This window comes from Tistrella arctica (assembly GCF_039630945.1).
Lineage (GTDB): Bacteria > Pseudomonadota > Alphaproteobacteria > Tistrellales > Tistrellaceae > Tistrella > Tistrella bauzanensis.
The window spans coordinates 1-57,671 of the sequence record NZ_JBBKTV010000009.1 but is presented as its reverse complement, the minus strand read 5'-3'; the positions used below and the strand labels follow the sequence as shown (position 1 = coordinate 57,671).

The 57,671-nt window shown below is 69.3% G+C and carries 49 protein-coding genes (1 of these 49 running past the window's edge); 23 read left to right on the top strand and 26 right to left on the bottom strand.

What is annotated here, in order from left to right; translation table 11 throughout:
- Together glmU and WG924_RS20330 are read left to right on the top strand one after the other, a co-directional pair.
- On the top strand, window positions 1-1,134 hold the 3' portion of the coding sequence (glmU, locus tag WG924_RS20335; protein ID WP_345934929.1) for a bifunctional UDP-N-acetylglucosamine diphosphorylase/glucosamine-1-phosphate N-acetyltransferase GlmU. 264 nt of this gene lie to the left of the window's left edge; 1,134 of the gene's 1,398 nt are visible here — the last part of the coding sequence; its start codon lies off the left edge, out of view; the stop codon is at window positions 1,132-1,134.
- A complete protein-coding gene (locus WG924_RS20330; RefSeq protein WP_345934928.1) occupies window positions 1,134-2,045 on the top strand; it encodes an NAD-dependent epimerase/dehydratase family protein in 912 nt (303 codons plus the stop codon). The genes glmU and WG924_RS20330 overlap by 1 nt, the downstream gene beginning before the upstream one ends.
- 30 nt (window positions 2,046-2,075) lie before the next feature.
- Here the strand turns inward: WG924_RS20330 and WG924_RS20325 are convergent, their stop codons facing one another.
- A complete protein-coding gene (locus tag WG924_RS20325; protein ID WP_345935074.1) occupies window positions 2,076-3,416 on the bottom strand; it encodes an alanine/glycine:cation symporter family protein in 1,341 nt (446 codons plus the stop codon).
- A gap of 290 nt (window positions 3,417-3,706) precedes the next feature.
- Here WG924_RS20325 and WG924_RS20320 point away from each other — a divergent pair, with 290 nt between their 5' ends.
- From WG924_RS20320 to plsY, 6 genes are all read left to right on the top strand, one after another.
- The gene (locus tag WG924_RS20320) at window positions 3,707-4,651 is read left to right on the top strand and encodes an AEC family transporter (protein ID WP_345934927.1); all 945 of its coding nucleotides are present in this window, start codon (window positions 3,707-3,709) and stop codon (window positions 4,649-4,651) included.
- Between the two features lie 251 nt (window positions 4,652-4,902).
- Window positions 4,903-5,751, top strand: a complete 849-nt coding sequence (locus WG924_RS20315; protein WP_345935073.1) for an ABC transporter ATP-binding protein — start codon at window positions 4,903-4,905, stop codon at window positions 5,749-5,751.
- Complete coding sequence (locus tag WG924_RS20310; protein WP_345934926.1) at window positions 5,751-6,566, top strand: ABC transporter permease; 816 nt, start codon at window positions 5,751-5,753, stop codon at window positions 6,564-6,566. Before WG924_RS20315 ends, WG924_RS20310 begins: the two co-directional genes overlap by 1 nt.
- Before the next feature lie 146 nt (window positions 6,567-6,712).
- Window positions 6,713-7,648 carry an aspartate carbamoyltransferase catalytic subunit gene (locus tag WG924_RS20305; protein WP_345934925.1) on the top strand — a complete coding sequence of 312 codons (936 nt, stop codon included), beginning with the start codon at window positions 6,713-6,715 and terminating at the stop codon, window positions 7,646-7,648.
- A 65-nt stretch (window positions 7,649-7,713) separates the two neighbouring features.
- A complete protein-coding gene (locus WG924_RS20300; RefSeq protein ID WP_345934924.1) occupies window positions 7,714-9,057 on the top strand; it encodes a dihydroorotase in 1,344 nt (447 codons plus the stop codon).
- Between the two features lie 49 nt (window positions 9,058-9,106).
- The gene (gene plsY, locus WG924_RS20295) at window positions 9,107-9,748 is read left to right on the top strand and encodes a glycerol-3-phosphate 1-O-acyltransferase PlsY (RefSeq protein ID WP_345934923.1); all 642 of its coding nucleotides are present in this window, start codon (window positions 9,107-9,109) and stop codon (window positions 9,746-9,748) included.
- Between the two features lie 21 nt (window positions 9,749-9,769).
- Here plsY and WG924_RS20290 read toward each other — a convergent pair whose 3' ends face one another.
- Window positions 9,770-12,517 (bottom strand): AMP-binding protein, encoded by a 2,748-nt coding sequence (locus WG924_RS20290; protein ID WP_345934922.1) that lies wholly within the window; start codon window positions 12,515-12,517, stop codon window positions 9,770-9,772.
- Window positions 12,518-12,804: 287 nt separating this feature from the next.
- Between WG924_RS20290 and dprA the strand changes: the two genes are divergently transcribed.
- From dprA to WG924_RS20260, 6 genes are all read left to right on the top strand, one after another.
- Window positions 12,805-13,980: a DNA-processing protein DprA gene (gene dprA / locus WG924_RS20285; protein ID WP_345934921.1), complete on the top strand. Its 1,176-nt coding sequence runs from the start codon at window positions 12,805-12,807 to the stop codon at window positions 13,978-13,980.
- A gap of 100 nt (window positions 13,981-14,080) precedes the next feature.
- A complete protein-coding gene (gene topA, locus WG924_RS20280) occupies window positions 14,081-16,969 on the top strand; it encodes a type I DNA topoisomerase (RefSeq protein ID WP_345934920.1) in 2,889 nt (962 codons plus the stop codon).
- 205 nt (window positions 16,970-17,174) lie between these two features.
- Window positions 17,175-19,559, top strand: coding sequence for a ribonuclease R (rnr, locus tag WG924_RS20275; RefSeq protein WP_345934919.1), 2,385 nt, complete (start codon window positions 17,175-17,177; stop codon window positions 19,557-19,559).
- Window positions 19,559-20,329 carry an HpcH/HpaI aldolase family protein gene (locus WG924_RS20270; RefSeq protein ID WP_345934918.1) on the top strand — a complete coding sequence of 257 codons (771 nt, stop codon included), beginning with the start codon at window positions 19,559-19,561 and terminating at the stop codon, window positions 20,327-20,329. The genes rnr and WG924_RS20270 overlap by 1 nt, the downstream gene beginning before the upstream one ends.
- An 86-nt stretch (window positions 20,330-20,415) precedes the next feature.
- Window positions 20,416-21,618: a multidrug effflux MFS transporter gene (locus WG924_RS20265; protein ID WP_345935072.1), complete on the top strand. Its 1,203-nt coding sequence runs from the start codon at window positions 20,416-20,418 to the stop codon at window positions 21,616-21,618.
- Between the two features lie 169 nt (window positions 21,619-21,787).
- On the top strand, window positions 21,788-22,561 hold the full coding sequence (locus tag WG924_RS20260) for a ferredoxin--NADP reductase (RefSeq protein ID WP_188581766.1): 774 nt from the start codon (window positions 21,788-21,790) through the stop codon (window positions 22,559-22,561).
- 45 nt (window positions 22,562-22,606) lie between these two features.
- Here the strand turns inward: WG924_RS20260 and WG924_RS20255 are convergent, their stop codons facing one another.
- Window positions 22,607-23,230 carry a PAS domain-containing protein gene (locus WG924_RS20255; RefSeq protein ID WP_345934917.1) on the bottom strand — a complete coding sequence of 208 codons (624 nt, stop codon included), beginning with the start codon at window positions 23,228-23,230 and terminating at the stop codon, window positions 22,607-22,609.
- Window positions 23,231-23,579: 349 nt separating this feature from the next.
- Here WG924_RS20255 and rpmG point away from each other — a divergent pair, with 349 nt between their 5' ends.
- Window positions 23,580-23,747 (top strand): 50S ribosomal protein L33, encoded by a 168-nt coding sequence (rpmG, locus tag WG924_RS20250; protein WP_188579178.1) that lies wholly within the window; start codon window positions 23,580-23,582, stop codon window positions 23,745-23,747.
- A gap of 200 nt (window positions 23,748-23,947) precedes the next feature.
- Here the strand turns inward: rpmG and WG924_RS20245 are convergent, their stop codons facing one another.
- A complete protein-coding gene (locus WG924_RS20245; protein WP_345934916.1) occupies window positions 23,948-25,324 on the bottom strand; it encodes a PleD family two-component system response regulator in 1,377 nt (458 codons plus the stop codon).
- Window positions 25,325-25,330: 6 nt separating this feature from the next.
- Entirely contained in the window at window positions 25,331-25,696 is a 366-nt protein-coding gene (locus WG924_RS20240) for a response regulator (protein ID WP_188579173.1), read from the bottom strand.
- Between the two features lie 222 nt (window positions 25,697-25,918).
- Here WG924_RS20240 and WG924_RS20235 point away from each other — a divergent pair, with 222 nt between their 5' ends.
- Window positions 25,919-27,019: an ROK family protein gene (locus WG924_RS20235; RefSeq protein WP_372044842.1), complete on the top strand. Its 1,101-nt coding sequence runs from the start codon at window positions 25,919-25,921 to the stop codon at window positions 27,017-27,019.
- Between the two features lie 113 nt (window positions 27,020-27,132).
- On the top strand, window positions 27,133-28,416 hold the full coding sequence (locus tag WG924_RS20230) for a DNA polymerase IV (protein WP_345934915.1): 1,284 nt from the start codon (window positions 27,133-27,135) through the stop codon (window positions 28,414-28,416).
- Between the two features lie 50 nt (window positions 28,417-28,466).
- Here WG924_RS20230 and WG924_RS20225 read toward each other — a convergent pair whose 3' ends face one another.
- From WG924_RS20225 to WG924_RS20180, 10 genes are all read right to left on the bottom strand, one after another.
- On the bottom strand, window positions 28,467-29,366 hold the full coding sequence (locus WG924_RS20225; protein ID WP_345934914.1) for an isocitrate lyase/PEP mutase family protein: 900 nt from the start codon (window positions 29,364-29,366) through the stop codon (window positions 28,467-28,469).
- Window positions 29,367-29,486: 120 nt separating this feature from the next.
- A complete protein-coding gene (arsB, locus tag WG924_RS20220; RefSeq protein ID WP_345935070.1) occupies window positions 29,487-30,521 on the bottom strand; it encodes an ACR3 family arsenite efflux transporter in 1,035 nt (344 codons plus the stop codon).
- A gap of 32 nt (window positions 30,522-30,553) precedes the next feature.
- Window positions 30,554-31,870 (bottom strand): organoarsenical effux MFS transporter ArsJ, encoded by a 1,317-nt coding sequence (gene arsJ, locus WG924_RS20215; protein WP_345934913.1) that lies wholly within the window; start codon window positions 31,868-31,870, stop codon window positions 30,554-30,556.
- Window positions 31,867-32,919, bottom strand: a complete 1,053-nt coding sequence (locus WG924_RS20210; protein WP_345934912.1) for an ArsJ-associated glyceraldehyde-3-phosphate dehydrogenase — start codon at window positions 32,917-32,919, stop codon at window positions 31,867-31,869. The genes arsJ and WG924_RS20210 overlap by 4 nt, the downstream gene beginning before the upstream one ends.
- Before the next feature lie 48 nt (window positions 32,920-32,967).
- Window positions 32,968-33,888 (bottom strand): metalloregulator ArsR/SmtB family transcription factor, encoded by a 921-nt coding sequence (locus WG924_RS20205; RefSeq protein ID WP_345934911.1) that lies wholly within the window; start codon window positions 33,886-33,888, stop codon window positions 32,968-32,970.
- Between the two features lie 74 nt (window positions 33,889-33,962).
- Window positions 33,963-34,832 carry a DUF2272 domain-containing protein gene (locus WG924_RS20200; protein ID WP_345934910.1) on the bottom strand — a complete coding sequence of 290 codons (870 nt, stop codon included), beginning with the start codon at window positions 34,830-34,832 and terminating at the stop codon, window positions 33,963-33,965.
- A gap of 8 nt (window positions 34,833-34,840) precedes the next feature.
- Entirely contained in the window at window positions 34,841-35,506 is a 666-nt protein-coding gene (locus WG924_RS20195) for a L,D-transpeptidase family protein (RefSeq protein ID WP_345934909.1), read from the bottom strand.
- 148 nt (window positions 35,507-35,654) lie between these two features.
- Window positions 35,655-37,400 carry a M48 family metalloprotease gene (locus WG924_RS20190; RefSeq protein WP_345934908.1) on the bottom strand — a complete coding sequence of 582 codons (1,746 nt, stop codon included), beginning with the start codon at window positions 37,398-37,400 and terminating at the stop codon, window positions 35,655-35,657.
- A 53-nt stretch (window positions 37,401-37,453) separates the two neighbouring features.
- Complete coding sequence (locus WG924_RS20185) at window positions 37,454-37,834, bottom strand: hypothetical protein (protein WP_345934907.1); 381 nt, start codon at window positions 37,832-37,834, stop codon at window positions 37,454-37,456.
- A 79-nt stretch (window positions 37,835-37,913) separates the two neighbouring features.
- Window positions 37,914-40,058 (bottom strand): hypothetical protein, encoded by a 2,145-nt coding sequence (locus tag WG924_RS20180; RefSeq protein WP_345934906.1) that lies wholly within the window; start codon window positions 40,056-40,058, stop codon window positions 37,914-37,916.
- Window positions 40,059-40,147: 89 nt separating this feature from the next.
- Between WG924_RS20180 and WG924_RS20175 the strand changes: the two genes are divergently transcribed.
- The 6 genes from WG924_RS20175 to WG924_RS28265 all read left to right on the top strand — a co-directional run bounded on the left by WG924_RS20175 (window position 40,148) and on the right by WG924_RS28265 (window position 44,250).
- The gene (locus WG924_RS20175) at window positions 40,148-40,627 is read left to right on the top strand and encodes a group III truncated hemoglobin (protein WP_345934905.1); all 480 of its coding nucleotides are present in this window, start codon (window positions 40,148-40,150) and stop codon (window positions 40,625-40,627) included.
- A gap of 169 nt (window positions 40,628-40,796) precedes the next feature.
- The gene (locus tag WG924_RS20170; RefSeq protein WP_345934904.1) at window positions 40,797-41,177 is read left to right on the top strand and encodes a hypothetical protein; all 381 of its coding nucleotides are present in this window, start codon (window positions 40,797-40,799) and stop codon (window positions 41,175-41,177) included.
- Window positions 41,178-41,452: 275 nt separating this feature from the next.
- Window positions 41,453-42,421 carry a LysR family transcriptional regulator gene (locus WG924_RS20165; RefSeq protein ID WP_345934903.1) on the top strand — a complete coding sequence of 323 codons (969 nt, stop codon included), beginning with the start codon at window positions 41,453-41,455 and terminating at the stop codon, window positions 42,419-42,421.
- 35 nt (window positions 42,422-42,456) lie between these two features.
- Complete coding sequence (gene nthA / locus WG924_RS20160) at window positions 42,457-43,146, top strand: nitrile hydratase subunit alpha (protein WP_345934902.1); 690 nt, start codon at window positions 42,457-42,459, stop codon at window positions 43,144-43,146.
- Window positions 43,147-43,150: 4 nt separating this feature from the next.
- Complete coding sequence (gene nthB, locus WG924_RS20155) at window positions 43,151-43,825, top strand: nitrile hydratase subunit beta (protein ID WP_345934901.1); 675 nt, start codon at window positions 43,151-43,153, stop codon at window positions 43,823-43,825.
- Complete coding sequence (locus WG924_RS28265; protein ID WP_372044843.1) at window positions 43,822-44,250, top strand: nitrile hydratase accessory protein; 429 nt, start codon at window positions 43,822-43,824, stop codon at window positions 44,248-44,250. The genes nthB and WG924_RS28265 overlap by 4 nt, the downstream gene beginning before the upstream one ends.
- A 44-nt stretch (window positions 44,251-44,294) precedes the next feature.
- On the opposite strand, the gene WG924_RS20145 is transcribed toward WG924_RS28265, so the two are convergent.
- From WG924_RS20145 to thrC, 11 genes are all read right to left on the bottom strand, one after another.
- A complete protein-coding gene (locus WG924_RS20145) occupies window positions 44,295-45,011 on the bottom strand; it encodes a response regulator (RefSeq protein ID WP_345934900.1) in 717 nt (238 codons plus the stop codon).
- Window positions 45,008-47,866: a DUF4118 domain-containing protein gene (locus WG924_RS20140; protein WP_345934899.1), complete on the bottom strand. Its 2,859-nt coding sequence runs from the start codon at window positions 47,864-47,866 to the stop codon at window positions 45,008-45,010. Before WG924_RS20140 ends, WG924_RS20145 begins: the two co-directional genes overlap by 4 nt.
- On the bottom strand, window positions 47,863-48,474 hold the full coding sequence (kdpC, locus tag WG924_RS20135; RefSeq protein ID WP_345934898.1) for a potassium-transporting ATPase subunit KdpC: 612 nt from the start codon (window positions 48,472-48,474) through the stop codon (window positions 47,863-47,865). Before kdpC ends, WG924_RS20140 begins: the two co-directional genes overlap by 4 nt.
- Before the next feature lie 20 nt (window positions 48,475-48,494).
- Window positions 48,495-50,564, bottom strand: coding sequence for a potassium-transporting ATPase subunit KdpB (kdpB, locus tag WG924_RS20130; RefSeq protein ID WP_345934897.1), 2,070 nt, complete (start codon window positions 50,562-50,564; stop codon window positions 48,495-48,497).
- A gap of 15 nt (window positions 50,565-50,579) precedes the next feature.
- The gene (gene kdpA / locus WG924_RS20125) at window positions 50,580-52,292 is read right to left on the bottom strand and encodes a potassium-transporting ATPase subunit KdpA (RefSeq protein WP_345934896.1); all 1,713 of its coding nucleotides are present in this window, start codon (window positions 52,290-52,292) and stop codon (window positions 50,580-50,582) included.
- Between the two features lie 52 nt (window positions 52,293-52,344).
- Window positions 52,345-52,485 carry a potassium-transporting ATPase subunit F gene (locus WG924_RS20120; RefSeq protein WP_345934895.1) on the bottom strand — a complete coding sequence of 47 codons (141 nt, stop codon included), beginning with the start codon at window positions 52,483-52,485 and terminating at the stop codon, window positions 52,345-52,347.
- A gap of 239 nt (window positions 52,486-52,724) precedes the next feature.
- Entirely contained in the window at window positions 52,725-53,573 is an 849-nt protein-coding gene (locus WG924_RS20115; protein WP_345934894.1) for an urea carboxylase-associated family protein, read from the bottom strand.
- Window positions 53,574-53,663: 90 nt separating this feature from the next.
- Window positions 53,664-54,302: a GNAT family N-acetyltransferase gene (locus WG924_RS20110; protein WP_345934893.1), complete on the bottom strand. Its 639-nt coding sequence runs from the start codon at window positions 54,300-54,302 to the stop codon at window positions 53,664-53,666.
- A 50-nt stretch (window positions 54,303-54,352) separates the two neighbouring features.
- Window positions 54,353-54,613: a sulfurtransferase TusA family protein gene (locus WG924_RS20105; protein ID WP_345934892.1), complete on the bottom strand. Its 261-nt coding sequence runs from the start codon at window positions 54,611-54,613 to the stop codon at window positions 54,353-54,355.
- A 67-nt stretch (window positions 54,614-54,680) separates the two neighbouring features.
- Window positions 54,681-55,958 carry a M16 family metallopeptidase gene (locus tag WG924_RS20100; protein WP_345934891.1) on the bottom strand — a complete coding sequence of 426 codons (1,278 nt, stop codon included), beginning with the start codon at window positions 55,956-55,958 and terminating at the stop codon, window positions 54,681-54,683.
- Window positions 55,959-56,012: 54 nt separating this feature from the next.
- Window positions 56,013-57,407: a threonine synthase gene (gene thrC, locus WG924_RS20095; RefSeq protein ID WP_345934890.1), complete on the bottom strand. Its 1,395-nt coding sequence runs from the start codon at window positions 57,405-57,407 to the stop codon at window positions 56,013-56,015.
- Between the last annotated feature and the right edge of the window lie 264 nt (window positions 57,408-57,671).

The following is a 57,671-nucleotide window of genomic DNA, read 5'->3' as shown; positions in this document are numbered from 1 at the left end:
GCACGGGCGCTGCTGGCCGATGACGAGGCCGTCACCGGCGGCGACGTGGTGATCCTGTATGGCGACACGCCGCTGATCCGCCCCGAAACCCTGGCCGGGCTGGTCGCGGCACGGCGCGACAGTGGCGCCGCCGTGGCAGTGTTGGGCTTTCGGCCCGCCGATCCGGGCGCCTATGGCCGGCTGAAGCTGGATGAACAGGGCCGGCTGGTGGCGATCGTGGAGTTCAAGGAAGCGAGCGCCGAGGAACGGGCGATCGGGTTGTGCAATTCCGGCGTGATGTGCCTTGATGCCGCCCGCGCGCTGTCGATCCTGGACCGGATCGGCAATGCCAACGCCAAGGGTGAATACTATCTGACCGACGCGGTGGCGATCGCGCGCGCCCATGGGCTGGATGCGGTGGTGATGGAAGCAGCCTCGGCCGACGAGGTGCTGGGCGTGAATGCGCGCGCCGAACTTGCCATGGCCGAGGCGGCGTTTCAGGCCCGGCTGCGGCTGGCGGCCATGGAGAACGGTGCCACTCTGGTCGCCCCGGACACCGTGTTCCTGTCGGCCGATACCGTGATCGGCCGCGACGTGCTGATCGAACCCCATGTGATCATCGGGCCGGGCGTGCGCATCGGCGACGGCGTGATCATCCGCGGCTTCAGCCATATCGAGGGTGCCCGCATCGCCGATGGCGCCACCATCGGCCCGTTCGCGCGGCTGCGGCCGGGCGCGGTTCTGGCCGAAGGCGCCCATATCGGCAATTTCGTTGAAATCAAACAGGCCGAGATCGGTCCCGGTGCGAAGGTCAACCACCTGTCCTATGTGGGGGATGCCATGATCGGCGCCCGCAGCAATATCGGCGCCGGCACCATCACCTGCAATTACGACGGATTCGGCAAGTGGCGGACGGTGATCGGCAGCGATGCCTTCATCGGCTCCGACAGTTGTCTGGTGGCACCGGTGACGATCGGCGACGGCGCCTATATCGCGACCGGATCGGTGATCACCGACGACGTCGCCGCCGATGCGCTGGCCATTGCCCGCGGCCGGCAGGTGGCGAAGCCGGGCCGGGCGGCCGAGTTGCGGGCACGGTTCAAGACCCGCGCCGGCAAGGACGGGACGGATAAGAATGGCGTGGGGCGGGACTGATGGCGGTGTGGCTGATCACCGGCGGTGCCGGCTTCATCGGATCGCATCTGGCGGAAGCGCTGCTCGCCGGCGGCCAGCAGGTTCGGGTGCTGGATGACCTGTCGAGCGGCGATGCCGCCAACCTGCCGGCCGGGGTGGAGCTCATCCGTGGCAGCGTGACCGATGCGGCGGCGGTGGCCACCGCCATGGCCGGGGTCACCGGCTGCTATCATCTGGCGGCGATCGCCTCGGTCGAGCGGGCGAATGCCGATTGGGCCGGCGTGCATCGGGTCAATCTGGGCGGCACGGTCACGGTGTTCGAGGCCGCGGCCCAGGCCCATGCGCGGGTGGTGTATGCGTCATCGGCCGCGGTCTATGGCCGGGCCACCACCCTGCCGGTGGATGAAGACCAGCCCACCCGGCCGCTCTCGCCCTATGGCGCCGACAAGCTGGGTTGCGAACTGCATGCGGCGGCAGGTGCCGAGGTTCACGGCCTGGATGCCGTGGGCCTGCGTTTCTTCAATGTCTATGGCCCCCGCCAGGATCCGCGATCGCCCTATGCCGGCGTGATCGCCCGGTTCATCGGCCGCGCGCAAGCGGGGCTGGCCCTGACCGTGAACGGCGATGGCGGCCAGATCCGCGATTTCGTGCATGTCGACGACGCGGTGGCGGCTCTGCTGCGGGCGATGGCCACCGGCCGCGCCGGTGCGGCCGTCGCCAATATCGCGACCGGCCGGCCGACCAGCATCCTGGATCTTGCCCGCGCCATCAACCGGCTGGCCGGCAGCACACAGGCGGTTGAACATGGGCCCGCCCGGCCCGGCGACATCCGCGAGAGCCTGGGCACCACGGCGCGCGCGGAAGCCGCCTTCGGCTTTACCGCCAGAGTACCGGTGGAAGACGGGCTGAAACGGCTGATGGCGGCCGGCTGAGCCGCCATCAGCCATGCTCCGATCGGCAGCCTATCTGCCCTTCCAGGCCTTCACCGTGGAGAAGACGGTGCCGGAAAGCGCCAGCAGCGCGATCAGATTGGGCACCGCCATCAGCGCGTTCAGAATATCGGCCACGATCCACACCAGCCCCAGATCGGCGACGGCGCCGGCGAAGATCGCCACCACCCACAACAACCGGTAGGGCAGGATCACCCGGGGGCCGAACAGGAACTGGGCGCAGCGCTCACCGTAATAGCTCCAGCCCAGAATGGTGGTGAAGGCGAACAGCACCAGCCCGATCGTCACCACCCAGCCGCCGAAGCCCGGCAGGCCCACCTCGAAGGCGGCCGAGCTGAGCGGCGCGCCGCTGGTGCCCTCGGTCCACAAGCCCGACATCACGATCACCAGCGCCGTCATGGTGCAGACGATGATGGTGTCGATGAAGGTGCCCAGCATCGCGATCAGCCCCTGGCGGACCGGATCGTTGGTGCGGGCGGCGGCATGGGCGATCGGCGCGCTGCCAAGCCCGGCCTCGTTCGAGAAGATGCCGCGCGCCACACCGAAGCGGATCGCCGCCGCGACCGTGGCGCCGGCGAAGCCGCCGGTCGCCGCCGTGCCGCTGAAGGCCGCGTCGAAGATGGTGGCGAAGGCGTCCGGCACCTTGTCGATCTGGACCAGGATCACCGCCAGCGCGCCGAGGATATAGATCGCCGCCATCGCCGGCACCAGACCGCCGGCAACCCGGCCGATCCGGCGCACGCCGCCGATGATCACCAGGAACACCAGCACCATCATCACCAGCCCGCTGATCCAGACCGGCAGGCCGAAACTGTGATCGAGGGCGGTCGCGATGGAATTGGCCTGAACGGTGTTGCCGATGCCGAAGCCGGCGATCATGCCGAACAGCGCGAACAACAGGCCCAGCCACGCCCATTTCGGGCCCAGGCCGTTGCGGATGTAATACATCGGCCCGCCGACATGGGCGCCGCTCGCATCGGTCTCGCGGTATTTCACCGCCAGCACGGCTTCCGAAAACTTGGTGGCCATGCCGAACAGGGCCGTGATCCACATCCAGAACACCGCTCCCGGACCGCCCAGCGCGATCGCGGTGGCGACGCCGGCGATATTGCCGGTGCCGATGGTGGCGGACAAAGCGGTCGCCAGGGCCTGGAACGGGCTGATCTCGCCCGTATCGGCGGTTTTGGCGGGGCCGCGCCCGAAGGCGAGCGCGAAGCCGGTGCCGATGCGCCGGAGCGGCAGAAACCGCAGGCCCAGCATCAGATAGACGCCGGTGCCAAGCAGCAGCACCAGCATCACAGGTCCCCAGACGATGCCCGAGACATCGCCCAGAAAGGTGGTCAGATCGTCCATCATCGCCTCGTCGATCCGGCGCGGGGGCAGCGCGGGTGACCATGGCATCGGCCGCAAACAGGCAGCCATGACCGGGCCTGGAAGAGAGACGCCCGCCGCCGCGCAGTTCCGTGATGGCCCAGTCTGCATCGAAGGTCGATCACAGCGCAACTTTCCGGCAATCATCCGGCGCGCCGTCCCGCTGTTCAGGGCCCGACTGTTCAGGGATGGGCGATTGCGCGGTTGCATGACCGCCGGCGGCGGACCATGCTTGGTTCGGCTGCCGCCCCCACCGCATCGCCGGGCCACAGATGACCGACATATTCCTCGCCCTGCTGCCGACATTCGCCGTCATCTTGGTGGGTGCGGGGCTGAAGCGTGCGGGCCTGCCGGGCGACGCCTTCTGGGCGCTGCTCGACCGGTTGACCTATATGGTGCTGTTTCCGGCCCTGCTGGTCACCAGCACCGCCCGTGGCAGCTTCCCGGCCGCCAGCGCCCTGCCGATGGCGGCGGCACTGACCGGCGGCATCCTGCTGATGGCCGGGCTGCTGGTGCTGGCCCGGCGGCTGATGCCGGGCGACGGGCCGGCCTTCAGCTCGATCTTTCAGGGCTCGCTGCGCTATAATACCTATGTCGCCTTCGCCGCCACCGGCGCGCTGGCTGGCCGCGAGGGCATGGCGCTGGCCGGACTGGCGGTGGCGGCGATGGTGCCGTTGCTGAACCTGTTGAGCGTGATCTGCGTCGCCGCCTGCGCGCTGCCGCCGGATGGCGAGGATGCGGCGCCGAAGCCGCCGCTGTTACGGCTGGTGCTGACCAATCCGCTGATCATCGCCTGCGCCATCGGCATTCCGCTGGGCGTGTCGGGGCTTGGGGTACCGCCGGTACTGGGCGAGACGCTCGACATTCTGGCGGCAGGCTCGCTGCCACTCGCCCTGCTGGCGGTGGGCGCCGGGCTGAACCTCAAAGTCGGCCGTGGCGCCGGCCTGGGCAGGGCCGCCGGCGGCATGATGATCGCCTGCACCATCAAGCTGTTCGTGATGCCGCTGCTGGCCCTGCTGATCCTGTGGCCCTTCGGGGTCGACGACACCACCCGGCTGGTGACGGTACTCTTTGCCGCATGTCCGACCGCGACATCGGCCTATATTCTGGCGCGCCAGTTGGGGGGTGACGCGCCGCTCGCCGCCGCCATCATCACCGCCAGCACGCTCGCGGCCCTGATCACCATGCCGCTGCTGCTGACCCTGGTTCTGCCTTGATCGCCGGTTTCGGCTTGACGCTGGACCGCCAAGGCGTTACCGCCAATCACAACAGACCGGTGACCCACGGACCGGCGTCTTGCTGCCGTGTGTGAACGCCGGTCGACAGCCCGCCTGAGGACACAAGCCCCGTGAGCCAGCCGAGGCCGAGCCAGCCTTCCGTCCGCGCCGACACCAGTTCCGCCGGCCCGCGGATCGCGGATACCGATCTTGCCGCCAGCCTGACCGGCGTCACCAAGCGCTATGGCGCGATGACCGCGCTGGACAATATCGACCTGACCCTGGCGCGCGGCGAGGTTCTGGCACTGCTGGGCCCCAATGGCGCCGGCAAGAGCACCGCGGTGTCGCTGCTGCTGGGCCTGCGCAAGGCCGATTCCGGTCAGGTGCGCCTGTTCGGCCGCAGCCCCGACGATCCGGCCGCACGGCGCATGGTCGGCGCCACGCCCCAGGATACCGGCTTTCCCGAGACGCTGAGGGTGGGCGAGGTCATCGACCTGGTCTCGGCCCATTATCCGAACCCGCTGCCCAAAGCGGAACTGCTCGACCGCTTCGGGCTGGGCACGCTGGCCGGCCGCCAGACCGGCGGACTGTCGGGCGGCCAGAAGCGCCGGCTGGCGGTGGCGCTGGCCTTCGCCGGCAGGCCCGAGGCCGTGTTTCTGGACGAGCCCACCACCGGGCTGGATGTCGAGGCGCGGCGCATGCTGTGGGCGGCCGTCGACGGCTATGTGGCCGGCGGCGGCACGGTGCTGCTGACCACCCATTATCTGGAAGAGGCCGAGGCGCTGGCCCGCCGGATCGCGGTGATCGATCAGGGCCGGGTGGTCGCGGAAGGCTCGCTCGCCGATATCCGCGGCCGGGTGAGCCTCAGGCGCGTGCGGTTCACGGCCGCTCATCTGCCGCCGCTCGACGCCAAGGCGCTGGGCATCGAGCGGGTGGAACGCTCCGGCACCGAGATCGTGCTGGTCACGGCGCGCGCCGACGACACCGTCCGCGCCCTGGTGATGAGCGGCGCGCCCTTCGCCGATCTGGATGTCAGGGCGGCGACACTGGAAGAGGCGCTGATGTCGATCGTGCGCAGCGGCCGTGGGGAGAGCGTGTGATGAGCGGCAGCGAGACCACCACCATCCAGACCGCCGCCACAGCCGGCCTTTCGGCCGGCGACAGCGCGGCGCCGGGCTTCGGGCGGCTGTTCGCGGCCCATCTGCGCGCGACACTGCGGGAACTCGGCCGGTCGACATCCTTCGCCATGTCGACCATCGCCATGCCGTCGCTGCTCTATCTGTTCTTTGGCGCCACCAACGCCTCGAACCCCGCCGAGGCCGGGCGGCTCGCCGCCGCCTGGGGGCTGTTCGGGGTGCTGGGTGTCGCCTTCTTCCAGTTCGGCGTGGGCGTCGCCCAGTCGCGCGAGAAGCCCTGGTTCGCCTATCTGCGCACCCTGCCCGCCGGCGGGGGCCCGCGGATCGCCGCACAGGTGGTGACGGCGCTCGCCTTCTCGATGGCGGCGGTGGCGCCGGTGATCGTGCTGGCCATCGCCATCAACGGCGCCACACTCACCCTCACCGCCGCGATCAAGCTGCTGGTGGTGCTGATTCTGGGCGGCATCCCCTTCGCCCTGCTGGGGCTGGCCATCGGGCTCAGCGTCTCGGCCCGGGCCAGCGTGCCGATCGCGCATCTGGTCTATTTCCCGCTCGCCTTCCTGGGCGGGCTGTGGCTGCCGCCATCGATGCTGCCCGATATCGTCAACCAGATCTCACTGCTGACCCCCACCCGCCATTATGCCGAACTGGCCTGGAACGCCATCGCCGACGGGCCGCTGCCACTGATCCACTGGGCATGGCTGCTGGGCTGGGGCGTGGTGTTCGGCTGGGTGGCGCTGATCGCCTGGCGACGCGACCGCGGACGCCGTTTCGTCTGACAGACTCCGACGCGACCGCGGGCGCCGCTTCGTCTGACCTGACGCCCCGGGCTTGAACCCCTGGCGCCCGGTCCCGTATAGTCCGCCGCCGAGGTGCGGAAGAGGTTTCCGCGCCCGCGTTCGCGCGCGCGTTCGAGGAATTCCAGATGGACACCGGTTACGCACACCGCCACCTGCTTGGCATCGAGGGGCTGGATGCCCGCGAGATCGGCTATCTGCTCGATGTCGCCGATGGCTATGTCGACCTGAACCGTCAGGCCCAGAAGAAGCGGTCGACCCTTCAGGGCCGGACGGTCATCAATCTGTTCTTCGAGAATTCGACCCGCACCCGGACCTCGTTCGAACTGGCCGCCAAGCGCCTTGGCGCCGATGCGATCAACATGTCGGTCGCGACATCGAGCGTGAAGAAGGGCGAGACCCTGATCGACACCGCCCAGACGCTGAACGCCATGCATCCCGACATCCTGGTGGTGCGCCATGGCGACAGCGGCGCCGTGAAACTGCTGGCCGAGAAGGTCCACGCCGGGGTGATCAATGCCGGCGACGGCAATCACGAACACCCCACCCAGGCGCTGCTGGATGCCCTGACCATCCGCCGCCGGCGCGGCCGGATTTCGGGGCTGAAGGTCGCGATCTGCGGCGATATCCTGCACAGCCGGGTGGCGCGGTCGAACATCCATCTGCTGAACGCCATGGGGGCCGAGGTGCGGCTGATCGCGCCGCCGACCCTGGTGCCGACCGCCATCGACCGGATGGGCGTGCAGGTGTTCAACCGGATGGACGAGGGCCTGGCAGGCGTCGACATCGTGATGATGCTGCGCCTGCAGCTTGAACGGATGCAGGGCGCCTATATCCCGTCGATCCGCGAGTATTTCCATTTCTATGGCCTGTCGTATGAAAAGCTGGCGGTGGCGGCGCCCGACGCGCTGGTGATGCATCCCGGCCCGATGAACCGTGGCGTCGAGATCGACAGCGTGCTGGCCGACGATATCGACCGCAGCGTCATTCTGGATCAGGTGGAACTGGGCGTCGCCGTCAGGCAGGCATGCCTTGAGGTGCTCTGCCGCAATCTGCCGGCCTGACCGCCCGGTTCCATCGCACGTCGTCGCCGCACCGTCTTCTGCCGTCCCCCGGAGGGAACCCCGTCATGTCCACGCCCGTCTTCGCCGAAGCGACCCCCGATCAGAGCCCGCTTCCCGGGCGGGTCGCCTATGTCAATGCCCGGCTGATCGATCCGGCGACCGGGCTGGACCGGATCGGCAGCCTGCTGACCGAAGGTGACAGCATCGTCGATCTGGGGCCGTCGCTGTTCAATGACGGCGTGCCCGAGGGCATCACGGTGGTCGACTGCACCGGGCTGGTGCTGGCCCCCGGCCTGATGGACATGCATGTTCATCTGCGCGAGCCGGGCCATGAGCACAAGGAAACCATCCACACCGGCAGCCGCGCCGCCGCCGCCGGCGGTGTCACCACCATCGCCTGCATGGCCAATACGGCGCCGGTGATCGACGATATAGCGCTGGTCGACTTCATCTATCGCCGCGCGCGGGAAACCGGCATCGTCAACGTGTTGCCGGTGGCGGCGATCACCAAGGGGCTGAAGGGTGAACGGCTGGTGGAGATGGGGCTGCTGGCCGAGGCCGGCGCCGCGTATTTCAGCGATGACGGCCTGCCGGTCTGGGATACCCAGGTGATGCGCCGGGCGCTGTCTTACGCCGGCGGTTTCGGGCTGATGGTGGCGCAGCATGCCGAGGATCATCGTCTGGCCGGCTGCGGCTGCATGAACGAGGGTGAGACCGCCACCCGGCTGGGCCTGCCCGGCATCCCCAACGCCGCCGAAACCGTCATCGTCGATCGCGATATCCGGCTGGTGGAGCTGACCGGCGGCAAGGCCCGCTATCATGTCGCCCATATTTCCACCGCCGAGGCGGTGGAGGCGGTGCGGCAGGCCAAGCGCCGGGGCCTGCCGGTGACAGCCGAGGTCACCCCCCATCACTTCACCCTGGATGACCGGGCGATCGGCGACTATCGCACCTTCGCCAAGATGGCGCCGCCGCTGCGCGCCGCCCGCGACGTGGATGCGATGATCGAGGGTCTGGCCGACGGCACCATCGATGCCATCGCCACCGACCACGCGCCGCACGACCAGGACAGCAAGCGGGTGCCCTTCGCCCATGCGGCCAATGGCGTGGTCGGGCTGGAAACCATGCTGCCGCTGACCCTGGAACTGGTGCGGGACGGCCATATCTCGCTGCTGGATGCTGTGGCGGCGATGACGCTGAAGCCGGCCGAACTGCTGGGCAGTCGGGCCGGCCGTCTGGCCAAGGGCGCCCCCGCCGATCTGGTGGTGTTCTCGACCGAACATGAATGGGTGTTGAATGCGGCCCTGCTGCATTCCAAGTCGAAGAACACGCCCTTCGATGGCCGCACCCTGCGTGGCCGGGCTCTGCGCACGGTGGTGCGTGGCCGGACGGTGTTTCAACTGACCTGATCTGCCTTGATGACACGACCCTGACGCCCCGCATCCAGGAGCCGCCCCCATGGCCGACAGCACAGCCCTCTGGCCGCTGATCATCGCGGTGATCGGCGGTTATCTTCTGGGCTCGGTGCCCTTCGGTCTGGTGCTGACCCGAATGGCGGGGCTGGGTGATGTCCGTCAGATCGGCTCGGGCAATATCGGCGCCACCAACGTTCTGCGCACCGGCAACAAGCCGCTGGCGCTGGCGACCCTGATCCTCGACAGCGGCAAGGGGGCGGCGGCCACCCTGATCGCCGGCGCGCTGCTGGGCCCCGGCGCCGCCATCGCCGCCGCCGGCGCCTCGGTTCTGGGGCACCTGTTCCCGGTGTGGCTGGGCTTCAAGGGCGGCAAGGGTGTGGCCACCGGGCTCGGCGTGCTGCTGGCGCTGAACTGGCAGATCGGCCTGATCGCCTGCGCCGCCTGGCTGCTGCTGGCGCTGGTCACCCGCTTTTCGTCACTGGCGGCGCTGGCGGCCTTCGCGGCGGCACCGATCGCCTGCCTGCTGCTGGCCCGCCCCGGACTGGCGACGCCCGGTCCGGCCATGGCCGGGGTGGCGCTGTTCGTCGCGGTGCTGGTGTTCATCCGCCATCGCGGCAATATCCGCCGGCTGCTCGATGGCACCGAGCCACGCATCGGCCGGAAATCGGACAAGCCGGGCCGCTGACCGGCGTTCGGCAGCAACAGCCTATCCCTGAGGCCAGGCTGTATCCATCGCCTCCGCGATGCGCGACAGACCGGCGATGTCGGCGGCGATGGTGACATGATCGCCCGGCACCCGCACCACCGACAACCGCGACATGCTCCGCCGCCAGCCAAGATCCTCGCCCAGCGCCGCAAGATTGTGACGGGTGCCGTCGGTGACGATCAGAAGCACCGGGCATGACAAGGTCGGTGGCTGCCAGCCCGGAACCATCGAGCGGCGCAGGCTGCTGGCGGCGCGTCGTTCCACAAGGCCGCGCATCGCCCGCCCCGGCGCCACCATTCGCGCCGCGCCCACCAGACAGCGCAGCAACCGCCGATCCTTGCGATGCGCCAGATGGAACACGGCGCGACCGAAACCGTCCCCAAGACCACGACGCAGCCATGCACCGGCGCCGCCGGGGCGGCGGCCGGTGCCCCCGGCCGCCATGATCGCCGCGGCATCGCGATATCGGGCCGGAATGTCGCCGATCACCACAAGCTCGGCCGGCCGGCCCCGCGCCGCAAGCTCTGCCGCAACCGTGGCGGCGATCCGCCCGCCGAAGGACAGACCAAACAGCGCGAGACCGGGCGGGCGCCCGTCTGGCGTCTCGCCCGCATCCGCCGCCGCATCGGCAAGCCGCGTCATGATCAGCTCCGTCGCCTCACGCGCCAGATCGCCGATCTCCCGCCGGCTGCGCAGTTCATGGTCCAGATCGGGCAGCGGCACGATCTGGACCCGATAGCCGGCCTGAAGGTGACCGGCCAGCGCGAACAGGCCCTCGCTGGCGCCGGGCGCCCCCGACAGCATGAACAGCAATCTGGTCCGGCCGCCATCATCGCCATCCGGTACCTTGCGCACCGCACCCGACCGCATGCCCACGCGCAGCCTCTGGGGCGTCACGTCGCCGCCCAGCAGGTCCAGGGGCGGCGCCAGACCGGTCAGGCTCTCGATCCTGGCCGCAAGCCTCAGCAGATCCAGGCTGTCGCCGCCCAGATCGCGCAGGCTGACGCCCGACAGCGGTGCGTCGCTGCCCAGGATCTCCGCCCAGGCCGCGTCGATCGCCGCATCCAGATCATCCGGCACAGCGCGTGCCGGCGGCTCGACCGCGGCGGTGTCCGGTTCGGGCGCGACCTCCGGCAAGGCGGCGATCCAGGCCGACAGCGCGGCGCCATCCAGCTTGAAATTGGCCAGCCTGGGCAGATCGGCCGCCACCAGCAGCCGGCGCGGCAGCAGATGTGGCGGCTGAGTGGCCGCCAGCCGGCGGCGCAGGGCCATCAGGTCCAGCACGGTTCCACGCGCCGGCACCAGCACCGCCGCCAGCCCGGCGACGGCGCCCGAGGCCGGGCCGGCCGCCTGATCGGGCAGCACCGCCGCGTCGCCCACCCCCGGCAGAGCCCGCAACACCGCCTCGACCTCGGCCGGTTCCACCCGATAGCCGCGGATCTTCACCTGGCGATCGGCACGGCCGATGAAATCGAGCAGGCCATCGGGCCGCAGCCGCCCCAGATCGCCAGTACGCAGCCGGCGGGCCCCCGGCGCCACATCGCCGCCGGTCTGGAAGGTGGCCGTGGTCAGGGCCGGATCGCGCCAATAGCCTGCGGCCATGAAGGCGCTTTCAACCTCGATCTCGCCCACCTCGCCATCGGCAACCGGCTGGCCGGCGGCATCGATCAGCCGCATACGGCGGTCGGCCACCGGCCAGCCGACCGGCACCAACCCGCCATCCAACCCCGCCGCCGTGGTGCGGTCGATCAGCCAATGGCGATAGATCGTGGCATTCTCGGTGGAGCCGATGCCGACATAGATCAGCAGATCATCGGGTGCCGATGCGAAAACCCGGGCCAGATCGTCGGCGAAGATCCGCTCGCCGGCAAGATAGGCCAGCCGCGCGCCGCCCAGCGCCGCCGGTCCGGCACCACTGTCGGTCAGCGCCCGCAACACCGTCGGCATGGCGTGAAACACGGTCGGGCGCGCCGCCTGAAAGCGGCGGGCGGCGCCGGCGATGCCTTCGGCCCGCAGATCGACCGGCACCAGCGCCGCCCCTGACAGCACCGCGCCATACATATCGCGCAGCGCACCGCCGACGCTGGGCGAATAGAGCTGAGTCAGCCGGTCGCCGGGGCCGATGCCGGTGACGTCGAGATACTGGAAGATATCGTGCAGCAGACCGCGCTGGGTCTGACAGACGCCTTTGGGGCTGCCGGTCGAGCCGGAGGTATAGATCACCCAGGCGATATCGTCGGCGCGGCCGGTGGGGTGCCAGTCCGATGGCGGCAACCTTGGCCGATCGTCGATCAGGATGACCGCGGCCCCCGCCGCCAGCGCCAGGGCTGCCAGCGCCGGCGACCGGTCGCTACTGGCCCGATCGGTCACCAGCAGCCCGACCCCGGCATGGTCCATGATCATGCGGTTGCGGTCGGCCGGGAAGGACGGATCCAGCGGCACGCACGGTCGCCCCGCCGCAAGCGCCGCCAGCAGCGCCGCCAGACATCCGGCAGAGGCGGGCAAAGCCACTGCCACCGGCACGCCCAATGGCGAGGCAGCATCGACCGCCGCTGCGATACTGCATGCCATAAGATGCAGCTCGCCATAGCGGGTCACCGCCTCGCCGGCCGTGGTTCCGCCAAAAACCGCCACTGCTTGCGGATCGATCGCCACCGCCGCCTCGAACACCGCGAACACCGGCCGCTCCAGCCGGTCGGGCCGGATCGCGGCCCGCATGGCATCGGCGGCGCGTGGATGCCGCGTCATGCCACGGCGCCCGTCATCGGCGCCGGCCCGGCCGTACCGGGTCGTCAATGGTCCGGCGCCAAAACGCGCACCACGGTGTGCCAGTCGGGTGGCGCCAACCATCTGTGACCATCTGCGCAGCGTCTCCATCCATGTCCGTCAGATCCCGTCATGGCATAGATGACACAGATCCATCCAGAGCAGAACGACGTCGGACTCTTGCCCGCCTTTCGGCCATCTAATTTCAACCATTAGGAGATTAATTTCGATAATATATGGATCATTGACGTATAATGGGAAAAGCCGGCATGCTCTGGCCCATGTCCACGTCGCGCAGCAGTGTGCTGACCCGGGCGGAGCGGCTCGACTGGCTCAGGCTCATCCGCACGGAACAGGTCGGCCCGATCACCTTCTTCGAGCTTCTCACCCGCTATGGCACCGCCGCGCGGGCGTTGGAGGCTGTGCCGGAACTGGCACGACGCGGCGGCCGCGCCCGGCCGCTGACACCGCCATCGCGCGCCAAGGCCGAGGCCGAGCTGCGCCGGATCACCGCCGCCGGCGCCCGGCTTGTGGCCATGGGCGAACCCGGCTATCCGCCGCGCCTTGCCGAGATACCGGACCCGCCGCCACTGGTGCAGATCCGTGGTCACGACACCGTGGCGGCGGCCCCGGCCGTGGCCCTGGTCGGCGCGCGCACCGCCGCTCTGCCGTCCTGCCGGCTGGCGGGGCGGATGGCCGCCGACCTCGCCGCCGCCGGCATCGTGGTGGTCTCAGGGCTTGCCCGCGGCATCGACGCCGCCGCCCATGACGGCGCGCTCGGCGCCGGCACCAGCGGCGCCGGCACCATGGGCGTGGTCGCCGGCGGCATCGATGTGGTCTATCCGCCCGAACACGCGGCCCTTCAGGCACGCATCGCCACCGAGGGCCTGCTGTTGGCCGAACAGCCGCCGGGCGTGGAGCCGGTCGCCCGGCATTTCCCGCGCCGCAACCGCATCGTCGCCGGCAGCACGCTGGCCACCGTGGTGATCGAGGCGGCGCCGCGATCGGGCTCGCTGATCACCGCCCGGCTTGCCGGCGATTATGGCCGCGAGGTGCTGGCCGTGCCGGGATCGCCCGCCGACAGCCGGTCGGAGGGCTGCAACCGGCTGATCCGCGATGGCGCCACCCTGGTGCGCGACGCCGCCGACGTGCTGGAGGCGATCCGCCCGCTGCTCGACAAGCCTCTGGGCGAGCCGCATCCCCTGGCCCTGCCCCATCCGGCGCTGCGCGATCAGGTGCTGCAATCCGGGCCGGACGACGCCGAACTCGACGCCGCGCGAGGCCTGATTCCGCCGCTGATCGCCGCCGATCCGATGGGCGTCGACGACCTCGTCCATGCGAGCGGCTTGACGGCGGCCACCATTCTCACGATTTTGTTGGAACTGGAACTTGCCGGGCGGCTCATTCGCCTGCCCGGAAGAATGGTGTCGCTGAGCATGGGCTGATCCCCGCGCCCCGGCCGCGGCGCGGACGAGAGAAGCCTGACCGATCCCCTGACCGGGAGCCGGCGGGTCTGTACAAGCGCGGAGACCAGCAAGGCAGCCCATGAAGGTCGTCGTCGTCGAATCGCCTGCGAAAGCCAAGACGATCAATAAGTATCTGGGAGACGACTTCCGAGTCCTCGCCAGCTACGGTCACGTCAGCGATCTGCCGGCGAAGGACGGATCTGTCAGGCCCGATGAAGACTTTGCGATGACCTATGAGGTCGATCCAAAGTCCGAACAGCATCTGAAAGCCATTGTCAGTGCCCTGAAGGGCGCCGATCAACTGTTCCTTGCGACCGACCCGGATCGCGAGGGTGAGGCGATCAGTTGGCATGTCCACAACGCCCTTGAAAAACGCGGCGCGCTGAAGGGCGTGCCGGTCAAGCGGGTGGTGTTCCACGAGATCACCAAGACCGCGGTCCAGAAGGCGATCGCCAACCCGCGCGATATCGACATGAACCTGGTCAATGCCCAGCAGGCCCGGCGGGCGCTGGATTATCTGGTCGGGTTCAATCTGTCGCCGGTGCTGTGGCGCAAGCTGCCGGGCTCACGCTCGGCTGGCCGCGTGCAGTCGGTGGCGCTCAGGCTGATCTGCGAGCGTGAAGCCGAGATCGAGGCATTCCGCACCCGCGAATACTGGACCATCGACGCCGAATTCGCCGCCGGCGAACGCCGGCTGATGGCCCGGCTGACCGCCCTTGACGGTGAGAAGCTCGACAAATTCGCGCTGGGGTCTGAAACCGCCGCCATGGATGTGGTCGGGCGGATCGAGAGCCTGTCGGGCTGGCGGGTGTCGGATGTCGAACGCAAACAGGGCCGCCGCAACCCGGCCCCCCCCTTCACCACCTCGACGCTTCAGCAGGAAGCCAGCCGCAAGCTGGGCTTTTCCGCCAAGAAGACCATGCAGGTGGCGCAGAAGCTGTATGAGGGCATCGCCCTTGGCCGCGAGACCGTCGGCCTGATCACCTATATGCGAACCGACAGCGTCAACCTGTCGAACGAGGCGGTGGCGGCGATCCGGGATCTGGTCGATCAGGTTCACGGCACCCGCTATCTGCCCGACCGGCCACGCAGCTTCGCGAACAAGGCCAAGAACGCCCAGGAAGCCCATGAGGCGGTGCGCCCGACCGATGTCTTCCGTCGGCCCAAGGAAGTCCGCAGCCATCTCGACGACGACCAGTTCCGGCTGTATGAGCTGATCTGGAAGCGCACCGTCGCCAGCCAGATGGCCCAGGCCCTGCTGGATCAGGTGGCGATCGAGGTGGTCGACAGCACCAGGGCGGCCATGTTCCGCGCGACGGGCAGCGTCATCGCCTTCGACGGCTTTCTGACCCTGTATCAGGAAGGTCGCGACGACGAGGAAGAGGACGAGGAAAAGCGCCTGCCCTCGTTCGAGCGCGCCGAGCCGCTGGATCGCGGACCGATCAAGCCCGATCAGCATTTCACCGAGCCGCCGCCACGCTATACCGAGGCGACGCTGGTCAAGAAGCTGGAAGAACTGGGCATCGGCCGGCCGTCGACCTATGCCTCGATCATTTCGGTGCTTCAGGACCGCGATTACGTGGTGCTCGACAAGAAGCGCTTCGTGCCTGAAGACCGTGGCTGGCTGGTCACCGCGTTCCTGGTCAGCTTCTTCGACCGCTATGTCGAATATGATTTCACCGCCCGACTGGAAAGCGAACTCGACCGGGTGGCGGACGGCGATGTCGACTGGAAGTCGGTGCTGCGCGCCTTCTGGCAGGCCTTCCACATGGCGATCGACGGCACCAGCGACCTCAAGATCGCCGATGTGCTGACCGCGGTTGAAACCCGGCTGGAACGCCATGTCTTCCCGGATCGCGAAGACGGCAGCGATCCGCGCGCCTGCCCGGCCTGCGCCAATGGCCGGCTGTCGCTGCGGCTTGGCAAGTTCGGCTCGTTCGTCGCCTGCTCGAACTATCCCGACTGCAAGTTCACCCGGCCGGTCGGCGGCGCCGCCGGCACCGGCGACGGCGCCTCGGAAGCCGGCGCGACCGGGCTGGATGTGGGGCCGAAGCATCTGGGCGACGATCCGGCAACCGGCCTGCCGGTCACGCTGCGCAAAGGACCATACGGGATCTACGTCCAGTTGGGCGAAGGCGGCGGCGGCGAAAAGCCCAAACGGGCCTCGCTGCCCAAGGGATTGACGGCCGAGGCGGTGACCCTGGATATCGCCGTCGGCCTGCTGGCGCTGCCGCGCGATATCGGCACCCATCCTGAGACCGGCGAGATGATCACCGCCGGCATCGGCCGGTTCGGGCCCTATCTGCGCCATAACGGCGCCTATAAATCGCTGACCGGCGACGACGATGTACTGACCATCGGCATCAACCGCGCCGTCGCCCTGCTGGCCGAAGCGCCCAAGGGCCGCGGCGGCGGCATCACCCCCTTGCGCGTGCTGGGCGAGCATCCGCAGGGCGGCGAGATCGCGCTCTACAAGGGCCGCTATGGCCCTTATGTGAAGCATGGCGCGGTCAACGCCACACTGCCCAAGGCCACGGAACCCGAGGCGCTGACCCTGGACGAAGCCATCGCCCTGGTCGATGCCCGCGCCGCCGCCACCGGCAAGACCCGCAAGGCACCGGCCAGAACGGCCAGCGCAAAGAAGTCGACGGCGGCAAAGAAGGCGCCGGCGAAGGCAGCGGCAAACAAGGCCGACGGGGCCGATACGGCCGGCACCGCGGTTGCCGCAAAGGTCACGAAGACGGCGGCCAAGAGGACGACGAAGACCGGGGCGACGACGGCCGGGGCCACGAAGGCTGGCACCAGCAAACCGGCTGCCGCGGCGAAAAAAGCCGCGAAGGCGATGGCCGGCGACGACGAGGTGCCCTTCGACGGCGCGGTTCCGGCGAAGACCGCCGCGACCAGGCCCAAGGCAGCCCCCCGGACCGGCGGCCGCAAGCCCGCCGCCGGCAAGACCGTGGCGGGCTGAACCGAAGGGGGCGCCCGCATCCTGCACCGGATGCACCCGGATGGCGGCGGAACCGCTGAGCCGTCCGGGCGCTTGAACAGGGCAGCTTTGCGTGGCAACGACTTGCCGGGCCGGCGGCACGGGCGTACCGTGCCGCCAGACCGTTTCGTCCGCGCAGGCTCTCTGCCCGTGGCCAAGCTCCGTCCGCCGAAAGCGACCCGCCGACTTGACTTCATCATCCGACGACGATACCGATCGCCTGCCCAGCCGCGAACAGATCCTGGCCTTCATCGCCGAAAGCGACCGCCCGGTCGGCAAGCGCGAGATCGCCCGCGCCTTCAACATCACCGGCGGCGCCCGGATCGGGTTGAAGCGGATCCTGCGTGAGCTGAAGGATGACGGCACGCTGAAGCGCGCGGGCCCCCGCCAGGTGGCCGAGCCCGGCACCCTGCCGTCGGTGCTGGTGGTGGATATCACCTCGATCGACGACGAGACCGGCGAGGCCGAGGCCCGCCCGGCGGTGTGGGATGATGACGTCCGGGGCGCCCCGCCGCCGATCGTGGTGCTGCGCGAAGCCGGGCTGAAGCCGCGCGACGAGGCCGCTCCCGGCTTTGGCGACCGCCTGCTGGTCCGGCTGACGCGCGGTGAGGCCGGCGTCTATGAGGCCCGGGTGATCCGGCGGCTGGAAACCCGCAGCCGGCGCATCACCGGCGCCATCCGCGAGATCGATTACGGCTTCCGCCTGATCCCGGCCGATCGCCGCGCCAAGACCGATTACGCGATCGAGGAAGCCGAACTTGGCGGCGCCGTCGACGGCGAGTTCGTGGTGGCGGAAACCCTGCCCGGCCGCAGGCTGGGCCTGCCGCGCGCCCGGGTGGTGAAGCGGCTGGGGCTGGAACAGACCGGCGCCGCGATCATCGATCTGGCGATCGAGACCCATGGCATCCCCGATCATTTCCCGCCGGCGGCGATCCGCGAGGCCGAGGCCGCCAAGCCCCCGACCCTGTCGGGTGGCCGCGAGGATCTGCGCGCCATTCCCTTCGTCACCATCGATGGCGAGGATGCGCGCGACTTCGACGACGCGGTTCATGCCGAGCCCGACCCCGATCCGGCCAATCCCGGCGGCCATATCATCCGGGTCGCGATCGCCGATGTGGCCCATTACGTCACCGCCGGCAGCGCGCTGGACCGGTCGGCGGAAGAACGTGGCAACTCGGTCTATTTCCCCGACCGGGTGGTGCCGATGCTGCCCGAGGCCTTGTCGAACGGCCTGTGCTCGCTGCGCCCGAACGAGGACCGGCACTGCCTGGCCGCGATGATGCGCATCGATGCCGATGGCCAGTTGATCGAACACCGCTTCGTGCGCGGGCTGATGCGGTCGGCCGCCCGGCTGACCTATAACCGCGTCCAGGCCGCCCGCGACGGCAACCCGGACGGCGATATCCAGCCGCTGATGGCCCCGGTGATCACGCCGCTCTACGATGCCTTCCAGGTGCTGGAGGGCGCCCGCCGCAAGCGCGGCGCGCTGGAAATCGACATGCCCGAGCGGCGGGTTGTCATGGACGAGACCGGGCGGGTGACCGATATCCGCACCCGGCTGCGCTTCGACGCCCATAAGCTGATCGAGGAATTCATGATCCTGGCCAATGTGGCGGCGGCGGACACGCTGATCCGCCGCACCCGGCCATGTCTGTTCCGGGTCCATGACCAGCCGCCGGCCGACAAGGTATCGGTGCTGCGCGATTATCTGGCCTCGCTCGACCTGCCCTTCACCAATTCGGTTCATGTCGAGCCGCGCGATTTCAACCGGGTGCTGAAGAAGGTGGCGAACACGCCGCTGGAGCATCAGGTGAACACCACGGTTCTGCGCAGCCAGTCGCAGGCGACCTACAGCCCCGACAATATCGGCCATTTCGGACTGTCGCTGGAACGCTATGCCCATTTCACGTCGCCGATCCGGCGCTATGCCGATCTGATCGTCCATCGCTCGCTGATCCGGGCGCTGAACCTGGGCGATGACGGGCTCGACGGCGCCGCCGCCGATGGCCTGCACGCGCTGGGCGAGCATCTGTCGATCACCGAGCGCCGCGCCGATCTGGCCGAGCGCGAGGTCACCAACCGGCTGCTGGTGGTGTTCCTGGCCGACAAGGTCGGCGCCAGCTTCGGCGGGCGGATCACCGGTGTGCACGGGGTTGGCCTGTTCATCGAGATGGACGAGACCGGCGCCGACGGCTTCGTGCCGATTTCCACCCTGGGCCGGGAGTATTTCATCCTCGACCCCAGCGAGCAGGCCCTGATCGGTGAACGCTCCGGCCTGCGCTTCGCCCTGGGTGACCGGGTGGAGATCCGGCTGCGCGAGGCGGATATCGTGGCCGGCGGCCTGCTGTTCGAGATCATCGAGGGCGGCCGCCCCGGCAAGCCGCCGACACCCGGCCAGGTGAAGCGGCTGAAGGCGCTGGCCCGCGAGGTCGCGGCCGAGCGGGCGCGGGCACGCGATGCCCGCGGCGACGGCCATGGTGGTGGCCGTGGTGGTGGTGGCGGCCGCGCAGGTGGAAGCGGAAGAGCACCGCTCCGGCGATCCGGTGGCGCACCCAGACGAGGAGGACGGTGATGATCGACAACAGGCTGCGACGGATCATTGCGGAAGCGGATGGCTTCGCCGTCGGCACCTTCCTGATGTCCGACAGTGCCACATCGGCGGCGATGATGGATGCGGCGGGCTATGACTTCCTGGCCATCGACCGCCAGCATGGTGTGATCGACGACGCCACCTGCCTGAGACTGCTCGCCGAGATCGGCCGTCATGGCACGGCACCGATCGTGCGGGTGCCGGCCAACCGGCCGGAAGATGCCATGAGGGCGCTGGATCATGGCGCCCTGGGCGTGATCGCGCCGCTGATCGACGATGCCGCCGGTGCCGCGATTTTGACCGCCGCCTGCCGGTTTCCGCCCCATGGCGGCCGCAGCTTCGGCCCGGTGCGCGCCGGGCCGGTCTATGGCCGCGGCTATCTGCAGGCGATCGACGACCAGGTGCTGGCGATCGCGATGATCGAGACCCGCGCCGGGCTGGATGCGCTGGACGCGATTCTGGCGACACCGGGGCTGGATGCGATCTTCGTCGGCCCCAACGATCTGGGGCTGGGCCTGGGGCTGGGCTTCACCGGCGGCCGGCCCGATACCGCCCCGGCGCTGGCCGAGGCGATCACGACCATCGTCACCCGCGCCAAGGGCGCCGGCATCCCTGCCGGCATTCATTGCACCGACCCGGCGATGGCCCGCGCCATGCGCGGCCTGGGCTATCGCTTTGCAACCATCGGCAGCGATCTGGGCCTGATGGCCACCGCCGCCGCCGCCAGCGCCGATCAGGCCCGCGGCAACTGACCGGAAGGCCCGCGGGCACAGAGATGACCGACCATAGCCGCCCCACCGACACGGCCCGCCCCACCGCCCGGCCCGCCGCTCCGCCGATGCTGCGACTGGCGCTGATCCTGGGGCTGCTCGCGGCGTTCGGACCGCTGTCGATCGACATGTATCTGCCGGCCTTCCCGGCGATTGCCAGCGACCTTGCGGCCGATCCGTCGGCGGTGCAGGCGACGCTGGCGCTGTTCTTTGCCGGGCTGGCCGGCGGCCAGTTGATCTATGGGCCGCTGGCCGACCGTCTGGGCCGGCGGCTGCCGCTTCTGGCCGGCGTCGTTCTGTATACCGTCGGCAGCATCGGCTGCGCGCTGGCGGCCGATGTCGATGCGCTGGTGATGTGGCGGCTGGTTCAGGCGCTGGGCGGCTGTGCCGGCATGGTGATGTCACGCGCGGTGATCCGCGACCTGTTCGACGAACGCGGCTCGGCGATCATGCTGGCGCGACTGATGCTGGTGATGGGGGCGGCCCCCATCCTGGCGCCGCTGATCGGCGGACAGTTGCTGGTGCTGGCGGGCTGGCGGTCGATCTTCTGGGTGCTGACCGGCGCCGGCGTTCTGGCGCTGGTGGTGGTGGCCCTGGCGCTGCCGGAAAGCCTGCCGGCCGACCGCCGCCGCCGTCAGGGCGTGGCTGAAATCGGCCTGACCTATCTGCGGTTCGCGCTGGATCGCCGCTTCATCGCCCCGGCGCTGGCCGGTGGCGCGGCGATGGGGGCGATGTTCGCCTATATCGCCGGATCGCCCTTCGTGTTCATCGACCTGTACGGGGTCGGCCCCGGCGCCTATGGCTGGCTGTTCGGCACCAATGCCGCCGGCCTGATCCTGGCATCGCAGTTGAACGCCCGGTTTGTGCGCGGCCGCAGCCCCGCCGCCATCATGCGCATGGCCTGTACCACCCAGGCCGTGGCCGGCGTGTCGCTGGCGGCGATCGTGGCCACAGGCATCGCGCCGGTGGGCACGGCAACCGGACTGGCCATGCTGATGGTGCCGCTGTTTCTGTGCATCGCCGTCAACGGCCTGATCATGCCCAATGCCACCGCGGTCGCCATGTCGCCCTTCGGTGCCCGCGCCGGCAGCGCCGCCGCCCTGCTGGGCCTGCTGCAATTCGGCACCGGCGCGATTTCAGCCGCGCTGGTGGGCGCGCTGGATGATGGCAGTGCCTGGCCGATGGCCGCGGCGATTGCCTTGATGGGCCTGGCCAGCGCCGGTTTCGGCTGGTGGACTCCGCGCCCCGCCCGTCCGGCAACAGGGCCATGACCGCCGGCCCGACGGGGCCCCCCGTCGGTTTTCCACAGCTTGATATTGCTTCGCAATATCGGACGCACTACTAATCGAAGACGCGGGATGAACGTGCCGCGCGAATTATATCAACAACCCTCGCGCAGCGCGGGGTATCTTCCCACGTCCAGACCTGGAAGCTTGAGCGATGAGCAACATCCGTACCGAGCGCGTGATCGACGTCCACCACTGGACCGACCGGCTGTTCAGCTTCACGACGACCCGCGACCCGGCGTTCCGCTTCGAGAATGGCCAGTTCACGATGATCGGGCTGGAGGTGAACGGCAAGCCGCTGCTCCGCGCCTACAGCGTCGCCAGCCCGAATTACGAGGACACGCTGGAATTCCTCAGCATCAAGGTTCAGAACGGGCCGCTGACCTCGCGGCTTCAGCACATCAAGCGCGGTGACCCGATGCTGGTGGGTGCCAAGCCGGTCGGCACGCTGGTGAAGGACAATCTGAAGCCGGGCCGCACGCTGTACATGCTGTCGACCGGCACGGGCCTGGCGCCGTTCATGAGCCTGATCCGCGACCCCGACGTCTATGACCGGTTCGAGACGGTGGTGCTGACCCATACCTGCCGGGAAGTGGCCGAGCTTGCCTATTACGACCACATCACCAAAGAGATGCCCGACCACGAGTTCTATGGCGAGGCGGTCCGCAACCAGTTGATCTATTACCCGACGGTGACGCGTGAACCGTTCCGCAATCAGGGCCGGATCACCGACCTGATCGACAGCGGCAAGCTGTTCACCGATATCGGCACCACGCCCTTCGACCCCGCCCATGACCGGATCATGATCTGCGGCAGCCCGGAAATGCTGGCCGATCTGCAGAAGATGGCCGAAGCGCGCGGCTTCAAGGAAGGCAACAGCAGCACGCCGGGCGAGTATGTGATCGAGAAGGCCTTCGTCGACCGGTAAGGCCCCGACGGCCCAGGCGACAGGCCGGCCGGCCGCGGCACCTGATCAGCCGGCCGCGGCGCCGGTCGGCCGCCGCAACACCAGATCGCGGCGGACCTTCGGGGTGTCGCTCTCGTCCAGCAATTCCCACAGCGGCAACGACAGTGGCGGCAGCACGCGCCAGTCGAACCCGACGAGCAGCCGGGTCACCACCGGCCGTGCCGCCGCCCCCCTGGCGGCCTCAGGGACCGGTGCCTCCAGATGACCCAGCGGCAGCACCATCCGGCGATAGAAGACCCGCCTGCGGGGCCCCGGGCGCCGGTAACAGGCAATCGCCAGCCAGCACACCGCCTCGGCCGTCACCGGGCCATAGGTGGCCAGCGCCCGCGCCCGCAGCTCCGGCGGCAGGCTGTCGGGCAGGACATGGCCGGTCAGGTCGGCGTCGAACATCTCGCGCAACCCCTCGCCCGCCACTCTGACAAGCCAGCGGTCGGGGCCGGTCACGTCCAGCAGCATCACCCGGCCAAGATGCCGGCGCATCGCCACCGGGTCCACCGCGCGTGGCGCCGGCAGGCCGCCCGTGGCGGCGCCCCAGCCGCGCCACAGGGCGAACAGGTCGACCAGGGGGGAACCCCGCCCCAGCCCGCGCCGGAAGCCCGCGCTATCGACCTCAGCCTGTCTGACCGTCACGGCATCCTCTCCTGCTTCGCCACAGCGCCGCCCCACAGCGCCCTCCCCTCCTTGGGCACATACCAGGGCACATACCATCACCTGCGGCGCCGATCCACCGCACCCCCTGTGACAGCGGCGCATGACAGCCCCTCGGACGGGTGCGACTTCCGACTCCGCTTGACAAGCCCGCGCCCATGCATATGGTGCTCGTCTCTATGTCTGGCGCCGACGACACGGCGCTGCAACGTACACCCGCGCGATCCGGCCGCCAGCCGGTCGCCCGCCCCTTCACGGGGAGCGGTGGAGCGCAGGCGGCTTCGGTCGCAGGCCTCCGGGGCACACCGGATAGCGATACGAGGATTGAGCGATGGCCAAGCCCGCCACCGTGCAGATCAAGCTGGTCAGCTCCGAGGGGACCGGCTTCTTCTACGTGACCAAGAAGAACCCGCGCACGACCACCGAAAAGCTCCAGCTGCGGAAGTACGACCCGAAGCTCCGCAAGCACGTGATGTTCAAGGAAGCCAAGATCAAGTGATCCCGTGCCGCCCCGGCGCCCCAAACGGCGCCACCTGGGGCCGCGTCAACGGGATTGCCTGAACAGGCAGTCGGAACATGAAAAAGGCCGCAAGCCCCAATAGGGCGCGCGGCCTTTTTCGTTGGTGCCAAGCTCGCAGGCGGTCAACCTCATCTCGCGGGCGGACAACCCCGATCAGGTGGCCAACCCCGATCAGGTGGCTATTCCGGCCGATCGAAAATGAAGCAGTCGCGGCCGGCGGCCTTGGCGCGGTACAATGCCTGGTCGGCGCGACGCAGCATGTCGTCGGGATCCTGATCGCTGGGTCGCAGTTGACTGCCGCCGATGCTGGCGGTGACGGTGACCTGATGGCCCTCGTCGTCGATCACGATCGGCTGGCCGGAGATCACCGAACGCACCCGCTCCGCCACTTCGTGGGCGGAACGCTGATCGCTGTCGGGCAGCACCATCACGAATTCCTCGCCGCCATAGCGGGCGACCAGATCGACACCGCGGACATGGCGGGTCATCCGGTCGGCCATCGCCTGCAGCACCCGGTCGCCGGCGTCGTGGCCATAGGTGTCGTTCAACTGCTTGAAGTGGTCGATGTCCAGCATCAGCACCGCCAGCGGCCGCCCGTCATGGCCGGCACGCACGAACATGCGCTGCAGATGGGCCGACAGATAGCGGCGGTTATACAGGCCGGTCAGCCCGTCGGTGGCGGCCAGCGCGATCGAGCGCTGATAATTCTGCCGCAACCGGTCCTGATAGCGCTTGCGCCGCACCTGGGTGCGCACACGCGCCACCAGCTCGTTCACGTCCAGCGGCATCATCAGATAGTCGTTCACGCCCAGGTCCAGCGCCTTGGCCATGCGCTCGATGTCGTCATGCCCCACGATCACCAGGATCGGGGTCTGGCGGGTCTCGTCGATCGCGCGCATCTGGCTGCACAGGCGCAGCGGATCGAAGGTCTCGATCAGCATATTGACCACGATCAGGTCGAAACCCTCGGTGCGCGCCAGATCCAGCGCTTCCAGAGCGGTGCCGACGGCACTGACACTGTGCGTCTTCTTCAACCGGTCGGCCAGGAAATCGCGCTCGATCTCGCTGTCGTCGACCACCAGCACACGGGCGCCATCGGCGCTTTCATCCAGCGGCAAGGGTGCTGCGGCACCGACGCCGAAATCCGAGATGGTCTGTTCGCGCAGACGCAATTCGTCGAGGATCATCTTCAGCCGGGTCAGCGACCGCACGCGCGCGAACAGCGCGGCATCGTTGATCGGTTTGGTCAGGAAGTCGTCGGCCCCGGCCTCCAGCGCCCGGACCCGTTCCACGCTGTCGCTCAGCGCCGTCACCATCACCACCGGAATATGGGCGGTGTCGGGATCACTTTTCAGCCGGCGGCAGACCTCGTAGCCATCCATGCCCGGCATCATGATGTCGAGCAGCACGATATCCGGCGGATGGACCTGGGCACGCAGCAGCGCTGCCTCGCCGTTCTGGGCCAGATCGACGTCGTAATACTCTGCCGTAAGCTTCGCTTCGAACAGCTTAAGGTTGGGCAAGAGATCATCGACGACGAGAACGCGACCGGGCATAGCCCCTCAATCCAGAAACTTGCGCACTGTCTCGAGGAAAGGCGTCACAGAAATCGGCTTCGAGATATAGCCCTCACAGCCGGCATCCAGGATCTTCTCCTCGTCGCCCTTCATCGCGAAGGCCGTTACGGCAATAATCGGAATAGTCCGCAGCTCATCATCCGCCTTGATCCACTTCGTGACATCCAGTCCCGAAACCTCAGGTAGCTGAATATCCATCAGGATCAGATCTGGATGCTGTTCCCGCGCGATCTTCAGCGCCTCCATGCCGTCACGGGTCTGCAAAGTCACGTAGCCGTTCGCCTCAAGGAGGTCGTTGAACAGCTTCATGTTCAAGTCGTTGTCTTCGACGATCAGAACCGTCTTCGGCATGGCTTCTTCCGCCCCGCGCCTTCTAGAGGCTACATCGGTCGCTGCGACGGTTCGACCTCACGTCGAACGGTCCGCGACCGGCGGCTCGCCTCGTACCGGCGCACGATGCCCGGTTCCGATGACCGCAGCAATCATTTTGTGGCGAACCGTCAGGCGGTGCAACATCATGCGTGGTCGATCGTCCATTTGTATCATGCGAACAAGGCGAGGCCCGCAGCCGACATGACCACCGCCGCCCCCCGGCCTTCGGCCCCGGCACGACCGGATGACAGCCACCCGACAACTGCCCGCCCGGCGGCACCGGCGCCGGTGCTGCTGGGCATCGACCTCGGCGGCACCAAGATCGCCGGCATCGCCATCGACCGCCAGAGCGGCCGCACATTGGCACACATGCGCGTTCCCACCCCCCGTGACGATTACGCCGGCACCCTGGCGGCGATCGGCGATCTGGCGGCGCGGCTGGAACAGACGGCCGGCATTACGCCGGCCGGTATCGCACCAACTGGCATGCTGCCGATCGGCATCGGCATTCCGGGCGCGATCAGCCCCAAGACCGGGCTGGTGAAGAATGCCAATTCGCTGTGGTTGAACGACAGGCCGCTGGATCGCGACCTGGCGGCGGCATCGGGTCGGGCGGTGCGCCTGGCGAACGACGCCAACTGCCTGGCCGTGTCTGAAGCCAGCGACGGCGCGGCCGCCGGCGCCGGGGTGGTGTTCGCGGTGATCCTGGGCACCGGGGTCGGCGGCGGCATCGCCATTCAGGGGCGGGTCCATCATGGCGCCGACGCGATCGCCGGTGAATGGGGCCATGTCCCGATGCCCTGGGCGCAGCCCTGGAGCCGCACCGCCGGCGCAGCGCCGCCACCCGATGCCGACCGTGTTCCGGAACTGCCCGGCCCCGCCTGTTACTGTGGTCGCAGCGGCTGCATCGAAACCCTGCTCTCCGGCCCGGGGCTGGCCGGCGATGCCGCGCGCCTGCGTGGACAGGACGAGAGCTCGGCCCTGGCCTGCCGCAGCGCCGAGGCGGTGATCGCGGATGCGCGCCGGGGCGACGAGATGGCGATCGCGGCGATCATACGCTGGCGCCATCGCCTGGGCCGGGCCTTGGCGATGGTCATCAATCTTCTGGACCCGGACGCGATCGTGATCGGCGGCGGGCTGTCGCAGGTGCCGGAACTGATGGATGCGATGACCCGCGATCCCACACCCCTGATCGGCCCGTGGCTGTTCTCGGACCGGGTCCGCACCCCCGTGGTCGTCGCCCGCCATGGCGACGACAGCGGCGTGCGCGGCGCGGCGCGGCTGTGGGACGTGGCGCGCTGAGGCCCGCGCAACCCGCTGGACAACCGGGCCGGTCGGTGAGAACATGAGGGGAACACTCGTCTGTCCCGCCAGCCACCCGGCGCGGGCTCTCTCTCTGGTCCGGACGTCGCGCCATGAGCCACGACAGCAGCCCGCCCGGTGACGACGCCATGCCGGCGGCCGTGGATGGCTGGCTGTGCCGATCGTGCGGCAACACCGATCCGCCGCCCGGGTCTGCGCAGGGTTGCCCGGCCTCCGCAGCGGCACAGCGCTGCCCGGCATGCGGCTCGGCGCGGGTGATCGCCCATCCCGAGCTGCACCGGCTGGCGATCGCGCATGTCGATTGCGACGCCTTCTATGCCTCGGTTGAAAAGCGCGACCGGCCGGAGCTGATCGACAAGCCGCTGATCGTCGGCGGCGGTCATCGCGGCGTGGTCGCGACCTGCTGCTATCTGGCGCGGATGAAGGGCGTGCGCTCGGCGATGCCGATGTTCAAGGCGCTGGAGCTGTGCCCGGATGCCGTGGTGCTGAAGCCCGACATGGCCCGGTATCACGAGGCCGGCATGAAAATCCGCCGGCTGATGCGCGCGCTGACCCCGCTGGTCGAGCCACTGTCGATCGACGAGGCCTATCTGGACCTCGGCATCGCCGCCGCCACCGTCGCCGAAGGCGGCGCCAGCCCCGCGCAACGGCTGGCGGCGCTGGCCCGACGGGTGGAGCGCGAGGTGGGGGTGACGGTGTCTGTGGGGCTGGGCCCCAACAAATTCCTGGCCAAGCTGGCCTCGGAACTCGACAAGCCGCGCGGCTTCGCCGTGATCGGCGCGGCCGAGGCCGCGGCCTTCCTGGCCGACAAGCCGGTGCGGATGCTGTGGGGTGTGGGCCCGGCCTTCACCCGCAGGCTCGCCACCGACGGCATCACCCGCATCGGCCAGTTGCAGAGCCTGGGGCCGCAGGCGCTGGCGCGGCGCTATGGCCGCATCGGCGCACAGATCGCAGGCTTTGCCGCCGGGCTGGACCCGCGCCGGGTGACGCCCTGGCGGCCGACCAAGAGCGTGTCGGCCGAAACCACCCTGGCCCGCGACGAGCGCGATGCCGGCCGGCTGACCGCCTTGCTGCCGCCGCTGGCCGAGCGGGTGGCAGCAAGGCTGGCCAAGGGCGGGCTGGTCGCCGAGGGTGTGGTGCTGAAGCTGAAGACCGCCGATTTCACCACCCTCACCCGCAGCCGACGGCTGCGGGCAGCCAGCGATCAGGCCGCCCCGCTGATCGATGCGGCAAGCGATCTGCTGGCGCTGGAACTGCGCCATGGCGGTGCCAGTGGCCACGGCACCGCCTTCCGGCTGATCGGCCTGGGCGCCCATCCGGTTCGCGACCGCGCAGGCGACCCGTCAGTGCCGGACCTGTTCGCACAGGTGTCCTGATAACAGGTGTCCTGGCATTGAACGAGGCGATATGGGCCGGCCGGTCACCATCACACCGCCGGCCGTGATGCCATGACGCGGGCGGCCTGATCCAGATAGGCCTGTTCCCGCGCCCTGACATCGGGCAGACCGACCAGGTCGTTGAAGCCCTTGAAATCGAGCATCCGGTCGGCGAAGCCGGTGGTGATGCCGTCGCGGCGCAGGGCGGCGAACAGGTCGCGCGCGGCGCGTGCCACCGCATAGGTCAGCGCCACCGGATGGGTGACCACGGCATAGCCGATCTCGTGCAGCTCGGCCGCGGTCAGCATGGGGGTCATGCCGCCCTCGATGTTGTTGGCCAGCAGCGGCGCCTTCACCGCGGCGCAGATCCGGCGCATCTGCTCCACCGTCTCCGGCGCCTCGACGAACACCATGTCGGCGCCCAGTTCGCGATAGAGACAGGCGCGATCGATGGCCGCATTCAGCCCCTCGGTCGCCAGCGCATCGGTGCGGGCCATGATCACCAGATCGCCGTCGCGCCGCGCATCCAGCGCCGCCTGAAGCTTGGCGACCATGTCCTGGACCGGCACCACCGCCTTGCCCGCCATATGGCCGCAGCGCTTGGGAAACACCTGATCCTCGATGAACAGCCCGGCGACGCCCGCCTGTTCATAGGCGCGCACCGCCCGGCGGACATTGGTGACATTGCCGAAGCCGGTATCGGCATCGGCGAACACCGGCACGTCCACCGCATCGCAGATCCGGGCATAGTGATCGGCGAGTTCGCGCATCGACAATTGCGAGGTGTCGGGCTCGCCGATCAGGGCTGCGGTCGAGGCATAGCCACCGCAGGTGATGGCCTCGAAACCGGCTTCGGCCGCGATCCGTGCGGTCAGCGCATCCTGGACACCGGGCATTTCCAGAATCTCGGGCGCCTCGACCAAGGCGCGAAAACGGGTGGTGCGACGCATGGGGACAGCCGATCCGATATGATGAAGCCGGGGGTGTCCCATCGGTATACCGCAAACCCCGTGGTCGCGGCCAGTCCTGGCGGCGGGCGCCGGGGATCAGAGCGGGGATCAGAGCGGGGATCAGGCCGTCGCGGCCGGAAACCAGTGCCGGGTGCGGCGGGCGAATGCCACCAGCGACAGCATCACCGGCACCTCGACCAGCACGCCGACGACGGTTGCGAGCACGGCGCCGCTGTCGATTCCGAACAGGCCGATCGCCACCGCCACCGCCAGCTCGAAGAAGTTCGAGGTGCCGATCAGCGCCGCCGGCGCCGCCACCGCGAAGGGCAGCTTCATCATCCGCGCGGCCAGATAGGCCAGGGCGAAGATGCCATAAGACTGCACCAGCAGCGGCACGGCCACCAGCACCACACCCAGGGGCCGGTCCAGCACCCGCTGGCCCTGAAAGGCGAACAGCAGGGCCACGGTCAGGATCAGCGCGCCCGCGCCCCAGGGCTTCAGCCGGTGCGACAGATCGTCGAGCGCCCCTTGCCCGCCACCGTCTGACCGCAGCATTCGTGCCCGCACCAGCATGGCGGCCGAGAACGGGATCACCACGAACAGCAGCACCGACAGCAGCAGCGTGTCCCAGGGCACGAACACCTCGGCCACCCCCAGCAGCAGGGCCGCCAGCGGCGCGAAGACCAGGATCATCACCAGATCGTTGACACCCACCTGCGCCAGAGTGAAGGCGCCGTCGCCATCCACCAGCCGCGACCAGACGAAGACCATCGCCGTGCACGGTGCCACCCCCAGCAGGATCATGCCGGCGATATAGGCCCGCGCATCCTGCGGATCGACCAGATCCGCGAACACATGCTCAAAGAACAGGATACCCAGCGCCGCCATGGTGAAGGGCTTGATCAGCCAGTTGACCACCAGGGTCAGCACCAGCCCGGCGGGCCGTCGGCCGGCATCCAGCACCGCGCGCGGCGCGATGCCCAGCATCATCGGAAAGATCATCGCCCAGACCAGCACCGCGACCGGCAGGTTGATCCGCGCGATCTCGGCCGCGGCCAGCGCGCCGGCCACACCCGGAAGGGCGGCACCGAACGCGATCCCGGCCACGATGGCCAGCGCCACCCACAGGGTCAGATGGCGTTCGAACCGGCTGATCGGCGACGTCGGGATGGCGGGCATAGGGTCGGTCATTCGGGCAGATCCTGAAGCGGTGCGGTGGGATCGGCGGCGGGCGGCACCGGCAGCGCCAGGGCGATCAGAAACGACAAGGCGACCATCACGGCAGACCCGGCCAGACACAAGGCCAGACCACCGGCCGCGAACAGCAGCCCCGAGGCCAGCGTGCCGACCAGCCGGCCCATGGCATTGGCCATGTAATAGAAACCGACATTCAGCGCGATCCGGTCACCTTCGGCATAGGCCAGGATGAGATAGGAATGCACGGCCGAATTGATCGCGAACACCACGCCGAAGGCCAGCAGCCCGCCAACCACGATCCAGGCCGCCATATCCGGCGCCGGATCGCCGGCGAGTGCCGCCGCCATCGCCGCCGGAATCACGGCAAGCACCGCCGCCCAGATCCGTGCGGCATCGCGGGCCACAGGATCACCGGCAGCCGGATCACCGGCAGCCGGATCGCCTGCGACCGGCGCCCCGCGCCGACGAACCAGCGCCGGCGCCGACGCCTGAACGATGCCATAGCCGATGGTCCAGACCGCCATGAAGCCGCCGGTGCGCGCGAAGCTCCAGCCCAGCCCGTCATGCAGGAACACCGGCAGCCCGACCACGAACCAGACATCGCGGGCGCCGAACAGGAACAGCCGGGCCGCCGACAGCAGGTTGACCGCCGGGTTGCGGGCGAAGATGCCACGGAACGGCGCCTTGCGCGCCCGCCCGCCCAGCCCCGCGGGCACGGTGACGAGGGCCGCCACCAGCACCACGCCCAGGCCCGCCGCCATCGCGATCAGCCCGCCCTGAAAACCCAGCCCGCCCAGCAAGGCGCCGCCCAGGAAGAAGCCCACGCCCTTCAACGCGTTCTTCGACCCGGTGAGCAGCGCCACCCAGCGGAACAGCCGCCCGCCACCGGATGCGCCATCATCAGGAACCACGGCCTTGATCGCGCTTTTGGCGCTCATCTTGGTCAGATCCTTGGCGATGCCGGCCAGGCCTTGCGCCAGCACCGCCCAGATCACCCCGGTCTCGCGCCCCCAGGCCGGATCGAGCGCCGCCAGCATCAGCAGCGCGCCGATCTGCAGCGCCAGCCCCGACCACAGCGTGGCGCGCAGGCCGAACCGCGTGGCGACCCAGCCGCCGACCAGATTGGTGACCACGCCACAGGCTTCGTAGAGCACGAACAGAAGAGCGAGTTCGATCGGGCTGTAGCCGAGCGCATTGAAATGCAGCAGCACCAGCATGCGCAACGCGCCATCGGTCAGCGTGAAGCCCCAATAGGCGCCGGTGACGGCGGCATAGGCCCGGACACCCGCGCGCGCGGCGGCGGTCATGTGGCCGACACCTGCATATGCCCGGCCATCCGCGCCGCCAGATCGATCATCCGGGTCGCATAGCCCATCTCGTTGTCATACCAGGCATAGATCTTCACCTGGGTGCCGGCGATGACCCGGGTCGACAGCCCGTCGACGATCGCCGAGCGGGTATCGCCGCGATAATCCACCGACACCAGCGGCCGCATCTCGAAGCCCAGAATGCCGGCGAGCGGGCCTGCGGCGGCGGCGGCGAACAGATCATTCACCTCGGCCACCGAGGTCTCGCGCGTCATCTCGAACACCGCATCGGTGAGCGAGGCGTTGAGCAGCGGCACCCGCACGGCGATGCCGTCCAGCCGGCCCTGAAGATCGGGGAAAATCAGGCCGATCGCGGTGGCAGACCCGGTGCTGGTCGGGATCAGCGAGGTGAGCGCCGAACGCGCGCGGCGCAGATCCTTGTGCGGCGCATCGATCAGGGTCTGGGTATTGGTGACGTCGTGGACGGTGGTGATGCTGCCATGGCGGATGCCGATCGCCTCGTGCAGCACCTTGACCACCGGCGCCAGGCAATTGGTGGTGCAGGACGCCGCCGTCACCACCGGCGCCGGCCCCTGTGCCATCCAGTCGGCGAGCAGATGATCATTCACCCCCACCACCAGATTGAGCGCCCCGGCCTTGACCGGCGCCGCCACCAGCACCGCGTGGGCGCCGGCGGCGATATGGCCGTCGAGGCTCGCCCGGTCCTTGAACCGGCCCGATGCCTCGATGACCAGATCGACCCCCGCCGCCGCCCAGTCGCAGGCCTCGGGCGTTGCCGCATCGGTGATCGCGATCCGGCTGCCATTGACGGTCATGCTGGTCGCGGCCGCGCCGATATCGGCCCGCATCCGACCATGGACACTGTCGAATTCCAGCAGATGGGCGGCGGTCGCGGCCGGGCAGTGCGGATCGTTGATCATCACCAGATCGAGGCTGGCGGCACGCGCCGGCCCGTGATCGCCGCCCAGCAGGCCGCGGGCGACCCGACGGCCGATGCGGCCGAAGCCGTTGATCGCAACGCGGGTCATGGGGCTGGTCTCCGTCGGTTTCGGGTGGCTGGTTGCAGGCGGCTGACCTCAGGCGGCCGCCGTGCGGCCGATATCGTCGATGCTCTTCTGCAGGGCCAGCCGGTCCAGCGCCGTGATCGACAGATTGGCGAAGATGCCGATGCGGGTGTTGAGCATGCGGAAGGCCTCGGCCACCGCCAGCACCCGCTCGGCCGGGGTGCCGGATGCCTCGGCCGGGTCTGGCACGCCCCAATGTGCCGTCATCGGCTGGCCGGGCCAGACCGGGCAGGTCTCGCGGGCATGGTCGCAGACCGTGAACACGAAATCGAATTTGGGCGCGCCCTCGACCTGGTATTCGTCCCAGTTCTTCGAGCGCAGGCCCTCGATCGGGATGCGCGACCGCTCCAGCAGGGTCAGCGCCAGCGGGTCGGGCTGGCCGGCGGGGTTGCTGCCGGCGCTGAAGGCGCGGAAGCGGCCGCGACCCAGATGGTTCAACAGCGCTTCGGCCATGATGCTGCGCACGGCATTGCCGGTGCACAGGAACAGCACGTTATAAACACGGCCGCGATCCAGGGTCGCGGCGGGCTGGGCGGCGGCAGGCTGGGGGGTGTCGGTCATCTGAGCCTCGATCGGCAGACGGGGTGCGGCTGGTGCCGCGAGCGGGCCGCAGGCGGCCCCCATCTGCAGATCCACGCAGACATCGGGATGGCCGCCGCAGCAATCGGCGATCAGGAAACCGATCAATGCCCGCGCTCCGCCGGTTTCGGCCCGATAGATCAACTGCCGGCCCTGGCGTTCGACGGTCACCAGCCCTGCCCGCTCAAGCTCTTTCAGATGAGTTGAGAGCGTCGAGGGCACGACCCCCAGACAGACCGCGATCGCACCCGCGGCCAGCCCGTCGGGCTCCGCGCGCATCAGCAGGCGGAACACGGCGAGGCGGGTCTCGTTGGCGAGCGCCTGAAACATCCGGGTGGCGGTAACGGCTTCCATATTTCGATAATATCCGAAATGACGAATGATTCAAGGACAGGCTGGTGACGGTTCCATGAAATCCGCTCCGGCCATCACCGGTCGATGGCGGCCAGGGTCACGAACCAGTGCGGCGTGCCGGTTACCGGCACCGGGCGGCCCAGCGGGTCGGCGGGAAACAGGCTCATCGCCACCCGGTCGCGGACATTGCCGCCGATGGCGGCAATGGTGCCCGGCCCCACCCGCACCACCAGATCGCAATGCATGCCGCGCGGCCGGGTGTCCCAGCCGCTCTGGCGGGCGGCGATCACCTCGGCGGCCCGGTCCTCCCAACGGTCGAGCTCGGGCGCGCCATCGCTGCGGCCGCGATCGGCACACAGCAGATCGCCCGGCCGCAGGGCGGTGGCCATGGGTTCGGCCGGCACGAAGCGGGCGGTCGGGTCGTCGGGCGTGCGGATCGCCCGGAAGATGACATGGTCGACATAATCCAGATGCCGCGAGGCCGGCGGCAGATCGGCCGGCGACACCCCGGCCGCACAGGCGACATAGGAAATGAACGCCGCCGACCAGGGCGACAGTTCGGGCACGTCGGAGGCGCCCATCTTCAGGCCGTGATCATCGGACGCCGCGCGCCAGTAAAGCTGCAGTCGGGCACGCACCCGGCTGTCGGTCTCGTCCAGCCCGGCCGGGTTCAGCGACGGCGCGCCGCCGCGGAAATCGACCACCGGCTGACCGAAGGCCCGCCATTCGGCCTCGGCCGCCACCACCATCGCCGGCACCATGGCGCCGGCCGGCGGCTGGGGCGCGCAGGCCAGCGGGGCCGCGCGCGGCGCATCGGCGCCCGGCATGCCACCGGCACAGGCCGACAGCAGCAGCGCCGACGCCAGGGTCGCGGCGGCGCCCCGCCCCGCCCGCCGCCCCACCCGCCGCCACGGCTGTTCGGGCTCGGCCGTCATCATCGCCATCCGCCCGGTCAGCCGCGCATCTCGATCGGGAACGGCATGCGGCCGTTATAGGAAATCATCTCGCGGATCTCGTCGATCTCCTGATTGGTCACCGCCAGACAGCCCAGGGTCCAGCTACGGTCGCCGCGGGCATGGATCGATGTCCAGGGCGTATCGCCGGTGCCGTGCAGACCGATGGCGCCGCCAAGCGGCACCTGCTGCCCCGACTGCCGGGCACGCTCGCGATCCTCGGCATTGGGATAATCGATCGGAATGAACCAGCGGAAGCCATCACCCGACGGCCGGCCCGGCGGCATCATGTGATACCGGCCCTCAGGGGTCAGCGCATCGCCCTCGCGGCGCTTGGGCCCGGCACCGCCACGGCCGATCGCCACCGAATAGCGCGCCACCTCGTGTTCGCCGCCATAGAAGACCAGCGTGCGCTCCAGCTTGAACAGCACCGCCCGATCGGCGAAATACGGCCCCGCGACCACCTCCGGCGCCGCCGCCACCTCGGGCACCGGCTCAGGCGCCGGCGGCATCACCGCCACCGGGCCCGGCCGGAAGCGCGGCTGGCAGCCGGCAAGCAGGGTCGTTGCCGCCGCCACCCCGCCCAGGCCGATGCGCAGCAGGCCCCGCCGGGACGGGTGGCGTGGTGCTGCGGGATCACGAGGCGGGGTATCGTCAGGCGCCATGGACTGCTCCGTTGTGGCAGAAAGCCGGCCCGTCCGGCGCCATATCGCGATGCAACCGCCGGGCCGCCCACAGGATGAGGGCGCGGCACCGCACACGGCAAGTGTTTCCGTGCCGCGCCGCGCGGAATGGCACCCCCCGCACCGGCTGTCAATTGGAACCGGTCTGCCGGCCCGCGGACAGGCTGTTTATGATGTCGCCAGCGACCGTCGGCTCCGTCTTCAGATCCTCTTCCGACACATTTTCACCCGCCGCCGCCCGGCAACTGAAGCGGATATCCGGCAGATAGACACGCATGCAGCGCTGCAGGGGCTCGTCGAAGGGCTGCTCGGCATCGCGCAGGGCCGCGATCCGCAAGGGCAGCAGCCGGGGCGGATATTTGGCCCGGGCCTCGCCTTCGGCGATCCGGTCCAGCGCCGCCTGGGGCCGGCGCTCGATCAGATCGAGGCGGGCCAGGGATTCGAACGGCATCAACCCCGCCTGGGGCAACGCCACCGCCCGTTCATAGGCCTGACGCGCCGCGCGCCTGTTGCCGGTGGCGACATGAGCCTGGCCGGCGATGGTGAGCAGGAACGGATCGCGCACCCGGTCGATCCGCCCCAGAGCCTTCAGGAAGCCCCGATAATCGACGTCGGCATCCGCATCCGACGCGCCCGACAGGCTGGGCATCAACCCGAAGGCGCGGGTGTAGAGTGTCATTTCGCGCTGGATATCCCGGCGCGCCAGAAGCCGGGCCAGCGGATCGGGCCGTTCATCCTCGGTCTTCTTTGTCAGCAGGGCCCGCGCGCCACCCGATGCGGCCGCGTCCCCCCGCAGGGATGCCAGCCGCTGTGCATAGTCCGCAGCCAGCGCCCTGCGCGCCTCGATCGACGGATGATCGTCGGTGAAGAGCAGGAACACCGACTTGCCGACCGACATGGCGACATCGCCGAACATGTCGGTCACCGACCCCTTGTCGACCGCCCCTGCCTCTGCCATCTCGGTGCCGCTCTGGCGGATCTGGGCAGATGCGGCATCGGCGGCGGCCGCTTCCAGATCCTGCTTTTCAACCGCGAGGCCTGAGAGCATGGTCACCATGTCGCCGGCATGCGGCCCCCCTGGCGGCAAGGCCGCCAGAAGATCCTGCGCCAGCAGATCGGCCTGCAATTCCTCGGCCTGATTCCAGGTGCTGCCGATCACCCGATCGACATACTGGCGATAAATGCCCGACGGCCGCCGCAGGCGCTTTTCATCCGCCTCGACAGATCGTCCATCGCGCGCGGATGGCTGCCGCTGGCCCACCATCGATCCCGCCACGGCCTCGGCCCTGCCACCGCCGACGAAGGCCGCCATGTCACCAAGCGTCGTCAGGCTGGCGACGGTGCGGTCGCGATTCGAATCGCCATCATTATGCGACAGCAGGATATGGCCCAGTTCATGCGCCAGCATGGCGGTGACGATGGGATCCCTGGCACGCGCCTGATCGAGCAGCAACCCCATCGGCACCACCAGCCGCCGGCCGGGCATGGCCGAGGGCTCGCTGTTGGTGCTGGCACTCAACACCACCTCGACCACAGGCCGATGCGCCGCGGGCCAGCCCTGCAACAGCAGATCGACCCGGTCCTGAAGATAGGTCTGCACTTCGGGAAAACTGGTCGCCGCCTCGACATCCAGCGTGCCCTGCACGCGCCGGCTGCGCTGGCCCGGGCCATAGAGCGAGGTATAGGAAATCTGGTCGGGGGTCGGCGCATAGGCGAAATCGAGCGGTTGGGCCGCAGTCGCCCGTGGCATCAGTGCGGTGACCTCGTCGCTGTCGATATAACGGCCGTCGAAACGGGCGAGCGACGGCTCACCGGTCAGAAACGACCTGGCGTCAGAGACGACATCCTCCAGCGGCTTCGGGATGCACCCGGTCATGAGCCAGCAGACCGCAGCCATGGCGGCGACCCGGCAGACAGTGCGCGGCGCAGTCATTTCGCACCGCCAGTATTGCACAGGCCCAGCCCCTGGCTGCCGGTCGACCGCTGCGGCGCGCTGGCATCGATCTGCCGGACGTTCTGCGACAACTGAACGTCGGCGCGCGGGATCTCCAGGTAATTCCGCCCGTCGGGGGAGACGGTGACATAATCGTCATCCACCTTGATGATGAACAGATCGATCGCCGCGGCCAGCAGATCCTCGCGGGTGATGCGTTCGCTGTCGGTGGCGCCGGCGACGCGCACCGTCGTGGTCGGTGCCAGCACGTCGGTGATCCGCATCGGATCGGCGCATTGCCGGCTTGCCATCGCCGGCATCTGCGGCAGCAGCGCGGCCACGATCGTGGCTGCAAGAGTGACTGACTTGATCATCACGGGCCTCCCCTCCCTGTTTCAGATCTCGATCGTGTTCAGAGCCCGATCGTTCCGGTACCTCTCCTGACATCCGACCGGGTCACGCGTCCTCCGGATCGGTTCTGGTGAGCTGGTGCCATTCCCGGCGGATGAAATAGCCGGCGGTCAGTCCGCTGACCGAGACGACGCCGATCCAGTTGAGCGGTGCTTCGCGGCAGACCGCCATCAGCAGCCAGACCGACAGGGCAACCAGCCCGGCCATGACCACCCAGGCCAGGCTATGCTTCACTATCCGCATCGCCAGCGTGTCGTCCGCCCGGCGGCCACGATAGATCCGGAAGCCGAAATACAGCGACAGGCAGCCCAGCAGCACCTCATAGCCGCGGCCCGGGATGGCGCAGACATCGGTGGCCGTGGCCGGCCAGCGCCATTCCGGCTTCAGCACCCGCAGATAGCGTGCGCCATCCTCGATCAGGCCGCGCAGGGCGGCGGCGTGGACATACACCCCCGGCAATGCCACCTTGTCGTCGACCGCATGCAGATCGGCCGAGGCCGTGGCCCGACCGATCATCACCACCCGGTCCTCGATCATCCGCCGGAGGTCGCCGGTCACGTCGGGCGTGGCGCCGCCGAAGGCTGTGAACGCCACCAGATCGCCCAGCCGGATGCCGGGAATGCCCGGGCAGAGCAATTGCCGGGCGGGATCGGACGGCTCGACCATCCGCGGCGGAATCCGCGGCTTGCCCGCCATCCGGCCGGCCGGCGTGAACAGCGTATCGACCGCCCGATAGCCCGCGACGGCCTTGTCGATCCATGTCATCGGCCAGGCCGGCTGCACCGGCGTCCGATGCCGATGCGCCGCCGGCTTCCGTGGCGACACCCAGTCGGGTGTCACCGCATCCGCCGCGATGGCGATCGCGTCGCGGACCTCCATCGGCACGCCCCGCCCATGGCGGGCGCCACGCCGCGCGAGGGCGGCATAGGCGCGGGTATCGCGGCCTGGAAGCAGAACCACAGTTCGCCCCAATGCCTGTGCCACCGCTGATGCCGCACTCGGGCCGGGATGGGCGCCATAGCGCCGCATCAGCCGGTGATCAACCGGCAGGATCAACGATGGCACCGCGACGCAGGCGCCCGATGCCGGGTCCGACCGTGTGCCCATGGCCTGAAGAGTGGCGCTCTGGTCCATATACAGCGGCCAGGTCACCTGGATCGGCGCCGTCCGGTCGGGATCGTCCCAGCCCATGGCCCCGACCACCTGCCGCCGGCAATCGGCGCGTGATGAGGCGAGCGTCAACGCGCCGCAGCGATGATGGACATAGGCCCAGGCGGCCGGCCCCAGATCATGCAGGCCCACGGGCGCACGGTCCCAGATGCTGTGCCCCGTATTCTGGACCGGCCGGCCGCAGGGACGGTCCAGCAGCGGTTCCGCCGGCGGCCCCCAGCAACGGCCGGCGGCCGTTGCGGCGCCGGCGGCACTGCGCCGCAACGGCAGGCCGGGACCATCGGGAAAGCTGATCGGCACCGCCGGAACGCCGATCCGGCCCGGCCCGGTGCCCGGCCCGGTGCCCGGCCCGGTGATGGTCGAGACGCCGGTGGGGCCGATGACATCGGCGCCCCGGAACAGATCGACGATCGCGGCCGAGGGCAGCGCCTGCTCGGCCCGTTCGCCGACCACCGGACAGCCGACCGAGACCGGAATTGGATAGACGGTTTCGCCGGCCGATACCGGCGGGCACAGCCGCGCCGCCGTATCGGCGAAGCGCCGCATCGCCGTGCTGACCCGGCCATGCGGCAGACGGGCGAAGCGCGCTTCCATGTCGACGGTGAAATAGGCATCGATGAAGATCGCGCGCGGCCGCAGGCCGGCCAGCCCGGTCAGCAACGCCGTCCATTCGTCATAGGTCAGCGGCCAGGATGTCGGCCAGCCATCGGCGGTCAACCGCACGCCATCGGCATCGGCATCGACGGCGATGACAACCACGTCCTTCTGGCCGATGATCCGGGAACCCGTCCCGTCCGGCCGAGGCACCGTCATGAAGGGGCGCGCGATCCGCAACACCAGATCCTGCGACCGCTGCCCGCTCGCCGCCTTCAGCCCGACCGGATCGTCCAGACCGGCCAGGGTCATCAGCATCACGGCAACGAACAGCCCCAACGGCAGCATATAGCTCCAGCGGCCGCCATGCCTGCGTGGCCGCCGGGTCGCCGATGCTGTTGGTTCAGTATCTGACCGGCGGCTCATGGCAAGCGCATTCCCTGTCGTCGCCCACTACCATGACGATAGAACAATCATCCGGCACATGACAACAGTGTCCACTTCGGAACGTTATGATGACGCAACATACATTCCCACCCGGCCGCGCACGGCACCACCCCGCGCACCAGCCGGTCGACGCACCGACAATCGATCGCCTGGTCAGGCATTTCTACGACGCGGCGCGCGAGGATCCACTGCTCGGTCCGGTGTTCGGGCGGGTCGACGAGGCGGAGTGGCCGGCGCATATCGCGCGGGTCGCCGCCTTCTGGCGGTCGGTTCTGCTGCATGATGGCAGCTATAAGGGTAACCCCATGCGCACGCATGCCGAGATGCCCGAGCTGACGGCCGCCCATTTCGATCGCTGGCTGGCCATGTGGCGCACAGCCGCCGTGCGCAGTTGTCCGCCGGTGGCCGCCATGCTGGTGATCGACAAGGCCGAGCGGATGGCGGCGGCGCTGATCGCGGCCCACCCCACGGCCGGCCGTCCGGACAGCGCCCGTCCGGACAGCGCCGCGCCATCAGGTGGCGAGGCCCCGGGCGGCACAACCGCATGACGACACACTGGCTGAAAAAAATGCTGTCAGGGCCGATAGTTCGGCCGCCGCCGACACGATAGGGGGTTGGCAAGCCGCGACATTTTCGCACACACTCACCCCGCATCCAGTTGCACGCCGGACCGGACGCTTCGTCCCGCCCGCCGTGCCGATACCGGAGATCGCCGATATGTCCGCCCTGATCGCCGCCGCCTCGACCGCTCGCACCACCACTGCCACCGTGACCGCCGCGACCCGCATCGCCGCCGGCACCACCCTGGCCGTCGTGACCGTGACGACCGTGCAGGCCGCCCGCCATCAGGGCCGCTATCGCAATTGGCAGACCGACGACCGGTTCAATCAGAACTGGTTTGGCGGCTGGCAGGCCGACCACGCCGACGGTGGCTCGATTTCGCGCCGCCAGGCCGACCTCGACGGTCGCAGCGGCAAAGGTGACAAGCGCCAGGGTGGTGCCGCGATGCACCGACACCGCGCCGCCACCCCGACCGCCACGGCCGGCGCCGTCCCGCCGCCGATGTCCGTCGCCGCAGCCGTCCCCCCCGCCGCCTGATCGGCGGGGCCGGTTCAGCGCCCCACCTCCGACCGTCATCACAGACCGCCATCGACCCGGCATCCGCCGCGGGCCGCTGGTTCCTGCATCCGTTGAACGGCCTTTGGCCGCCGCTTCACCGGACATAGGGGACCGGCCACGGATGGTGCGCGGCGGACCGATCGGCCGATCCTTGGCGTTTCCGCCGGACCGGCTGATATCATCCGCCTTGCCGCACCGCATCCCGGCCCCGCCGATGCCCGCCGGTCGACGCCAGAAACCGGAGTGTCCTGGTCATGTCACGTCGTCGCCTGCCGCCCCTGGGTGCCCTTCACGCCTTCGAGGCCGCCGCCCGCCATCAGAGTTTCGCCCGCGCCGCCGAGGAGCTTCACCTCACCGACGGCGCGATCAGCCACCGCATCCGGGATCTGGAAGACCGGCTGGGGGTGCGGCTGTTCCGCCGGCTGCACCGCAAGGTGGTGCTGACCGAGCATGGCCGGCGGCTGTTCGCGACATCGCGTGAGATGTTCGACCTGCTGGCCCGGGGTCTGGGCGAGCTGGAGGGCGTGCCGTCGGAACCGGTGCGGATCGCGGTGCCCGCGGTTTTCGCCACCCGCTGGCTGCTGCCCCGCCTGGACGAACTGGAAGCCGCGGTGCCGGGGATCGAGCCGCATCTGATGATGGAAGGCGCCGGCGGCCCCGACAGCGATGCCGTGCCGCCCGACCTGATCGTGCGGATCGGCGCCCGGCCACGCGGGGTCGACGGGGTCGACCGGCTGGCCGGCGACATGCTGGTGCCGGTGGCCGCCCCGGTCTATCTGGCCCGGGTGGGCCGGCCTGCGGCGCCTGAGGCCTTGACCCGCTATCGGCTGCTGCGCGGCCCGGAAGATGCCTGGGCAAGCTGGTTCCGCAGCGCCGGCATCGCCCGCGCCACGTCGCCGCGCGGACCGGTTCTGGGCGATCACGACCACCTGCTCGGCGCCGCCATCGCCGGCCACGGCGTGGCGCTTGCCCCCACCCGGCTGGTCGCCGCCGACATCGCCGCCGGCCGGCTGGCGCGGCTGTTCGCCACCGCCGTGCCCTGGCCCGACGCCTATTGGCTGATCCGGGGTGAGACGGCGGCCGACCGGCCGGATATCGACCGGGTTGCCGCCTGGCTTGGCACCGCGATGGCCGAGGTCGACAGCGGCCTCGTCACCCGGCCGCCGCCGATGATCGCGAGCGGCGACTTGCACCGCATACCGGAGCGGCCTACCGTCGATTGATCCAACCGTTGCAGCCGCCGCCAGAGAGGTGCCCGATGACCGGTCATGATCATGACCATGATGATCACCATCACGACCATGGCCACGACCACAGCCATGCGCATGGAGACGCCCACACTGCGCCGCCCTCGCCGATGGCGGCGCGGGTGAAGGCGATCGAGGCGCTGGCGGTGGCCAAGGGGCTGGTCGATCCGGCGACGCTGGATCTGATCATCGATACCTACGAGACCAGGGTCGGGCCGCGCAACGGCGCCCGCGTCGTCGCCCGCGCCTGGACCGACCCGGCCTATAAGGCGCGGCTGCTGGCCGATGCCACCGCCGCCATCGCCGAGCTTGGCTATACCGGCCGCCAGGGCGAGGATATGGTGGCGCTGGAGAACACGGCCCAGGTGCACAACATGGTCGTGTGCACGCTGTGCTCCTGCTATCCGTGGACGGTGCTGGGGCTGCCGCCGGTCTGGTACAAATCGGCGCCCTATCGCTCGCGCGCCGTTCTGGACCCGCGCGGGGTGCTGGCCGAATTCGGCTGCACGCTCGGCGACGACGTCGAGGTCCGGGTCTGGGACAGCACGGCGGAGCTGCGCTATCTGGTGCTGCCGGAACGCCCCGCCGGCACCGATGGCTGGACCGAGGATCGACTGGCTGGCATCGTCACCCGCGATGCGATGATCGGGGTGTCGCGGATCGCGCCACAGGCCGGCGCGCCGGCCATGGCGGAGGGTTGATCCCATGAACGGTGCACAGGATCTGGGCGGCATGATGGGCTTCGGCCCGATCGGGATCGAGGCCGACGAGCCGATGTTTCACGCGGCCTGGGAAGCCCGGGCGCTGGCGGTGACGCTGGCGGTGGGCTTCCTGGGCCGCTGGTCGATCGACGAGGCCCGCCATGCCCGCGAAAGCCTGCCGCCGCCGGTCTATCTGACCAGCAGCTATTACGAGATCTGGACCCGCGGGCTGGAAACACTGATGCGCCGCCATGGCCTGGCAACCAGCGCTGAACTTGAAACGGGGCAGCCGGATCCGGCAGCGCCGGCGCTGCCCGCCGACCTGAAGCCGGCCCCCGGACCTGATGCCGCCGCCGCGATTCTGGCGCGCGGTGCCTCGGCGCGACGCGCCGATGCCCGCCCGCCCCGCTTCACCATCGGCGACCGGGTGCGGGTGCGCGACATCAACACCCCGGCCCATACCCGGGCACCGCGCTATGTCCGTGGCCGGGTCGGAGAAATCGTCCGGCTGCATGGCGGCTTCGTCTTCCCCGACACCGGCGCCTCGGGTGCTGGCGAGCAGCCCCAGGCCTGCTATGCCGTGCGCTTCGCGGCCCGCGACCTGTGGGGAGAAACAGCGCATCCCAGGGATTGCGTCCATGCCGATCTCTGGGATGATCATCTGGAGCCGGCCGCATGACCAGCACCACCACCCCCGGCCCGTCCGGCCGGACGATGCCGCGCCCGATCACCGTGGTGCCCGCCGGCGCCGCTCTTCCAACTGAAACCGGCACCCCCGACAATGCCGCCCATACCGCCCCCTGCCCGCCCCCGGCCACGCTGACCGGCCCGGAGCATCAACCCCCCGCCGCCCACCGGCCGATCCTGATGGGCCAGCCCGCCGATGCCGACGGCCCGGTGTTCCGCGAACCCTGGGAAGCACAGGCCTTCGCGCTGGCCGTGGCGCTGAATCAGGCAGGTTTGTTCACCTGGAGCGAATGGGCCGCGACCATTTCGGCCCGCATCGTCACTGCCCAGCTTGGCGGCGACCCCGATACCGGCGCCACCTATTACCATCACTGGCTGGCGGCGCTTGAAGATATCGGCCGCGCGAAGGGCCTGTGAGCGCCTGAAACGGCAGCCGCAACGGCCAGAGGGGGTTGATGGTATCAACCCCCATCCAGCCGGTAGCCGACGCCGGGTTCGTTGATGATCAGCCGTGGGTCCGAGGGGTCGTCGCCCAGCTTCTGGCGCAGATGACCGACATAGATCCTGAGGTAATGGGTATCGGCCTCATGCGCCGGCCCCCACACCGCGCGCAACAACTGGCCATGGGTCATCATCCGGCCGCGATTGCGCGCCAGCGTGCACAGCAGGTCGTATTCGCGGCGGCTGAGCTTCACCGGCTGGCCATCCAGCATCACCAGATGGGCCGGCTGGTCGATGGTGATCCGGCCGATCCGGATCAGCGGGTCGGCTTCGGCCTGCGGGCCGTCGCCGACCCGCTGTGTCCCGGACTGGCCGCGCGCGCGCAGGGCGGCCCGGATACGGGCGGTCAACTCGGCGATGCCGAACGGCTTGGTGACGTAATCATCGGCGCCACGATCCAGCGCCGCCACCTTCTCGGCCTCGTCGGCACGCACCGACAGCACCAGGATCGGCACCGTCGACCAGTCGCGGATCGCGGTGATCACGCTCAACCCGTCGGCATCGGGCAGGCCCAGATCCAGTACCACCAGCGCCGGCGATTGCAGGGCCGCCGCCTCGATCGCCGCTTGCGCGGTCGCGGCCTCGATCACCGTGAAGCCACCGGCGCCCAGCGCGATGGTCAGGAACCGCCGGATCTGCGGCTCGTCGTCGACGACCAGAATACGGGGGCCGGTCATGTGGTCGTCTCCGGATCGGCGCCATCGGGGTGATCGCCGCCCTCGCCCTCGCCCTCGTCAGGCGGCGGCGGCGCGGGCGGCGCCGGCGCCGGCAGGCGGATGGTGATCGCGGTCCCCTGGCCATCGGCGGTCGCGGGGCCGGCGGTGATCCGGCCGCCATGCGCCTCGACAAAGCCACGGCAGATCGCCAGCCCCAGCCCGGTTCCGGCCGGCTGGGCATCGCCCGCCCGCACCCGGTGGAACATGTCGAACACCGCCTCGCGATCGGCCGGCGGAATGCCCGGCCCATCATCCTCGACCCGGATTTCGATCGGCCGTGTCTCGCCCTGCCTGATCCCGCCCGACGGCCCGCCAGCATCGGCAACAAGCGCGGCCCGGATCGTGATCGCCCCGTCCGGCCCGCCATATTTGATCGCATTGTCGACCAGATTGACCAGCACCTGTTCGATCAGCGCGCCGTCGACATGCAGCAGCGGCAGATCGGGATCGATCCGGACCTCCAGCCGCCGCGCATCGGGCAGCCGACGCAGCCGCTGGCGCACCCGACCGACCAGATCGGCCAGATCCACCCAGTCGCGGCGCGGTTCCAGCGCGCCATGGCCCAGCCGCGTCATGTCGAGCAGGTTCTGGACATAGGCATCCAGGCGGCGGGCCTCATCATGCACGGTATCGGCCAGGTCGCCACGCTCGGCCGGGGTCAGGGCCTCGCCCAGCGTCTTCAGGCTGGATGCGGCACCGATGATCGATACCAGCGGCGTGCGCAGATCGTGGCTGATCGACGACAGCAGCGCCGCGCGCAGGGCGTCGGTTTCGCCCTTCAGCTTCTCGGCCTCGATATCCGCCGCCAGATTGGTGCGGTCCACCGCCAGCGCCGCCTGATCCACCACCGCCTCCAGCAACTGGCGCTGATCGGGGCGCAACGATCGTGGCCGCTGGCCACCGCTGAACGACACCCCCACCAGCCCCACGGGCCCGCGGGCCGCCTGCATCGGCACGAACAGCCAGTCGGACGCCGGCAATGTGTCCGACGACCAGCCGGCCGGCCGGCCATGGCGCCAGGCCCATTCGGCGGCGGCGCGGTTGGCGGGGGTCAACCGGTCTTCGGGCGGAAAGCCGGCGCCGATACGCAAGCCGCCCTCGGCCTCCGTGTCGGGCAGCAGCAGCACCGCATCGCATTGCAGGGTGCGGGCGACATGCGACACCACCGCCCAGGCGACATCGTCGATATTGGCCGCACCGGCGGCCTTGCGGGCGAAGTCGTACAGATTGCCCACCCGCCGCGCGGCCTGCCCCTCGGCCTGCACCCGCTCGCGCAGCCGCCCGGCCAGATTGCCGGTCAGGGTGGCGGCGATCAGGAAGAACACGATGGTCAGGATGTCCTCGGTACGCGACATCGCCAGCGTGTGATAAGGGGCGGTGAAGAAGAAGTTATAGGCCACGAAACTGGCGATGCTGGCCGCGATCGACGGCCACAACCCGCCCCGGATCGCCACCACCAGCACCGCGATCAGAAACACCAGCGACAGATTGGGCAAGGGCAGCACGGTGTCGACCAGCGCCGCCACCGCCACCGCGCCGCCGACCGCCATGCCCACCAGCCCCAGTTCCTGCGGTCCGAAACTGGCGGGTGCGGCCGTTGCCTGCAGCCGGTCGTCACGGTCATCGCCGTCCTCCGGGCCGGGGCCGGCCGCGATCACCGTCAGATCGAACCCGGCGGCCCGCCGCAGCAGGGCCGCGCCCAGCCCGCCGCCGTGCAACCATTGCCGGACCCGCCGGCCGATCCCCGACCGGCCCGCCGCCCGCCCGACCAGAATGCGCGAGACATTGCGGTCGCGCGCCAGCGCCAGCAGATCGTCGACCATCCGCCGGCTGTGGGCCGGGCGCGGCAGCACCGCCACCTCGGCGCCCAGCCGCTCGGCCAGGCGCAGCGCCCGGTTGGCGCGGTCGCGCGCGGTGTCGTCGGTATCCTCGCCATGGGCGTGGCTGGTTTCCACATGGACCGCGATCCACGGCATGCGTGAGCGGTCGGCCATGCGGCGGGCGGCACGCACCACGCTCTCGGCCTCGGCCCCCGGGCCCACGCAGACCATCAACCGCTCGCGCGCCGGCCATGGCCCCGGCACGGCATGGGCGCGCATATAGCGGATCATCTCGTCATCGACCCGCTCGGCCGCCGCGCGCAGCGCCAGTTCACGCAGGGCGGTGAGGTTGCCCCGGCTGAAGAAATGCGCCACCGCCCGGCGCGCCTGATCGCCCAGATAGACCTTGCCGTCGCGCAGCCGCCGGATCAGGTCGTCGGGCGGCAGGTCGATCAGCTCGATCTCGTCGGCCATGGCCAGCACGTCATCGGGCAGGGTCTCGCGCACCCGGATGCGGGTGATGCGCTGGACGATGTCGTTCAGGCTGTCCAGATGCTGGATATTCAGGGTGGTCAGCACGTCGATGCCGGCATCGATCAGTTCGCGGACATCCTGATAGCGCTTCTCGTGGCGCGATCCGGGGATGTTGGTGTGGGCGAATTCGTCGACCAGCGCCAGGGCCGGGCGTCGCGCCAGCACCGCATCCAGATCCATTTCGGCGAACGGCCGGCCGCGATGGCTGATCATCCGTCGCGGCACCACCTCCAGCCCGCGCACCAGCGCCTCGGTCTCGGCCCGGCCATGACCCTCGACCACCGCCACCACCACGTCCACGCCCTCCACCCGGCGACGCTGCGCCTCTTCCAGCATCGCATAGGTCTTGCCGACGCCCGGGGCGGCGCCCAGAAACACCTTCAGCCGGCCGCGACGTGCGCGGCCGGCTTCATCGATCAAGGCATCGGGGGCCGGGCGGGCGGCCTCGGGATCGTGGCTCATGGCGCCGAGCGTGCCTCGGCTGGCGATGCCGCGTCCAGCGCCATGTTCAGGGCCAGAACGTTCACCCGCGCCTCGCCCAGCACGCCCAGGACCGGCGGCGTCACATGAGCATCGACCAGCCGGGCGACCACGGCCGGTTCCAGCCCGCGAGCGGCGGCCACCCGCGCCACCTGCATCCGCGCCGCCGCGGGCGAGATGTCGGGATCGAGCCCCGAGCCCGATGCGGTGACCAGATCGGCGGGCAGCCCTGCGGCCGGTGCAGCACCACCATCCTGCCGCAGCGCCCCATCCTGACGCAGCGCCCGCACCCGCGCCGCGACGTCGTCGGCCAGCACGGCCGAGGTCGGCCCGAGATTGGAGGCGCCACCAGGCAGCGCGCCATAGTTGGTGGCCGATGGCCGGCCATGGATATAGCCCGGCCCGGTAAAGCGCTGCCCGACCAGCGCCGCGCCGATCACCCGGCCCTGATCGTCGATAACCGGGCTGCCTCCGGCGGCATCGGGTGCCACCACGGCAGCAATCCCGGTCATCGCCAGCGGATAGGCGAGGCCCAGCAGCCCCGAGAACACCAGCAGCGGCACCGCCGCGCGGCGGATGCTACGGATCATGGTCTTCATGTCCTTGTCCCTCAGACCAGCCCGAGGCCGGTTATGGCAAGATCGATCAGCTTGATGCCGATGAACGGCGCCACCAGCCCGCCCAGGCCATAAATCAGCAGATTGCGCCGCAGCAGCGCCGCCGCCGATGCGGCGCGCGCCGCCACCCCGCGCAGCGCCAGCGGCACCAGCGCCAGGATCACCAGGGCATTGAAGATCACCGCCGACAGGATCGCGCTTTCAGGGCTTGCCAGATCCATGATGTCGAGCGCCCCCAGCGCCGGATAGACGCCGGCAAACAGCGCCGGCACGATGGCGAAATATTTGGCCACGTCATTGGCGATCGAAAACGTGGTGAGCGCGCCACGGCTGACCAGCAACTGCTTGCCCACCATCACCACCTCGATCAGCTTGGTGGGGTCGCTGTCGAGGTCGATCAGATTGGCGGCCTCCTTGGCGGCGGCCGTGCCCTCGTTCATCGCCACGCCGACATCGGCCTGGGCCAGCGCCGGTGCGTCGTTGGTGCCGTCGCCGCACATGGCGACCATCCGGCCTTCGGCCTGCTCGGCGCGGATCAGCTCCAGCTTGCGTTCGGGCGTGGCCTCGGCCAGCACGTCATCCACGCCGGCCTCGGCGGCGATGGCGGCCGCTGTCAGCGGGTTGTCGCCGGTCACCATCACCGTGCGGATGCCCATACGGCGCAGTTCGGCAAAGCGATCACGGATGCCCGGCTTGATGATGTCCTTCAGGTGGATCACCCCCAGCGGCCGGTCACCATCGGTCACCACCAGCGGCGTGCCGCCGCCGCGCGCCACCTGATCCACCGCCTGGGCCAACGCCGCCGGCGCACCGCCCGGCACATGACGCAGGATCGCATCGGCAGCACCTTTGCGGATCACCCGGCCATCGGCCAGATCGACGCCCGATATGCGGGTCTGGGCCGAGAACGGCACCATGCGCGACACGCCCAGGGCGCGCCCCTCGCCATCGCGATCGGCCGCGAAGCCGAAGCGGCGCGTCGCCAGATCCAGGATCGAGCGGCCTTCCGGGGTCTCGTCGCCCAGGCTGGCCAGGGCCGCCGCCTCGGCCAGCGCCCCCTCCGACACGCCCGGCGCCGGCAGGAAGGCGTCGGCCATGCGGTTGCCGAAGGTGATGGTGCCGGTCTTGTCCAGCAGCAGCACGTCGACATCGCCCGCCGCTTCCACGGCGCGGCCCGAGCGGGCGATGACGCCGGCGCGCACCAGCCGGTCCATGCCGGCAATGCCGATCGCCGACAGCAGGGCGCTGATCGTGGTCGGGATCAGCGTCACCAGCAGGGCGATCAGAAAGCCGACCGGGATCAGCGTGCCCGACCAACTGGCAAAGGCTTCCAGCGCCACCACCACCAGCAGGAAGATCAGGGTCAGCGACACCAGCAGAATGGTCAGCGCGATCTCGTTCGGGGTCTTGCGCCGCCGTGCGCCCTCGACCAGACCGATCATCCGGTCAAGGAAGCTGTCGCCCGGCTGCCGGGTCACCCGCATCACGATCTGATCCGACACCACCCGGGTGCCACCGGTGACCGCCGACCGGTCGCCGCCGCTTTCGCGGATCACCGGCGCGCTTTCCCCGGTGATCGCGCTCTCGTCGATCGAGGCGATGCCGGCCACGACCTCGCCATCGGCGGGCACCAGATCGCCCACCCGCACCAGCACCAGATCATCCACGCCAAGGTCACGTGACGAGACCTCGCGCCAGTCATGGGTGCGGCCCGACGGCGGCACCGCCGGTCCGGTGAGCAGGCGTGCACGGGTTTCGGACTGGGTGGCGCGCAGGCTGTCGGCGCGCGCCCGGCCGCGGCCTTCGGCCAGGGCTTCGGCGATGTTGCCGAACAGCACCGTCGCCCACAGCCACAGGCAGATCTGGCCCATCACCGGCCCGTGCGGCCCGCCGTGCCCGATCTCGATCGCGGCCAGAATGGTCGCCACCACCGACACGGCAGCGGTGGTCAGCATCACCGGATTGGTCGCAAGGCTGCGGGGGTGGAATTTGGCGAAGGCCAGCGCCACGGCACGGCCCAGCAGCGCCGGGTCGGTCAGGCGGATATCCTCGGACGTCCTCATCGGCCCATCTTTCCGTTACGACAATCGCCCGGCGAGCATCGCCAGATGCTCGGCAACCGGACCCAGCGCCAGCGCCGGGAAATAGGTGAGCCCGCCGATGATCAGCACAACCGCGATCAGCAGGCCGATGAACAGCGGCCCATGGGTCGGCAGAGTGCCGGCGGTGGCGGGCAGCCGCTTCTTGGCGGCCAGGCTGCCGGCAATCGCCAGCACCACCAGCACCGGCAGATAGCGGCCGATCATCATCGACACGCCGATGGCGATGGCATGGAAGGTCTGGGCAGCCCCGAAGCCCGCGAACGCCGAGCCGTTATTGCCGGCGGCCGAGCCATAGGCATAGAGGATCTCGGACAGACCATGCGGCCCGGTCTCCTGCACGGCAGCCGCGGCCACCGGCAGCACCGCGGTCAGCGCGGCCGGCACCAGCATCGCCACCGCCAGCCCGATCAGCGCCAGCATGGCCAGGGTCATCTCGCGGGCCTCGATCTTCTTGCCCAGATATTCGGGCGTGCGGCCCACCATCAGCCCGGCCGCGAAGACGGCGATCACCGCGAACAGGATCAGCCCGTACAAGCCGCTGCCGACACCGCCGAAGATCACCTCGCCCAGCAGCATGCCGAGCATGGCCACCATGCCGCCGAGCGGGGTGAAGCTGTCATGCATGGCATTGACCGAGCCGTTCGACGCCGCCGTGGTGGCGGCGGCCCAGATGCCGCTGTCGACCGCGCCGAAGCGGACCTCCTTGCCTTCCATGTTGCCCATGGCCCGGTCGACGCCGAGCGCCTGATGGATGGGGTTGCCGGCAAGCTCCGCCCAGACGATCAGCCCCACCATCACCATGAACGGGATCAGCATCGCCAGAAACAGCGCCCGCCCCTGGCGGGGATCGCCGATCAGCCGGCCGAAGGCCAGCGGCATCGCCGCCGGCAGCGCCAGGATCGCCACCATCTCGATCAGGTTCGACCAGATGGTCGGGTTTTCCAGCGGATGGGCGGAATTGACGCCATAGAAGCCACCACCATTGGTGCCGAGCTGCTTGATCGCCACCTGCGAGGCGACCGGCCCGAGCGGGATGGTCTGGGCGCCGCCATCCAGGCCGATGCTGTGCAGCACCCCCTGCATCACCTGCGGAACCCCCTGAAGCACCAGCAACACCGTCACGATCACCGCCAGCGGCAGCAGCAGCCGCAGGGTGATGCGGGTGAGGTCGGTGGTGAAGTCGCCAAGCGTAGTGGCCTCGGCGCGGGCAAAGCCCCGGGCCAGCGCCACCATCACCGCGATACCGGTTGCCGCCGACAGGAAGTTCTGGGTGCCGAGCCCCACCGCCTGGGCGAAGCCGGTCAGCTCCGCCTCGCCGGAATAGGCCTGCCAGTTGGTGTTGGTCACGAAGCTGATCGCGGTGTTGAACGCCACCGCCGGCGCCATCGGCCCGATGTCGAGCGGGTTCCAGGGCAGCAGATGCTGCAGCCTGAGCACCCCGTACAGCAGCAGGAAGCCCGCATAATTGAAGGCGATCACCGCCAGCGCATAGCCGAGCCAGCCGGCCTCGCGCCCCGGGCCCACGCCGGCCAGCCTGAGAATGCCGGCCTCGGCCGCGCCGATCAGCGGTATCCGCGCGGCCGCAGCCTGCGGCCCCGCCGCCACCACCAGCCACCGGCCCAGAAGCACGGCAAGCCCGGTCACGATCGCCAGATAGATCGCGATCCGTGCCAGATCGATCGATGTCATGGATGAAAAACCTCATCTCCGGCGCCTCTGCGGGCGCCGCCGGGCGCTCGGGTCAGCGGTCGGGATGGACCAGAACCACCACCAGATACACCGCAAGCGCCGCCACGACCGCCCCGCCCAGCACCAGCCCGACCAGATCGGCCATGGCCAGACCGGCCATGGCCAGACCGGCGCCCATGCTGGCGGCGGTCATAACCGCGCCAGCCCAAGCGCGGTCAGGGCCGCCAGCCCGAACAGCGCGGTTCCCAGCCCCAGCATCAGAATATCCATCATCTCCGCCACTCCGGTTCATCGGCGGGGAACGGCGGCAGCCATCCCCCGGATGACGAGCAGCATCCCGCAACCGCCCGTAAAGCCGCGATGGCGATGGTGGCGGGCGGGCGTAAAGGCGGTATCAAAAAGGCGTGGGGCGATCTGACGTGAAATCCGCCGTCAGAGCCCGGAATAGCCGTTGGGTTCAGGCCAGGGCCAGGCGTCCAGCGCGCCCGGCGCGGGGCGGAAGATCTCGACCTTCAGCGGGAAACACGGTGCCGCATCGCTGGAATGGGTGGCGCTGCAATCGCCGCCCGGGCAGGCGGACAGCGCCGCCAGCAGGTCGATTTCGGCGAACAGTTCCAGAAAATCCCCCGGCCGGACCGGGCTGGCCTTCATGAAATACTGATGGCTGTCGCGGGTGAAGCCGGTGCACATAAACACGTTCAGCACGTCGTGAACATAGGGCTCCGCCGCGCGCGGCGTCATGCCGGTTGCCGCCGACAAGGCCCGGCACAGGTTCGAATGGCAGCAGTGGTGATAGTCGCCGCCGGACAGCAGGCGGTTGGTATAGGGATCGCAGCGGGTGCCGATCACGTCGTGGATGCCGCCGCCATCCTCGTCCCAGCCATACCAGCCAAGCGTGTCGTGACTGATCGTCGCCATCGGCCGGAGCGAGGGCAGCGAACTCCACAGCCGGTCACCGGTGGTGACATGCGTTGCGTGCAGCGCCCGGGTCTTGCCGCTGAAGAAGCGCTCGGACAGGTCATGAGCGTTCCACAGATTGAGGTCGCCGACCTGCGGGCCATCGATGCTGACGATGCGGAAGACATGGCCGCGGGGCGCCCGGAAAGCCCGGCCATCGCGCGGCGGCACGATCACCTCATCGATCTTGACCATACCTGTGCGTGCAGCCTGAAGCGCCGCCATATCCGGGCGGGGCAAGGCGTCGCGCGGATAGACGATGACCGGCCTGCGGTCTGAGCGGGCGGCCCCGGGGCCGTCGTCACATCGATCGTCGGGGGTCATCGGCAGGCTCCCTTCATCGTCATCGATCCGGACCGTGATCGCCGGATGGTTGAGCGCAAGGGTAGCAGACACGCCGGCCGATAGGCGAGGTCAGCCCGCGTCGATCGTCGCCACCGGCACCGGGCGGTTGCGGCGCCAGTCGGTGGCGATCAGGCCGAACAGGCGGTGGTCGGTCCAGCGGCCGTTGATCAGCAGATATTCGCGGGCATGACCTTCCGCCTCGAAGCCCAGCTTCTCAAGCAGGCCGATGCTGCGATGGTTTTCCGGCAGGCAGGCGGCTTCGAGCCGGTGCAGGCCCAGCGTGGTGAACACGAAATCGGCGGCACCGCCCAGCGCCTCGGTCATATAGCCCTGGCGGGCATGCGGTTCGGCCAGCCAATAGCCGACATTGCACGACTGGACCACGCCATAGCGGATGTTGTTGAGCGTCAGCCCGCCGATCAGCCCGTTCTGGGCCGGGGCGACATCGCGATCGCGGGCGAAGATGTGGAAGGCCAGCCCCACCCCGCGCCGGGCGATCATCCGGTAATGGCCGACACGGCGGCGATAGCTGCTGCGGCTGAGCGGATCGTTGCCCCACGAGGGCTCCCACCGCTCCAGAAAATCCCGTGACGCGCCGCGCACATCCGCCCAGGCCTGGTAATCGGCCAGGCGCGCCGGGCGCATGATCACGCGCGGGGTCACGATCCGCGGCCGGTCGCCGCCATCCATCGATGGAAAAGGCCACATCTCAGGCGGATCCGCCTCCACTGGTCCCCTGTCGCCCACCGGCTGGTCGATCAGGCATGCGCGCCCTTGCGGACACGATAGATAAACCGGTTGCCATCGCGACGCTGCAACAGCAGATCATGACCGCCGGTGTCGCAAAAGCCCGGAATGTCGATATAGGAGGCGGGATCGGTGGCGACGATCTCGACCACCGCACCGACCTCCAGCGCATTCAACGCCTTTTTCAACCGCAGCACCGGCCAGGGGCAGACCAGCCCCTCGGCGTCGATCACCTGGGCGATCTCTCCGCTGATATCCGTGTCGGAGGTCATCTCTTGGGTCATCTCCCGCCTGGCCTTCCACCGCCTGGCCTTCCACCGCCTGGTCGTCTGCCGCCGATCAGCTGAACCGCCGCAGCAGATCCTGATAATCCTGCACCCGCGCGATCGGCCCCAGCGCCGCCAGGGTCGGCGCGCCGGCACCCAGCAGCCGCGCCGCCAGCGCCGAGACCTGCGCCGGGGTCACCGCCTCAAGCTCCGCCACCGCCGAGCGCACCGACTGGGCCCGGCCATAGATGATCAGCGACTGGGCCAGACGCTCGGCCCGCGCGGTGGTGCTCTCAAGCCCCATCAGCAATCCGGCCTTCAACTGGGCGAACGACCGGCGCAGTTCCTCGTCGCCCACCCGCTCGGCCACCGACAGGGTTTCGTCCACGATCACCGGCATGGCCTCGCCGATCTCGTCCTCGGCCGCCGCGACATAGATGCCGAACAGGCCGTGATCCTCAAACGGGCTCGCGAAGGCATAGACGTTGTAGCACAGGCCCCGCTTCTCGCGGACCTCCTGGAACAGCCGCGACGACATGCCCCCGCCAAGCAGGGTCGCCAGCATCTGGGATGCATGATAATCGGCATGATTATAGCCGATACCGGGGAAGCCCAGGGTCAGATGCACCTGCCCCAGATGATCCTTGCGCCGCCGGTGGTCGCCGCCGACATAGGAAGCCGGATCGGTCAGCCGCGGTTCCGACTGCGGCAGGGCATTGAAGAACCGGGTCGCCAGATCGACCAGCCGATCGTGATCGACCTTGCCGGCCGCCGCCAGAACCATGCGGTCGGCGGCATATTGCCGGCGCATATAGCCGGCGATCGCCTGACGCGGCATGGTGCGGACGATCTCCACCGGCCCCAGGATCGGCCGGCCCAGCCCCTGATCGGGATAGGCGGCGGCCTGAAAATGATCGAACACCACATCCTCGGGCATGTCGTCGGCCGACAGGATCTCCTGCACCACCACCGAGCGCTCGCGTTCCAGCTCGTCGGGGTCGAACACCGAATGCTGCAGGATATCGGCCAGCACATCGACGCCCAGCGCCAGATCGTCGGCCATCAGCTTCAGGTAATAGACCGTCTGCTCGCGTGAGGTATAGGCGTTCATATAGCCGCCCACCGCCTCGACCTCTTCGGCCAGGCCCTGGGCGGTGCGCCGGTCGGTGCCTTTGAAGGCCATATGCTCCAGCAGATGCGAGACGCCGTTGATCTCGGCGGGCTCGTGCCGGGTTCCGGCATGCACCCACACCCCCACGGTCACCGTCTCGACATGGGACATGCTGTCGGTGGCGACACGCATGCCGTTGGGCAGGGTGGTGACGCGAATGCTGGAACCGTCGAGGCTCATGATGGGGTCTGGTGCTCCTGTGGTGATCGCTGGGATCAAAGATGCCGCCGGTCGTCAGACATTCCGGCGGTGCGACATGATATGGGACTTCAGGCCCGAAACGTCAGCCTCCAGCGTCTCGAAACGCTCCGGCCGCTCCATCAGGTCTGCCATGCGTTCGGGCAGCGCCGGCCGGCGGCCGATCGCGCGTTCCACCGCATCGGGGAATTTGGCCGGATGGGCGGTCGACAGCACCACCACCGGCACGCCGGCGGGCTTGCGGTCGCGACCGACCGCGACGCCAACCGCCGTGTGCGGGTCCAGGATCTCGCCGGTTTCGCCGAACACGGTGCGGATGGTGCTGAGTGTGCGGGTGTCGTCGGCGGCGCCGGCATCGAACAGCGCCTGCGCCTCGGCCACCTCGGCCGGCGTCACCGGCAGCCGGCCGGTGGCGCGGAAGGTGGCGATCGCCGCCGCCGTCGCCTCGCCGTCGCGGCCCTTCAGATCGAACAGCAGCCGTTCGAAATTGCTCGCCACCTGGATGTCCATCGACGGGCTGAGCGTCGGCCGCACCCCGGCGCTGGAATAATCGCCATCGCGGAAGAACCGCGCCAGGATGTCGTTCTCGTTGGTGGCGACGATCAGCTTCGCCACCGGCAGGCCCATGCGGGCGGCGATATAGCCGGCATAGACATCGCCGAAATTGCCGGTCGGCACCGAGAAGGCGATCGGCCGGTCGGGTGCCCCCAGCGCCAGCCCGGCGTGAAAATAATACACCACCTGAGCCGCGATCCGCGCCCAGTTGATCGAGTTGATCGCGGTCAGCCCCACGGTGTCGCGGAAGCCTTCGTCGCCGAAGGCCGCCTTCACCATGTCCTGGGCATCGTCGAACGTGCCCTGGATGGCGATGTTGTGGATGTTGGGCGACAGCACCGTGGTCATCTGCCGGCGCTGAACCTCGGACGTCCGGCCCAGCGGATGCAGGATGAACACATCCAGCCGCGCCCGATCGCGGCAGGCCTCGATCGCAGCCGACCCGGTATCGCCCGAGGTGGCGCCCAGAATCACGCCGCGGCGATCGCTGCGGTCGAGCACATGATCGAACAGCCGGCCCAGCAATTGCAGGGCGAAATCCTTGAAGGCGAGCGTCGGGCCATGAAACAGCTCCATCACCCATTCATCGGGCCCGAGCTGCTTCAGCGGCGCCACCGCGCGATGATCGAAACCGCGATAGGTGTCGTCGATCATCCGGTCCAGATCGGCCGGCGCGATCGTGGTGCCCACGAACAGCCGCATGATCCGCTTGGCGAGATCGGCATAGCTCAGACCGCGCCAGCGCCGCAGGGTGTCGGCATCGATCTGCGGCCAGGTCTCAGGCAGGTACAGGCCGCCATCGCGGCCCAGGCCGTCGAGCAGAACCTCACTGAAATCGAGCCGCGGCGCGCGGCCACGGGTGCTGATATAGTGCACGGACGACGATCCTTGCTTGCAGGGCGCCTCGCAGGCGGGGGTATCCGGTGGCGTGGTATCCGGTGGAGTGGGGCTGCCACCACAGCGTCGGCCCAGAGCCTAGCCGGGGTGGCGGCGGCGATCAATGCGCCTTGGCACCCGATCAGGGCCCCGAACTCGGGTTAACGCGGTTTACGGCTTGCTCGTGCCGTGATTCTCTGAATCACCCTGATTTGGAGGACTGCTATGCCGCTGACTGGCCCGGCCCGTGGAGAGACGTCGCGT

Coding starts and splice junctions, on each gene's coding strand:
- WG924_RS20330 (WP_345934928.1), top strand. CDS start 1,134: ATGGCGGTGTGGCTGATCACCGGCGGTGCCGGCTTCATCGGATCGCAT.
- WG924_RS20325 (WP_345935074.1), bottom strand. CDS start 3,416: ATGGACGATCTGACCACCTTTCTGGGCGATGTCTCGGGCATCGTCTGG.
- WG924_RS20320 (WP_345934927.1), top strand. CDS start 3,707: ATGACCGACATATTCCTCGCCCTGCTGCCGACATTCGCCGTCATCTTG.
- WG924_RS20315 (WP_345935073.1), top strand. CDS start 4,903: ATGACCGCGCTGGACAATATCGACCTGACCCTGGCGCGCGGCGAGGTT.
- WG924_RS20310 (WP_345934926.1), top strand. CDS start 5,751: ATGAGCGGCAGCGAGACCACCACCATCCAGACCGCCGCCACAGCCGGC.
- WG924_RS20305 (WP_345934925.1), top strand. CDS start 6,713: ATGGACACCGGTTACGCACACCGCCACCTGCTTGGCATCGAGGGGCTG.
- WG924_RS20300 (WP_345934924.1), top strand. CDS start 7,714: ATGTCCACGCCCGTCTTCGCCGAAGCGACCCCCGATCAGAGCCCGCTT.
- plsY (WP_345934923.1), top strand. CDS start 9,107: ATGGCCGACAGCACAGCCCTCTGGCCGCTGATCATCGCGGTGATCGGC.
- WG924_RS20290 (WP_345934922.1), bottom strand. CDS start 12,517: ATGACGCGGCATCCACGCGCCGCCGATGCCATGCGGGCCGCGATCCGG.
- dprA (WP_345934921.1), top strand. CDS start 12,805: ATGCTCTGGCCCATGTCCACGTCGCGCAGCAGTGTGCTGACCCGGGCG.
- topA (WP_345934920.1), top strand. CDS start 14,081: ATGAAGGTCGTCGTCGTCGAATCGCCTGCGAAAGCCAAGACGATCAAT.
- WG924_RS20270 (WP_345934918.1), top strand. CDS start 19,559: ATGATCGACAACAGGCTGCGACGGATCATTGCGGAAGCGGATGGCTTC.
- WG924_RS20265 (WP_345935072.1), top strand. CDS start 20,416: ATGCTGCGACTGGCGCTGATCCTGGGGCTGCTCGCGGCGTTCGGACCG.
- WG924_RS20260 (WP_188581766.1), top strand. CDS start 21,788: ATGAGCAACATCCGTACCGAGCGCGTGATCGACGTCCACCACTGGACC.
- rpmG (WP_188579178.1), top strand. CDS start 23,580: ATGGCCAAGCCCGCCACCGTGCAGATCAAGCTGGTCAGCTCCGAGGGG.
- WG924_RS20245 (WP_345934916.1), bottom strand. CDS start 25,324: ATGCCCGGTCGCGTTCTCGTCGTCGATGATCTCTTGCCCAACCTTAAG.
- WG924_RS20240 (WP_188579173.1), bottom strand. CDS start 25,696: ATGCCGAAGACGGTTCTGATCGTCGAAGACAACGACTTGAACATGAAG.
- WG924_RS20235 (WP_372044842.1), top strand. CDS start 25,919: ATGACCACCGCCGCCCCCCGGCCTTCGGCCCCGGCACGACCGGATGAC.
- WG924_RS20230 (WP_345934915.1), top strand. CDS start 27,133: ATGAGCCACGACAGCAGCCCGCCCGGTGACGACGCCATGCCGGCGGCC.
- WG924_RS20225 (WP_345934914.1), bottom strand. CDS start 29,366: ATGCGTCGCACCACCCGTTTTCGCGCCTTGGTCGAGGCGCCCGAGATT.
- arsJ (WP_345934913.1), bottom strand. CDS start 31,870: ATGACCGCCGCCGCGCGCGCGGGTGTCCGGGCCTATGCCGCCGTCACC.
- WG924_RS20210 (WP_345934912.1), bottom strand. CDS start 32,919: ATGACCCGCGTTGCGATCAACGGCTTCGGCCGCATCGGCCGTCGGGTC.
- WG924_RS20205 (WP_345934911.1), bottom strand. CDS start 33,888: ATGGAAGCCGTTACCGCCACCCGGATGTTTCAGGCGCTCGCCAACGAG.
- WG924_RS20200 (WP_345934910.1), bottom strand. CDS start 34,832: ATGGCGATGATGACGGCCGAGCCCGAACAGCCGTGGCGGCGGGTGGGG.
- WG924_RS20195 (WP_345934909.1), bottom strand. CDS start 35,506: ATGGCGCCTGACGATACCCCGCCTCGTGATCCCGCAGCACCACGCCAC.
- WG924_RS20190 (WP_345934908.1), bottom strand. CDS start 37,400: ATGACCGGGTGCATCCCGAAGCCGCTGGAGGATGTCGTCTCTGACGCC.
- WG924_RS20180 (WP_345934906.1), bottom strand. CDS start 40,058: ATGAGCCGCCGGTCAGATACTGAACCAACAGCATCGGCGACCCGGCGG.
- WG924_RS20175 (WP_345934905.1), top strand. CDS start 40,148: ATGACGCAACATACATTCCCACCCGGCCGCGCACGGCACCACCCCGCG.
- WG924_RS20170 (WP_345934904.1), top strand. CDS start 40,797: ATGTCCGCCCTGATCGCCGCCGCCTCGACCGCTCGCACCACCACTGCC.
- WG924_RS20165 (WP_345934903.1), top strand. CDS start 41,453: ATGTCACGTCGTCGCCTGCCGCCCCTGGGTGCCCTTCACGCCTTCGAG.
- nthA (WP_345934902.1), top strand. CDS start 42,457: ATGACCGGTCATGATCATGACCATGATGATCACCATCACGACCATGGC.
- nthB (WP_345934901.1), top strand. CDS start 43,151: ATGAACGGTGCACAGGATCTGGGCGGCATGATGGGCTTCGGCCCGATC.
- WG924_RS28265 (WP_372044843.1), top strand. CDS start 43,822: ATGACCAGCACCACCACCCCCGGCCCGTCCGGCCGGACGATGCCGCGC.
- WG924_RS20145 (WP_345934900.1), bottom strand. CDS start 45,011: ATGACCGGCCCCCGTATTCTGGTCGTCGACGACGAGCCGCAGATCCGG.
- WG924_RS20140 (WP_345934899.1), bottom strand. CDS start 47,866: ATGAGCCACGATCCCGAGGCCGCCCGCCCGGCCCCCGATGCCTTGATC.
- kdpC (WP_345934898.1), bottom strand. CDS start 48,474: ATGATCCGTAGCATCCGCCGCGCGGCGGTGCCGCTGCTGGTGTTCTCG.
- kdpB (WP_345934897.1), bottom strand. CDS start 50,564: ATGAGGACGTCCGAGGATATCCGCCTGACCGACCCGGCGCTGCTGGGC.
- kdpA (WP_345934896.1), bottom strand. CDS start 52,292: ATGACATCGATCGATCTGGCACGGATCGCGATCTATCTGGCGATCGTG.
- WG924_RS20120 (WP_345934895.1), bottom strand. CDS start 52,485: ATGACCGCCGCCAGCATGGGCGCCGGTCTGGCCATGGCCGGTCTGGCC.
- WG924_RS20115 (WP_345934894.1), bottom strand. CDS start 53,573: ATGACCCCCGACGATCGATGTGACGACGGCCCCGGGGCCGCCCGCTCA.
- WG924_RS20110 (WP_345934893.1), bottom strand. CDS start 54,302: ATGTGGCCTTTTCCATCGATGGATGGCGGCGACCGGCCGCGGATCGTG.
- WG924_RS20105 (WP_345934892.1), bottom strand. CDS start 54,613: ATGACCTCCGACACGGATATCAGCGGAGAGATCGCCCAGGTGATCGAC.
- WG924_RS20100 (WP_345934891.1), bottom strand. CDS start 55,958: ATGAGCCTCGACGGTTCCAGCATTCGCGTCACCACCCTGCCCAACGGC.